The organism is Streptococcus sp. 2018037 (assembly GCF_019754195.1).
Classification (GTDB): domain Bacteria; phylum Bacillota; class Bacilli; order Lactobacillales; family Streptococcaceae; genus Streptococcus; species Streptococcus hashimotonensis.
The window spans coordinates 1-47,871 of the sequence record NZ_JAIJZQ010000018.1 but is presented as its reverse complement, the minus strand read 5'-3'; the positions used below and the strand labels follow the sequence as shown (position 1 = coordinate 47,871).

Here is a 47,871-nt window from a genome sequence, read left to right as displayed (position 1 = left end):
AAAAATAGGGTTAAAAAACCTCCTTTTTGTGCGCCCTAAATACAAAAACTATTCCCGTTTTGTCATGAACTGCTCAGACGGGAATAGTTTCTTTAGCTACTTAAATGCTTAACTTAATGACATTGGGAGAAATCCTGGTCTTTTCTGTTATCGGAAAACAAATACCCCAGACAATTTCGAAACTATCTGGAGTTTATTATTTGATTTTCGCAGAGTATTACTCCACCGTCACCATGGCTTTAATCGTTTTGCGGTTGGCCATGTCTTTGTAGGCTTGGTCGATATTGTCCAGGCTGTAAGTTTGGGTGAAAACTCGACCTGGGTTGATGTCGCCTTTGAGAACGGCATCGAGCAAAATTTCCTTATCATAGGTTGTGACAGAAGCAGAGCCACCACCGATAATGATATTTTGAGCAAAGGTTGAGCCAAGGGCGTGGTTGTTGTAGTGTGGTACACCGACAAAACCGATGCGACCACCATTGTGAAGGACGCCGAGTGCTTGGTCAATGGAGGCTTCTGTACCAACACATTCGAGGGCAGCATCAGCGCCACCGCCAAGAATTTCACGAACTTTGGCGATACCTTCTTCACCACGTTCTGCTACGATGGCAGTAGCCCCTGATTCCAAAGCCATTTGCTGACGATCTGCGTGGCGACTCATCATGATAATCTGAGAAGCTCCGCGCATTTTTGCAGCGATGACGGCACATTGGCCAACCGCTCCGTCACCGATGACGACGACCTTGTCACCTGGTTTGACATCTGCAACACGCGCAGCATGGTAGCCAGTTGGCATAACATCTGCCAGAGTCAAGAGGGATTTTATCATGCCTTCTGAGTAATCACTTGGCTGACCAGGAATTTTGACCAAGGCCCAGTTGCCGTAGTGGAAACGAATGTATTGAGACTGGTAGTTGTTGCCCCAGTTGGTGTAGCCTGGATGGTTGTCACAAGTACCGTCAAAGCCAGCGCGACAGGCATCACAATGTCCGCAACCGTGTGTAAATGGAACAATCACAAAGTCACCAGGAACAAGGGTTGTAATATCCTCGCCTACCTCTTCAACGATACCGATGGCTTCATGACCAGAGTTGGTGTCACCATGGTCATGGTGAATATCTTCTCCGTAGCCCCAAAGGTCTGAGCCACAGACACAGGCCCGCACGACCTTGATAATGACATCATCCTTTGCTTGAAGGCTTGGTTTTTCGATTTCTGTAACGGTCATCTTACCGGCTTTTTCATAAATAGCAGCTTTCATATTCATCACACATTTACTTGTCAGTAAATATCCTTTCTGATTGATATGGAATATTATACACCTTAGAGTTCACTCTAAGTCAAGAAAAAAATGGGTTTGAATTCATATTTCCTTTGTGATAGACTAAGTGTATTGGAAAGAAAAGGAGAGATAATGACGGTTTTAGTTCCTTATAAACGCATGCCCATTTGGAATCAGGATACGGTTCCTCAGCATTTTTTGACCAAGCACAATACCAAGGTGGGTACTTGGGCAAAAATCAAGGTCTTGAGGGGTCAACTCAAATTTGAGCCGATCTCAGATCATAATGAAATTTTAGGAGAATATGTCTATGGTCCGACAGACGATATTCCTTTTGTGGAGCCACAGGCTTGGCATCGGGTGACCTTATTGACAGAGGATGCGGAGTTTTTCTTGGAATTTTTCTGTCAGCCAGAGGATTATTTTGCTAAAAAATATGACTACACGCGGACACATTCGGAAGTCTTAGAGGCATTGAAAATCATCAAGCCTTGTAGGGTTTTGGATCTAGGTTGTGGTCATGGTAGGAACAGTCTTTATTTGGCTCAGCAGGGGTTTGAGGTAACTGCTGTAGATAAAGATGTACCAAGTATTCGGACACTCTTGCAGGTCAAGGAAGTAGAAGATTTGGACTTGCAGGCTGGGACTTACGATATTAACTCAGCTAGTCTGGAGCAGGATTACGACTGGATTATCTCAACCGTTGTCTTTATGTTCTTGGAGCGGGAGCGGGTGCCAGCTATTATCCGCAATATGCAGGAGCAGACACGGCCTAGTGGCTATAACTTGATCGTGGCGGCCATGGATACGGAGGATGCACCCTGTCCGATGAATTTCTCCTTTACCTTTGGAGCAGGTGAGTTGAAGGAATACTACCGTGACTGGGAATTGGTCAAGTACAATGAGGATTTTGGTCAGCTCCATAAGCGTGACGAACATGGTAATTTCCTCAAGATGCGGTTTGCGACCATATTGGCTAGGAAAAAAGGATAAATATTTTTTTGAAAGCACTTGCAAGGGAGGTGCTTTTGCGTTACAATGTAGGTGCAAATGGGTAAATCATATTATACTCCACGAAAATCACCTTCTGGTTGGATAAGAGCCTTGTGTAAAATAGTCTCTGAGTTTGTATCTCTGGAGGGCGCCTACTTCTGATTTTCACAGAGTATCAGGAAAGGAGAAGTCTATGAAAAAGACTTTTGTTCGTATAGCCACATTTCTAATGTTGGTTTGCCTATTCCCTGTTCAACTTGTTCAAGCCTGTTCAGGCTTTATCATTGGGAAAGGGTTGACAACGGATGGTTCTATCCTTTATGGTAGAACGGAAGATTATCCATATCCACCAAATAATGGAGCGCACAATAAAAATTATATTGTGGTTCCAGCAGCAACCTATGCCAAGGGGGATATGTTGGTGGATGAATCATTCGGTTTCACAGCACCACACTTGGCAAATGAGTTCAAGTACACCTCTACGCCTGATGCGGCACGTGGGGATGGGTCAAACGGTAATTTTGGTGCGCATGGATTTAATGAAAAAGGTGTGTCCATGACTGCCACTGTTACAGCTATTCCAAATAAAAAAGTTTTAGCTGTTGACCCATTGGTAACTGCGGGGGGACTAGGTGAGGCCATTTTGATTGACTATGTTCTTCCTAGAGTCACCAGTGCGCGTGAAGGTATCAAATTAATTGCGAAGACAATTGATGAAAAAGGTTCAGCAGAAGGGAATATCATTGTTATTGCTGATAAGAATGAAGTTTGGTACATGGAAATTTTGTCAGGTCACCAATACGTAGCCATCAAATTCCCTGAAGACAAGTATGCAATTTTTGCAAATACTTACTATCTAGGTCATGTTGATTTTACCGATACAGAAAATGTGATTGCTTCTGCAAAGGTTGAAGAAGTAGCCAAACAGGCTGAAAATTATATGATGGTTGATGGGAAGTTCCATATTGCCAAATCATATGGACCTGAGAATTATGCTGATGGTGATCGTTCTCGGACATACGCTGGTATAAAATTGTTAGATCCAGCATCGTCTGTAACCTATGAAGATGGTGTGTATGATTTACTGCGTCAGCCAACAGACCCAAGTCGTCGCTTTAGTTTACAAGATACCTTTGCCTTACAACGTAACCGTTTTGAACATCTTCCAGAATTTCGTCCAGACGATGAAGCAGGTAAGGTAAAACAAGGGGATAACGGTGCGAATGATCAAGCGGCAGATGCGACTTATAAATACGCTCTTGGTAATGAAAACGTCATCGATGCCCATGTTTATCAGATTAATAGTAGCTTACCATCAGCCTTCGGTGGCACAGTATGGTTGGGCTTAGCTCAGACAAGGAATACACCGTATGTTCCATTTTATGGTATTGTGACTGATACTTATGAAGCCTTTAAAAATCGCTCAGCTTCTTATGATACCAATTCATGGTACTGGACGGTGCAAAATATTGATAAGATGGCCATCTCACACCCAGAGTTATTTGGTACATCAATTCAAGAAAAATGGATTGCACTTGAAAAAGAATGGATTGCTGCACAAGCAGCTCTTGATGCTCAATATGCTGGACTTTCAGAAGATGCAGCCGTAGCTCTGGCTCCAACTGTAACAGAGGCAAGCTTGGCTCGTTCAGCAGAAATTTTTGCGCAATTAAAAGCTGTTGAAGCTGAAATGATGGCAAAAATTGAAGCGGCAACAAGTCCGTCATCCAGCAGCACCGACTCATCAAGTAGTACTGAACCATCCACTAGTACCGAACCATCATCAAGTAGTACTGAACCATCGACCAGCATTGAGCCATCATCAAGTGGTACCGAAACTTCAACCACTTCAAGCAGTACAAGTCAGTCTACAAGTGCTTCTGACACAGGAGGAGCTACGGATACTTCCTCATCAAGCGGAACAGTAGTATCTTCTGATAAGAAAGTAACACCTACCAATAAAAAAGGTAAATCAAGTCTTCCTAGTACAGGTGAGCAAGTCAGCCTCTTGTTGGTGGCGCTAGGTGTTGCAGGAATTTTAACAGCAATTTTTCTTCATCGGAAAAAATCCAGTAAAGAATAAATGAATATGTAAAAGTAGGTTGGATTGATTTCAATCTACTTTTTTGAAACAATTTTGTTTACAAATGTAGTCGTTTTATGTATAATGTGATTACAAACGTAGTCAAAGGAGAAGGATATGAAACAAGCAAGCTATCCCATTCAAGGCATGACCTGTGCCTCTTGTGCTATGACAGTTGAAAAGGCTGTTGGTAAATTAGCAGGAGTAGAAGAGGCCAGTGTCAATCTAGCGACTGAAAAATTAAGTGTTAGCTATGATGAAAAGCTTTTGGGACTAGAGGATATTCGTCAGGCAGTTGAAAAGGCAGGTTATCAGCTAGTCGATAACTTGATGACTGAGTCTTATGACATTTCAGGCATGACCTGTGCTTCCTGTGCTATGACGGTTGAAAAAGCTCTTGGCAAACTAGAAGGTGTAGAAGAAGTCAGTGTCAATTTGGCAACAGAAAAGGCAACCATCCGTTATAGCCGTGATAGGCAAAATCCAGCTAGTCTTGAAAGAGCAGTAGAGCAGGCAGGTTATCAGTTGATCAGACCAGAAGAAGTGGAAGAGACGGTGGATAAGGGACCAAGCAAGGAAGACAGTCTTTGGCAACGATTTGTCTGGTCAGCAGCATTTACTCTTCCACTGCTCTATATTGCTATGGGGCCTATGTTGCCCTGGGGTGGGTTCCCATTACCAGCCTTGCTCCATCAACCGCTAGTCTATGCGGTCAGTCAAGTCCTCCTGCTCATCCCTGTCCTTTATATGGGACGCAGTTTTTTCCAAAAAGGCTTTAAAACTCTCTTGCAAGGCCATCCCAATATGGATTCCTTGATTGCCGTTGGGACTGGAGCAGCCTTGGTTCAAGGTCTTTTGATGATTGCTTTTCTTCTGATGGGGAAAGAAGTAGCCATGCACGGTCACCATCCAGAACTGTATTTTGAATCAGCTGCCGTTATCTTGACCTTGATTACCCTTGGAAAGTATTTTGAAGCTAGGTCCAAAGGTCAAACTTCTGAGGCCATTAAGAAGTTGATGAATCTGGCTCCCAAGACAGCCCAGGTCCTACGAAATGGGCAGGAAATACAAGTACCGATTGAAGATGTGGTAGTAGGTGACCAGGTCATTGTTCGCCCAGGTCAGCAGATTCCTGTTGACGGTCAAGTTCTAGAAGGCCAGACACGTGTGGATGAGTCTATGCTGACGGGTGAGAGCCTGCCAGTGAAGAAAGCTCTCGGCGATACTGTTTTTGGCGGTACCCTTAACCAGCAAGGCGCAATTACCATGCAGGCTACCAAGGTTGGTCGTGATACGACTCTGGCTCAGATCATTCGCTTGGTAGAAGAGGCTCAAGGGTCTAAGGCACCCATCGCCAAAATGGCTGACCAAGTATCTGCCGTCTTTGTGCCAGTTGTCATGGGCTTGGCTTTCTTGTCTGGTCTGGCCTGGTATTTCTTGGGGCAAGAATCATGGATTTTTTCACTTAGTATTATCATCGCCGTCTTGGTCATCGCCTGCCCTTGTGCTCTGGGTCTAGCAACTCCGACGGCTATCATGGTTGGGACTGGAAAAGGGGCAGAAAACGGTCTTCTGTTCAAGTCTGGTCAAGCTATTGAAACCCTACAAGGTGTGAATACCATTGTCTTCGACAAGACAGGGACTATTACAGAGGGCAAACCCCAGGTGACAGACATTCATCTCTTGTCTACTAAAAATCGTGAGCAGGTCCTCCAGCTGGCAGCAAGTAGTGAGCAATTTTCCGAGCATCCTCTGGCTCAGGCTCTCCTGCAAGCTGCACAGACAGAAAAGATTGATCTCTTGCCTGCCACTGATTTTCAGGCTCTTTCTGGCCGTGGTCTTTCGGTGACAATAGCAGAGCAGACCATCTATCTGGGAAATGAACGGTTGATGCGGGAACAGGGAATTGATGTTTCCCAAGGACCTGCAGTTGCGGAGGCATTTGCCCATCAAGCCAAGACGCCTGTTTTCCTAGCCAGCCAGCAAGAATTACTAGCAGTCATTGCCGTTGCCGATAAAGTAAAAGAGACCAGCCGTCAGGCTGTCCAGGCTCTGCAAGCCATGGGCTTAGAAGTGGTCATGCTGACAGGGGACAATGAAAAAACTGCCAAAGCCATTGCCAAGGAAGTCGGCATTGAGCAGGTGGTCAGTCAGGTCCTACCAGATGACAAGGCCAACCAAGTCAAGCTCTTACAAGAACAGGGCAAAACAGTCGCTATGGTGGGGGATGGTATCAACGATGCCCCAGCACTAGCTCAAGCCCATGTGGGTCTGGCCATTGGTTCTGGGACTGATATTGCCATTGAGTCTGCCGACATTGTTCTCATGCATAGTGACATTTTGGATGTGGTCAAGGCTGTTAAACTCAGCCAGGCAACCATGCGGACCATCAAACAAAATCTCTTCTGGGCCTTTGCTTATAATGTGATTGGCATTCCAATTGCCATGGGGCTGTTACATGTATTTGGTGGACCTCTGCTCAATCCTATGTTTGCAGGTGCAGCCATGGCTCTCAGTTCAGTATCAGTCGTCTTGAACGCTCTGCGATTGAAAACCTACAAACTATAGCAAAAATACCAGTCAAAAAACTGGTATTTTTGCTTATAAACGCTTACAATAAATATATTCTACTCTTCGAAAATCAAAATTATTCGTTGTCAACTCGCCTTGATGAACTCCAGTTCTATCTTCGGCTTCGTTTCCTAGACTACTTTTGATTTTCATTGAGTAATAAATGCAAGGGAGATGTCTATGACAACCTTTATTGGAAAACCGGTGACCTTGGTAGGTCCACGATTGCAAGTGGGAGATACCGCCCCTGATTTTGTCCTCATGGCCAATGACTTGAGCCTGAAAAGTCTGAAAGACTTTGGCAAGCAGACCAAGGTCATCAGTGTGGTGCCTTCTATTGATACAGGGATTTGTGATACCCAGACTCGTCGATTCAATCAGGAACTGGTTGATCGTGATAATACGGTTGTTATTACAGTTTCAGCAGATCTGCCTTTTGCCCAAAAACGCTGGTGCGGGGCTGCAGGTTTGGAAGATGCCATCACCCTGTCTGATTACTATGACCATGCCTTTGGTAAATCCTACGGTGTGCTCATGCGAGAGTGGAATTTGCTGGCGCGTGCAGTCTTTGTCCTTAATGCCGACAATGAAATCACCTATGTGGAATACCTGGACAATGTCAACGAACATCCAGATTATGAAGCGGCTCTGGAGGCTGTTAAATAATAATATAACGGTGCCTGAAAGGGCATCGTTTTTTGATGGAATATTTTTGTCTAATTTGATATACTAAATTCAATAATTCAAAGGAGGGTCTTTTATGGAAAAGACACAGATTATTCAAGACGTTTTGGCCCTCATTCAAGACTTGAATCAGGCCTTTCAAGCAGACAAAGTAGGAACAGCTGATGAGCAACGGTTCCAGCATAATTTGACAGAGACGACACGCATATTGTCGGAGGCCAAGTCGGTCACCAATACAGAACTGATTGCGATTGAGAAATTCTACCGTTCGACCAGTTTTTTGGTTGGACTGGGTGATCTGCGATTGAGTGAGAAAAGCAGGCAGGCTTGGAAGGCTTTTGATCGCTACTACTACCAGATCATCAGAGAAGAATTGAAACTCTATGGTGGCTCTGCTATTGCCCAAGTATAATAGATGATCAGAGAGGGTGAGAATCCCTCTTTTGTGCTATAATAAGTAGTAAGAATACAGTTGTTAGGAAGAGAAGAAGCGAGGTGTGCCATGTCCTACATCCAAGTAAAGAATTCGTCAAAATACTACCAAATGGGGGATGCGACCATTGTGGCAAATGACGGTGTGTCCTTTGAGATTGAAAAGGGGGAGCTGGTCATCATTCTTGGCTCATCGGGTGCGGGCAAATCCACTCTGCTCAATATTTTAGGTGGCATGGATAGCAATGACGAGGGGGAGGTTTGGATTGACGGTGTGGATATTGCCAAGCTTTCAAGTCATGAACTGACCAATTATCGTAGAGATGATGTAGGTTTTGTCTTTCAATTTTATAACTTGGTTGCCAATCTGACCGCCAAGGAAAATGTGGAACTGGCAGCAGAAATCGTCAAGGATGCCTTGGATGCCGAGGAGGTCTTGGAACAGGTCGGACTCGGTCACCGTATCAATAATTTCCCTGCTCAGCTTTCAGGCGGCGAACAACAACGTGTGGCCATTGCCCGTGCCGTTGCAAAAAAGCCTAAAATTCTCCTCTGTGATGAACCGACAGGGGCTTTGGACTACCAAACTGGTAAGCAGGTCTTGCAAATCCTACAAGATATGTCCCGCAAGCAGGGGGCGACGGTGATTATCGTTACCCACAATAGTTCCCTAGCCCCTATTGCAGACAGAGTGATTCGAATGCGGGATGCCCGTGTACACTCCGTTGAGTTACACGCAGAACCCCAGGATATTGCAAGCCTAGAATATTAGTGGGTGAAACTATGAAAAAGAAAATCTACTGGAAGGATATGAGACAATCTCTCCTTTCTTCCAAGGGGCGTTTTTTGTCCATATTTAGCCTGATGATGCTAGGAGCTCTAGCTTTGACAGGTCTGAAAGTAACAGCTCCCAATATGGAAAAGACGGCCCAAGCCTATATAGCCAGTCATCGAACGATGGATTTGGCAGTAATTTCAGGTCTGGGACTTAGTCAAGCTGACCTTGACGAATTAGAAACGATAGAAGGTGCTACTCTTGAAGCGGGCTACTTTAAAGATGTGGTTGCTAATGAAGGCCAGACTGCAATTCGGCTGTTTTCAGCTCCCAAGACCCTATCGACCTATAAGCTAGTAGAAGGGGAAATGCCCAGTCAAAAGGGGCAAATAGCCCTATCAGCTTCTTTAAAAAATCGTTACAAATTGGACGATACTGTTCAAGTGACGGAGTCTGATAAGGATGGAAAAATCTTGACACAGACAAGTTTTACTCTTGTGGGCTTTGTCGCATCAGCAGAAATTTGGGACAATGAAACCATGGGCATGGCTGCAAGTGGTGATGGGCAGTTAGGTGGCTATGGCCTTGTTAGTCAGGATACCTTCAAATCAGAAGTTTACACTATTGCCCGTATTCGCTATGATGATTTGGTTGATTTACCATATTACAGTCAGGCCTATCAAGACAGGTTGGACCAGCACCAAGAAGACTTAGAAAAGTTATTGGCTAACAATGATGAACAACGATTGGCAGCTATTCAGTCAGATGGACAGACAGATATTTCAAAAGGGGAAGAGGAAATTGCTCAGGCTCAATCCCAGCTTGAACAGGCCGAGTCAGAACTGGAAACAGGGGAGGAGCAATTAGCGACAGGTCGTAGAGAGTTTGCGCGTGGTAGGGCTAAGGTTGTCCAAACGGAAGCTGAATTACGAGCCGCCCAAGCCCAACTATTAAAAAATAAGTTTGAATTGGAAGAAAGTAAAAAGGAATTGGATGGGCGTAAGGCTCAATTAGAACAGACTGCTTCGTTTCTAGACGGCTATCAGATGGAATTAGAAACGTCAGCCCAGCAGTTAGAAAAGGCCAAGCAAGAATTGGATTCCCAAAATGCCCAACTGAGTCAGACCGCATCTCAGATTTCCACAGGGCGAGCTAATTGGTTTCAAGCTCAGCAAGAGTTAGACCTTGAAATTGCCAATCACTTGCAAGAAGGCCAAACCCTCTCAGACTATCCTGACTTGTTAGCTAGACAGGCAGGTTTGGATGTTGAGAAAAGCCGATTAGACCAAATGGAATCTGTACATGAGCAGGCCAACCAAGCCTATTTACAAGGTTATGATTACTATCAAACCAAACAAAATGAATACAATAGCAATCTAGCCCAGTACCAAACTTGGAATCAAGAATATCAGGCAGGTTTGGCCCGTTATCAAGCAGGTTTGAGTCAGTATGAACAAGGCATTGCAGCCTACAATAAAGGAGTAGAAGACTATGAATGGGGACTGAGTCAGTTAGAGTCTTCAAATCAACTGCTCCGTCAGGAAGAACTCCGTTTGGAGGAGGCTGATAAAGAGTTAAGTCAAGCTCAATCCCAATTTTCTGAAAAGAAAGCTTCGGCCAATCAAGAAATTAGCCAAGCTCAAACCGAGATTGCTCAGGCCAAATCCGACTTAAGTAAGCTGGAAAAAGCGCCTTATCAGGTCTATACTCGAACAAGCCTACCAGGTGGGGATGGCTATACTACCTATAGCAATGCGACTAGGTCTATTGCAGCAGTGGGCAATGTCTTCCCAGTTGTTCTCTACCTTGTCGCAGCTCTAGTGACCTTTACTACCATGGCCCGTTTTGTCGACGAAGAGAGAACCCAGTCAGGTCTCTTCAAGGCCCTTGGCTATACGAATAGACAGATTATGGCTAAGTTCATTCTCTATGGTTTGGCGGCAGGTCTGGCAGGAACAATAGTCGGCATAATAGCAGGTAATCTCCTCTTGTCTCCACTTATTTCCAACATTATTACGCAGACAACCGTGATTGGACCAGCTAAACTTCATTTTTATCCCCTTTGGACAGGTTTAGCCTTGCTCCTGTCTCTGGCTTCCTCGGTCCTGCCAGCTTACTTGGTGGCTCGTCGGGAACTGACAGAAAAACCTGCTCAGCTACTTTTACCTAAGCCACCGGTTACAGGCTCCAGCATTTGGATCGAAAAATGGCCGGCTATCTGGTCTCGTCTAAGCTTTACCCATAAGGTGACAGCCCGCAATATCTTCCGCTACAAGCTTCGTATGCTTATGACCATCTTTGGAGTAGCAGGGACCGTCGCCCTTCTTTTTGGAGGACTGGGTATCCGTTCCTCTATTTCAGGAGTTGTCCAACGACAGTTTGGGGAGCTGATCCATTATGATATGTTGGTGGTGGAAAATAGCAGAGCTACTGAGGAAGAGTTGGATAAGTTAACACATTTTCTTCAGTCAAATCAGGTTCGCCAATCCTTGCCAGTGGCTTTTGAACAGCTCAATCAAACGGTGGAAGAAAACAGTCAGAGAAAGAATCTATCGATTAGTCTCTACATTTCAGACCGTCGGGATTTTGGAAATCAAGTCAGTCTGGAAAGTTCGACAGGTCAGCCTATTAAACTGAGTGATAGGGGGATTGTTCTAACAGAAAAATTGGCGCAAATCTACGGAGTTTCAGTTGGTGATAAATTATCACTGACCTTGGAAGATAAGGAAGTTTCAGTCAGGGTAGAGGCTGTGGCTGATATGTACGCAGGGCATTTTATCTATATGACAGATAGCTACTACGAACAAGTGACTGGCAAGCAGAAGACTGCCAATGCCTATCTGGTTCAGTTGAAAGACAGTCAGTTGGGGCATATTCAGACTCTTGCAAGTCAACTCCTAGCGATGCCAGCAGTCAGAAGTTTGGTTCAAAATACTTCTCTTATAGACATGCTTACCACGATTGCAGGCTCGCTTCAGACCATCATGACCATTCTAGTCATTCTATCCATCTTGCTTGGCTTGGTCATTCTTTACAACCTTACAATTATCAATATGTCTGAACGGATTCGTGAATTATCCACCATCAAGGTACTGGGCTTCCACAATAAAGAGGTGACCATGTACATCTATCGTGAAACCATTGCCCTTTCGCTGATTGGTATGTTGGTTGGACTGGTTGGCGGTATTTATCTCCACAAGCTCCTTCTTGCCATGATTGGTTCGGACAGTATCCGATTCAATCCATCTGTCGGACTAGAAGTCTATCTCATTCCTATCTTAGCCATTAGTGGAATTTTGGTTGCTCTTGGTTGGCACATCAATCATCATCTGAGAAAGGTGGATATGTTAGAAGCACTAAAATCTGTTGAGTAATGTTTATCACACGGAAAATCCTAGTCACTGACTGGGATTTTCTATTATTCCAGCCCTCCCTAGTCCACTAAAACATACGTTTCATGCTATAATAGAGACATGAAAAAAAATAAATTATTATTAATCGATGGCTCTTCGGTAGCCTTCCGTGCTTTCTTTGCACTTTATAATCAAATTGATCGTTTTAAGAGTCCGACAGGCCTTCACACCAATGCTATCTACGGCTTCAATCTCATGCTGGACCACATGATGAAGCGGATTGAGCCGACCCACATTCTTGTGGCTTTTGATGCTGGAAAGACCACTTTCCGTACGGAGATGTATGCAGACTATAAGGCAGGTCGTGCCAAGACTCCAGACGAATTCCGTGAGCAGTTTCCTTTTATCCGTCAGATGTTGGATGCCATGGGAGTCAAGCATTACGAACTGGATCAGTATGAGGCAGATGACATTATCGGTACCTTGGACAAAATGGCAGAGCGGACAGACATTCCTTTCGATGTGGCCATTGTTAGCGGTGATAAGGATTTGATCCAGCTGACTGATGAGAACACCGTAGTCGAAATTTCCAAGAAAGGCGTTGCCGAATTCGAAGAATTTACCCCAGCCTACCTCATGGAAAAAATGGGGATTACCCCTACTCAGTTTATTGACCTCAAGGCTCTAATGGGAGATAAGTCCGATAACATCCCTGGGGTGACCAAAATCGGTGAAAAAACAGGTCTAAAACTCCTGACAGAATTTGGTTCTTTGGATGGTATCTACGAAAACATTGACAGCATGAAGGCTTCTAAGATGAAGGAAAACCTGATTGCTGATAAGGAGAAGGCCTTCCTATCTCGTACACTTGCTACCATTGATACTCAGGCACCAATCGAAATTGGTCTGGATGACATTGTTTATCAAGGTCCTAAGGTGGATGAACTGGGACAATTTTATGATGACATGGGCTTCAAGCAATTAAGGGCTCAGTTAGGTACGACCAGCTCGCAAGAGGAAGCAGTACTCGATTTCCAAATCGTAACGGAAATCAGCCCCGCTATGCTCAAACAAGACCAGTTTTTCTATTTTGAAATCTTGGGTGAAAATTATCACCGAGAGGATTTGGTTGGTTTAGCTTGGGGGGATAAGGAGAAAATCTATGTCGGAGGGCCTGAGCTACTTGATAGTCCAGTCTTGCGTGACTTTTTAGAAAACCAAACCATAAAAACCTATGACTTTAAGCGTGGAAAAGTTCTTCTTGACCGAAAAGAGATTACGCTACTCCCAGCTACTTTCGATAGCCGTCTAGCCAAATACTTGCTTTCCACCGTTGAGGACAACTCCCTAACAACCATTGCCAACCTCTATGGTCAGACCAGTCTTGTTCCAGATGAGGCAATTTATGGTAAGGGTGCTAAGTTAGACTTGCCTGAACGCGAGGTCTTTTTCCCACACTTGGTACGTAAGGTTCAGGTTTTGATTGAGACAGAAGAGCCGATGTTGACCAAATTAGAAGAAAATCAGCAATTAGATCTTTTGTTTGACATGGAGTTGCCACTGGCAAATGTTTTAGCTAAGATGGAGATTGCTGGTATTAAGGTGGAAGCTGAGACTCTCAAAGCTATGCAATCTGAAAACGAAGTTTTGATTGACCAGTTGACCAAGGAAATCTATGAACTAGCTGGTCAGGAATTTAATATCAATTCGCCTAAGCAGCTTGGGACCATTCTCTTTGAAGATATGGGCCTACCGTTGGAATATACCAAGAAGACCAAGACAGGCTATTCAACAGCAGTGGATGTCTTAGAACGCTTGGCGCCAATTGCACCAGTTGTTTCAAAAATCTTGGAATACCGTCAGATTACCAAGCTTCAATCAACTTATGTAGTCGGCTTGCAGGATGCCATTTTAGAAGATGGTAAGATTCATACCCGCTATGTACAGGATTTGACACAAACAGGTCGCCTATCTTCGACGGACCCTAACTTGCAAAATATTCCTGTTCGTCTAGAACAAGGGCGCTTGATTCGTAAGGCATTTGTGCCATCTCTTGAAAATAGTGTCCTTTTGGCATCGGACTATTCACAGATTGAATTGCGCGTCTTGGCTCATATTTCTCAGGACCAGCATTTGATTGAGGCCTTCCAGCAAGGTGCAGATATTCACACTTCGACAGCTATGCGGGTCTTCGGTATCGAAAAAGCTGAGGATGTGACACCAAATGACCGTCGGAATGCCAAGGCTGTAAACTTCGGTGTCGTCTATGGTATTTCAGATTTCGGTCTATCCAATAACTTGGGGATTACACGTAAGGAAGCTAAAGCCTATATCGATACCTATTTTGAACGCTTCCCAGGAATTAAGAATTACATGGAAACCATTGTTCGTGAGGCACGTGATAAGGGTTATGTAGAGACGATTTACAAACGCCGTCGTGAATTACCAGATATAAACTCTCGCAATTTCAATGTCCGTAATTTTGCGGAACGTACAGCCATCAACTCACCGATTCAGGGTTCGGCTGCAGATATTCTCAAAGTAGCCATGATTAATCTTGACAAAGCTTTGACTGAAGCAGGTCTTGCGACACGTATGTTATTGCAAGTACACGATGAGATTGTTTTGGAAGTCCCAGTGGCAGAGCTAGAAACGGTAAAAGCCATGGTAAAAGAAACCATGGAATCGGCAATTAGCCTGTCTGTGCCATTGATTGCGGATGAAAATGAAGGTTCAACATGGTATGAAGCAAAGTAAGAAAGGAAAAAGTATGAAAAAATTAATTCTTTGTATTGGTCTATGTAGTCTTCTGCTCGCAGGTTGCGGAAAAGCATCGCAGAAGACTGAGAAAACACCAGCTTCTTCAGGTGAAGAGTTTTCAACCACCTTACCGATTTTGCAAGAAAAGCAAGATACTACGAATGAACAGTTCAATGTTTTAGCAAATGCAGAGCTTGTAGCTGTTAATAGTACACCACCTGCCGACGAAACACAAAAAGGCCACAAGATTTATGCGGCCAATAATGGTGTTGCTGAAAAAGATGAAAATGGGAACATCAAGGAATTTTTCCGTTATTATGATGTGCCATCTACTTGGACAATTAATGCAGAAAATACTAAGGATGAGACAGTCGCTGCAGTCTATGATGTTAAAGAAGGTTCCAGCAATTACATGGTCCAACTCTATAATATCAATGCTTTTAATCAGTCTCCATTGGAAGAAGGTCGCAATATGACGCCGGAGGAATTAGAAGCACGGATGGTTGAAACAAATCATTCTTTCAATGAAAAGACGGTTGTCACAATCAATGGTCAGGAATGGCAGGTTGGGCGACAGTTATTAACAGATCAAAAATTAGCTCGTCTGACTATTTATCGGATGGAATCGACAGCTGCTTATGACGACTCCGTGGTTGTTGGTTCAATCTATTATTCCTTAGATCCAGGAGATGATAAAAAGCGTACCAATCTTAAAAAGGTTATCGGCCAAGTTAAGGATGTTGTGTACCAAATTGCTAAAAAATAATCAGGATAAACAAGCTAAGTTAGTATAGTCTTTTAGTTTACTTTTAGTACTAGGCAACGAGCCGCAGGCATAACTGGAGTTAGGCAAGGCGAGTTAACGAAGTAATAAAAGAAATACTAAATGACGATAACTAGTTAGATTATTCTAGATGAACTGACAAGATTGTGTTATAGTGTTCTCTATTCATTAAGCTTTTATTGATTCTAACATTTAATATACATTAAAGGAGGTATCTATGTCTTATTCCTTCCAAAATCCTAGTCAGGACATTATCTTTGACTATTTGAAAAATGCTAAGACTATTGCGGTGGTCGGTTTGTCTAGTCGAGAAGAGACAGCAGCCTACCGCGTTTCCAAGCTCATGCAGGAAGCGGGCTATAAAATTATTCCAGTTAATCCCAAGGCTGCTGGTGGGACTATTTTAGGCGAGTTGGTCTATAGTAGTCTAGCAGAGATTGACCAACCTATTGATATTGTAGATGTTTTCCGCAGAAGTGAATTTTTACCAGAGGTAGCACAGGAATTTATCCAGTCGAATGCCAAAGTTTTCTGGGCTCAACTTGGATTAGAAAGTCAAGAAGCAGAAAAACTGTTGCGTCAGGCAGGTTGTAACGATATTGTCATGAATAAATGTATCAAGATTGAATATCTTGAAATGAAATAACAATACTAGTAAGTCGGGTTATATTTTTTTCACCGAAAAAGCAGCTCAATGAACCATTGAACTGCTGGATGACTCTAAGTGAGGAGCGCTTAGAATTGGAACAAATTACTACACATGGCGTAAAAATAGAAAGGAAGAAATCTGCTCCAATACCAAGCAGGCTAAATAGTCCTTTGTCGCTCCTCAGTCATAGTATAACACAATCCAACTGTTTGCACCAATTATTGATATATTTTTTTCTTAAATATCGACACAAAAACTTATATAAAAATAAGAGCAAATATCGCTCTTATTTTTATACGTAACTCATTTTCTTAGCCTGATCATCTAAAATTTCTTCATGGAAGTGCATTTGTGTAGCATAGTGATACGGCCATACATATAAACCTGCCAATCCAAATGTAATAATGACAAGAAGGAACCAACCAATGAAAGATAAATCAAGTGTAAAGCGTTTGAATTTGTAACCTTTCATCAACTTTCGGCTAGACCGAATGATTGAAAAGGCGCCTGTATATTCTTCGCGTTCCAATTGTTCAAACAAGATATATTCTACCTGTGAGTAAGCATAGATTTGTGGAATATAAAGAGCCAACCCTAAAAGGATAAGTAGGATACCTCCCATAGCCATTAGCCCCAGTATGGCAAGGATTTCCATAGGAAGCGCATTAGGATCCAAGGTTTGACTGGATGCAGCTATAATCGTAATCATCGTTCCAGCACCGATAAGTAGACCGATACCAAGGTAAAACAGGAGTCCCCAAAGGAAGAGCAAGAAACTTTTTAAAATGTAGGTTCGAAAGATTTTCCAGAAATCTTTATGATTGAAAATGCTCAAGGAATCTTTGAATGATGTGGTAGTTTTGCCCCCTTTGATGATATTGAAGATAGTCCATATGACTGATAATGACAACATTCCTAGTAGCAATCCGTAAAATATTGGAAACAAGGAGGTAGAAATAAAGTAGCTAGGACTAGCAAGTTCCTCAGCTGATACTCCAGCAAGGCTATTGCGAGAGAAAGAAATTAACTGAACGATAACAGAAATGGTGACGGGGATGACGGCCACTTGATAGATACCAGGTGTCTCGTTTAGCGTTTGGCGAGCCCGCTCACGTATATTAAAAATTGTAAACATCTACATAACCTCCTTATCTTAACATTGTAACATAATTCTAGATGACAAGCTAGGCTTTTTTTGATAGACTGGAAGGTGCTGTGGTATAGTCGTTTAGTTTGCTTTTATGAAGTACGGCAGAGCGAGTTCAAATACTCTAGTGGAGTGTTTGAAGTTGGAAATAGGGAGTGGGAAAGAACTAGACTGGTCAAAAAAAGTTCGTCAACAAGTCCTAGTTTTAAGTTGTTGAGCTGAAACAGTCTAACCCCAGATTGTTTCAGCCAATCAATCACTGCGCTGAGATGTTGACACGACCCCTGAGAAGCGAGGTTGGTCTTGAGCCCAACCTTTCGCTCGTCGAAGTAATCAAAGATAAACTAAATGACTATAATTTGTCAGTTTGTTGTGATGCGCCTATCTATTTACTGTTAAATAAGTAGAACACAAGGTAAATATCGCTGAAATAAGCGAGAACATTTAAGACACTCTGATGGATTAGACCATGCAAGATTAAATTCCTAGGACTGTTTTTCCTAGCGGGAGGTAAATAAAAGATGACAGATGTTCCAATCAAGTATCGCTTGATTAAGAAAGAAAAGCACACAGGTGCACGTTTGGGTGAAATTATTACCCCACACGGGACCTTTCCGACCCCCATGTTTATGCCAGTTGGGACTCAGGCAACGGTAAAGACCATGTCGCCTGAAGAATTGAAAGAGATGGGATCGGGAATTATCCTATCCAATACCTATCATTTGTGGCTTCGTCCAGGTGATGAATTGGTGGCGCGTGCAGGTGGTTTGCACAAGTTTATGAATTGGGATCAACCGATTCTGACTGACTCTGGTGGTTTCCAGGTTTATTCTTTGGCGGATAGTCGCAATATCTCAGAAGAAGGTGTGACCTTCAAAAACCATCTCAATGGTAGTAAGATGTTCCTATCACCTGAAAAAGCTATCTCTATTCAGAACAATCTTGGCTCTGACATTATGATGAGCTTTGATGAGTGTCCGCAGTTCTACCAGCCTTATGACTATGTCAAAAAATCCATCGAAAGAACAAGTCGTTGGGCAGAACGTGGTCTCAAGGCTCATCGCCGTCCGCATGACCAAGGCTTATTTGGTATTGTACAAGGTGCTGGTTTTGAAGATCTTCGTCGCCAATCAGCTCATGATTTGGTTAGCATGGATTTTCCAGGTTACTCTATTGGAGGATTGGCTGTTGGTGAAACACACGCTGAAATGAATGCTGTCCTGGACTTCACGACCCCTCTTTTACCAGAGAATAAACCACGCTACCTCATGGGGGTTGGAGCACCAGATAGCTTGATTGATGGCGTAATTCGTGGGGTTGATATGTTTGACTGTGTATTACCAACACGTATTGCGCGTAATGGAACCTGTATGACCAGTCGTGGACGTCTTGTAGTGAAAAATGCTCAGTTCGCTGAGGACTTTACACCGTTAGATCCAGAGTGCGATTGCTACACATGTAAAAACTATACACGTGCGTATCTCCGCCATTTACTTAAGGCCGACGAGACATTTGGTATCCGTTTGACAAGTTATCATAACCTCTACTTCTTGATTAATTTGATGAAGAATGTCCGTCAAGCAATCATGGATGACAACCTTTTGGAATTCCGTCAAGACTTTATGGAAAAATACGGTTACGGTAAAAACGGACGTAATTTTTAGATAAAACAGCCTTCTTTGTGGACTTAGCCTTGTTCTCATACTCAATGAAAATCAAAATCAGACTAGCTCCAAAGGTTTGGGGAACCTTTGGAGGTTGGAGATAGAGCGAACGTAGTTCGTTTCTACTTACGCAGATAGAACCCTGTTACTATTTTGTTTCAAGGTAACAGGCTGAAAGGCTCCACTGGAGCCTTTCACTCATCAAATCAAGTCAACAACGTCTGATTTTGATTTTCGAAGAGTATCAGTTACAGTTTCTCAAGATTTGGTTAGATACAAATAAATAAAGCATACGATTATGAAACTCCTCGGTAACATGATCGTATGCTTTTATTTTAATACTTGGCTTCACAGCACTTCTATTTAATGTTCTTTGAAGATCAAAATGAACAGTTGTCAACGAGCTTTGATGAGTGAAAAAACGATTGGTCCCCATTACCCTTCAAAATACAAAAGTTCTTTTGGTGTTTTTGTAAAGACTTCAAAGCCATTTTTGGTAACGTAACCACAATCCTCGATACGAACACCAACTTTTCCAGGGATGTAAATACCAGGCTCGACAGAGAAACACATACCTTCTTCGATGACCAAATCATTGCCTTCCATAATTGATGGGAATTCATGGACATTCATTCCCAAACCGTGACCGAGTCGGTGGTTGAAGTACTCGCCATAACCTGCTTTTTCAATCACAGAGCGAGCGGCATAGTCAATTTCACTAGCGGTCACACCAGGCTTAATCATATTAACTGCAGCCATATGAGCCTCTAAAGTTAAGTTGTAAATATCCTGTTTAAACTGGTCTGGCTTACCGACAGCGACTGTGCGCGTCATATCAGAGGTATAGCCCAAAGTTTCTACACCTAGGTCAAACAATAGCAGAGCGTCATTTTCGATTTTGTTTGTTGAGGGAATACCGTGTGGATTTGCGGCATTGTTGCCGGTTAAGACCATGGTCTCAAAGCTCATTTTTGAGATGCCTTGTTTCTTCATTTCAAATTCAATCTGAGCAATGATATCAGTTTCTGTTACGTTGAGTGAGATATTGTTAAACCCAACCTGCATAGCCTTATCCGCAAACTCTCCAGCAACCAGCATTTTTTCAATTTCATCACGAGACTTGATCAATTTCATAGCATTAATCAGAGGTGTAATGTCTGAAAATGGTTGGCTAAAGATAGACTGAAGACCATGGTAGCGGGTTAAATTCAAATTATCAAATTCTGCACCGATTGCTGAGAAAGATTTCTGTGGCAATTTGCTCTTGATAATCTGCCATGGATTTTCTGAGTCCATATAGCCGGCTACAGGAAAGTCAACAGTCGCAACCGCACGCTCTACATCCAAGGCAGGGAGAAAGAGTAGTGAGTCGTGGTCAGGCATAACAAAGAGCATCATGTGGCGCTCATGAGGATCGCTATGATAGCCAGTCAGATAATAGATGCTAACTGGATCAGAGAAGATGGCCAAGTCCATTTTGTTGGCTTCTAAGTAGGATTTAACATGATGTAATTTTGACATAGTGGAGACCTTTCTAGCATGTAGTGGTAAAAAAAGTGAAAGTTTCGTTTATTATATAGACTATTGTTCCAAAAAATGAAAAAAATTGCAAGTATTATCAAAAAAATGACGTTTTTCTCTTGAAAGTGGTTTCAAAAAGTGATACACTATACTTGAGTGAAAGCGTAATTTTCATAGAACTAGAACTATTGAAAGGGAGTACATAACGTATGTTAAACACTGACGATACGGTAACGATTTATGACGTTGCCCGCGAAGCAGGTGTATCCATGGCGACAGTATCGCGCGTGGTAAATGGGAATAAAAACGTAAAGGAAAATACTCGTAAAAAAGTATTAGAAGTCATCGACCGTTTGGATTATCGTCCGAATGCTGTTGCACGTGGCTTGGCCAGCAAGAAGACTACCACTGTGGGGGTTGTGATTCCAAATATTGCTAATGCTTATTTTGCAACCTTGGCCAAAGGTATCGATGATATTGCCGATATGTACAAATACAATATCGTCCTAGCAAACAGTGATGAAAATGATGAGAAAGAAATTAATGTGGTAAATACCCTGTTCTCAAAACAGGTGGACGGAATCATTTTCATGGGCTATCATTTGACAGACAAGATTCGTGCAGAGTTTTCACGCTCACGTACACCGATTGTTTTAGCTGGTACCGTGGATTTGGAGCACCAATTACCTAGTGTCAATATTGATTATGCTGCCGCTAGTGTTGATGCAGTTAATCTGTTAGCTAAGAACAACAAGAAAATTGCCTTTGTATCAGGGCCGCTTGTAGATGACATCAATGGTAAAGTTCGTTTTGCAGGCTACAAACAAGGCTTGAAGGACAACGGAATCGAGTTTAACGAAGGATTGGTTTTTGAATCCAAGTATAAATACGAGGAAGGCTACGCTCTAGCAGAACGTATTTTGAATGCCGGAGCAACTGCAGCTTATGTTGCAGAAGATGAGATTGCTGCCGGTCTATTGAATGGTGTCAGTGATATGGGCATTAAGGTTCCAGAAGACTTTGAAATCATTACAAGTGATGATTCCCTAGTGACCAAGTTTACTCGTCCAAACCTGACCTCTATCAATCAGCCACTTTACGATATTGGTGCAATTGCTATGCGCATGCTTACCAAAATCATGCACAAGGAAGAGTTGGAAAACCGTGAGGTAGTTCTTAACCACGGAATCAAAGTACGGAAATCAACTAAGTGATAAATATGGGAGTAGCCGGATAAGATATCTTATTACTCCGCACCCTCACTCTATCAAACATTATAATCATTTAGTTTATCTTTTATTACTTCGACGAGCGAGGAAACATTTCCAACCTAGAACAGCCTTTGGGCTGTTCTAGCAACCTGTAGCTATTGAGGCAAACTTGCTTCGACTTATCTCCAGCCTTCAAAGGTTCCCCGAACCTTTGAAGCGAGTACTAAAAGCAAACGAAATGGCTATACTAACCGAAAACTAAAAGATTATAAAAAATAAATATAAAGCCCTCGCTAGATGTATAAGCTTAGCGAGGGCTTTGTGGTTGATTTTAAGTCTGTCACACTCTGTAAGTTGTGCGAGATGTTGATGCGAATCTAGAGAAGCAGTACTGGGCTTGTTCTCATCCTTTAGAACTGTATCAGTTAGGTGATTATTATAATTTACGTTTACGTGTAAACAACGCAATTGCAAGCCCGATAATACCACTTGTCAATAACCATAAACTTCCTTTCTCACCAGTTACTGGTAAGATTTGCTTAGCAGTTTCGGTTTTAAATGTTGAAGTCTCCTGCTTATCTGTTTTTTCAGTTGTTGGTTTAGTGTTTGAATTTTCTTCGACTGTACCATTTTGGTTGTTCACATTATCAGATATCTGTTTTTTAGAGGTTTCGATATTTTCCTTATCTTTATTAGCTATTTGCCTTTCAGGTGTTACGGCATTGTCCTTCTCATTAACAGGCATCTGTTTTTCAGAGGTTACAACCTTATCGTTCACAACACTCGGCATTTGTTTTTCAGAGGTTTCGATATTTTCCTTCTCTTTATTAGCTATTTGCTTTTCAGGTGTTACGGCATTTTCATTCTCAACAGTCGGCATCTGTTTTTCAGAGCTTACAACCTTATCGTTCTCTTTATTAGTCATTTGCTTTTCAGGTGTTACGGCATTTTCGTTCACAATGCTTGGCATCTGTTTTTCAGAGCTTACAACTTCATTGTTCTCTTTATTATCTGTTTGCTTTTCAGGTGTTACGGCATTTTCGTTCACAACACTCGGTATTTGTTTTTCGGAGATTACAATATTATCGTTCTCTTTATTAGTCATTTGCTTTTCAGGTGTTACGGCATTTTCGTTCACAATGCTTGGCATCTGTTTTTCAGAGCTTACAACCTTATCCTTCTCTTTATTAGCCATTTGTTCTTGAGGTGTTATGGCGTTTTCGTTCATAACACTCGGCATTTGTTTTTCAGAGGTTTCAATATTATCGTTCTCTTTATTAGTCATTTGCTTTTCAGGTGTTACGGCATTGTTGTTCTCAACAGTCGGCATCTGTTTTTCAGAAGCTTCAATATTATCGTTCTCTTTATTAGCCATTTGTTCTTGAGGTGTTACGACCATGTCGTTCACAATGCTTGGCATCTGTTTTTCAGAAGCTTCAATATTATCCTTCTCTTTATTAGCCATTTGCTCTTCAGAGGCTTCAATATCAGTAATAATGCTATCCGTGGTTGGCGCTATTAACTTCCCAGGATTCAAAATATTCTCAAAGATTTGATCGCTATTTTCATAAGTCACTGTTGAGACTAGTTGTCCGTGATTGTTATCTTTCACAGTGATAGTGGCCTTAATATCTGATTTGTCATAGATAATATCGCCAAGTCCGCCATCAACTTCTGAAACAGTGTAGGTATAGGTTCCCTCTTTTGTAAATGTTAGGGCACTAAAGTTTACAGAACCATCTGCTTGATTACTTACCTTTTCGATTTCATCGCCTTTTTCATTTTTTAAAACAAATTCGAATTCACCGGTGTTTAAGGTACGTCCCTCGAGGACTTTTTTAATCGAAAGACTAGCAGCAGCTGGAGCAGGTGTATAGAAATTGTTAAAGACATTGTCATCAGCAATAAATTCAATCATTGCCTGTAATTGTCCGTTGTTTCGATCTTCTACAGTTATTTTTGCTACAATATATTTCGAATCATACTCAACACCACTAAGCTCATTTTTTACTTCTGAAATTGTATACCAATATTCGCCGGGCTTATCGAATGATAGATTTTTAAATCTAACTTGGCCCTCTTTTGTATTTTGAGTTGTATCAATAAGTTTCTCACTATCCACTTCTCTAAGCTCAAATTTAAATTCATTTTCTAGAAGTTCACGACCAAATAGTCGTACTACTGCTGGTATTTTGACATTAACCGCCTTTGAAGTAGCCTGTCCCCCATCAGGTTGTTTTGCGCTGATGATGGTATTTTTTACTTCTTGTGCCGATACATTATTCACTAGAGCAACAGTCCCAAATAATACTATTCCTGGTATTAGGAGCGATGTTCTCCATTTCTTAGTATTCATTATCCTTTTTTCCTTTCTCAAAGCATGATTTATGTAGCTAATTTGTGTCGTTATAACATGCAAATTTTACATCTAAAGTCCTCAATAAATTTTGAACGCTTAGTGCCAGAATGTGCACCATTCGTAAATTATAACATCTTCTAAAAAACATTCAAGCTGTCCTTCTGCTTTTAAAATCTGTTTTATATGTTTTTTATGTAATCATATATTTAGGATTATCTTCTTTAGTATTGGCTTTAATTGATACAAAATTCGTGTAGAATACAGTTTAAAATATGAAAAAATGTAAAAAAGGGCTATAATGGTATTATGAAAGTACTATTGTATTTAGAAGGTAAAACTGTTTTAGAGAAATCAGGAATTGGTCGGGCGCTTCAACACCAGATGGAAGCGCTAGATATGGCAGGTATTCCTTATACAACAGACCTGCTGGGAGATTATGATGTCATTCATATCAATACCTATGGTCCACGCTCCTGGTTATTGCTACATGCAGCCAAACGAAGTGGAAAAAAGGTAATCATGCATGGACATTCCACGAAGGAAGATTTTCAAAATTCCTTTATCGGTTCGAATACCCTAGCTCCTTTTGTGGGGAAATATCTAGCAAGCATGTACCAAAAGGCAGACTTTGTCATCACTCCTTCAGAGTATTCAAAAAAACTCATCCAGTCTTACGGTGTGACAACGCCAATTATAGCCGTTTCGAATGGTATTGATTTAGATAAATATAAGAAGGATGAACGTAAGGAAGCAATCTTTCGAGAGCATTTTAAAATTGAAGAAGGTCAGCCAGTTGTTGTCTGTGCAGGGCTCTACTTCCGACGTAAAGGAATTGAAGACTTTGTCAAGGTAGCCGAAAAGATGCCGCATGTCCGCTTCATTTGGCTCGGTTCAATCAATAAGTGGCTGATTCCGTCATATATTAGAAAAATTGTTGAGGGAGATCATCCAGCGAATGTCGAGTTTCCAGGTTATTTTAAAGGTGCTGTTTTTCAGGGTGCAATGAGCGGAGCGGATGCCTTTTTCTTCCCATCGTATGAGGAAACAGAAGGGATTGTTGTTCTGGAAGCTCTTGCTAGTCATCAGCATGTTGTTCTAAGAGATATTCCAGTTTACAATGGTTGGATTGACGAAAACGTTGCCGAATTGGGACATACAGTGGATGATTTTGTCGATTCTATTCAGAAAATCTTAGACAAGCAGGTTGATAAACGTGAGGCGGGCTACCAGGTTGCGGTTAGTCGCTCGATTGACAATGTTTCCCACCAATTGGTGGATGCCTATCGACAAGTATTGGAGATGTAAATGCGGATTGGATTGTTTACGGATACCTATTTTCCACAGGTTTCAGGAGTCGCGACTTCGATTCGGACTCTTAAGACAGAGTTGGAGAAATTGGGACATACGGTATTTATTTTTACGACGACAGATGAGGATGTGAATCGCTACGAAGATTGGGACATTATCCGAATTCCTAGCGTACCTTTTTTTGCCTTTAAAGATCGTCGAGTGGCCTACGCGGGTTTTACAGATGCCTTAAAAATTGCAAGTCGCTATAAACTAGATATTATTCATACTCATACAGAATTTTCTTTGGGGATTTTGGGGAAAATGATTGCCAAGGAACTAGATATTCCAGTGGTACATACTTATCATACCCAGTATGAAGACTACGTACACTATATTGCCAAGGGGAGGATTATTCGTCCCGGGATGGTTAAATATTTAGTACGGGCATTTTTAAAAGATCTGGATGGGGTAATTTGCCCCAGTGAGATTGTTGAAGATCTTTTAATGAGTTACAACGTTCCGATTTCTAAACGAGTCATTCCGACAGGAATTGACCTGGCAAAGTTTGATAGACCAGAAATTGGCAAGGATGAAACAGATGAGTTGCGGGAACAACTAGGAATTGCTAGTGATGAAACGATGTTGTTAAGTCTGTCTAGGATTTCTCACGAGAAGAATATCCAAGCAATCGTTCAGGCAATGCCAAAAATTTTGCTGGAAAATCCCAAGGTGAAGTTGGTCATTGTCGGAGGTGGACCTTATACAGATGATCTTCAGGAAATGATAGCGGAGCTTAATCTAGATGAACACGTCCAGTTGACGGGAATGATTGCTCCAAGTGATACAGCGCTTTATTATAAAGCTGCGGATTTCTTTATTTCTGCTTCGACCAGTGAAACACAGGGACTAACTTTCTTAGAAAGCTTAGCTTCTGGAACTCCTATTTTGGCACATAGCAATCCCTACTTAAAAAACGTTATAACAGATAAGATGTTTGGGACACTCTTCATTCGAGAACAGGAGTTGGCAGATGCCGTCGTTGAGGCAATTATTGCTACACCACCAATGAATCCATATGTACTTGATAAGAAGCTCTATGAGATTTCTTCTACGAATTTTGGGCGCAAGGTTTTTGAATATTATCTAGATTTGAAGATTTCGTATGATTTTAGAAAAGAACATACTAATCAAGATAGCGTAGCAGAAGCTTTGATCAAAGAGGCTATTTACCTACCGCAAAAAGTAGTAGTTAAATCAACAGACACAACAGCAAAAATATTGAAAAAATCAGTCGAACAAGTAAAATCAATCCGGAATTTCTTTGAATAATTTGGAGGTTTCAAATGGAAAAGCTTCGGAAAGAGAGTTGGAAGAATCTGGTTTTGGTAACTCTCATTGTTCTATCCATGTATGCAGGTATTTATCTGATTGCCTTTCATCTGATTAGTGACACCATGCTTTCTAAGGAGCTGGTGGTTGGGAATATATTGCTCTATACTCCCATTGTGTTATTCCTAACGGGTCTTCTTTATGGATTTTTTTATGGCTTTTCTCCTAGCCTTCTTGCCTTGGTTTTACTGCTTTATCCTGTAACCATCTTTTTCTTTAAGGAATGGATTATTCTCTATCAGATTGTCTACACCTTATGTGCTCTGATTGGAAATGGGATAGGAGCTCTGCTATTTTCTCTAAGAAAGAAAATGAGGAAAAATCCTTGAAAAATCAGGAAATCCTGTTATAATAGCTTTTAGAGACTTATCAATTCTAGGAAATCTTTGAGAGAGTGTGCGGTGGGTGCAAGCACATAGAGGATAGGATTGACACTACTCGGTATGATTTTATGCAAACATAAAAGGGTGGTTCCCTTATCGCCAATCTGAGGTAGCCAGGCTTTTTAGCGTGACTGCGAATGAAGGTGGAACCACGTTACGACGTCCTTTTGCGAGGGCGTCGTATTTTCTTTTTTAACAAAACAAGGAGATGAAGTTGACCAGCATTCCACAAGAAACGATTGACCGTTGCCTAGCCGTTCGCAAGGCTTACAGAGAGTTGGAGGTCAAGCACCACGACAAAGAGTGGTCCATTGAAGAAGACCTCTTGGCTTTGACCAATGATATTGGCAATATGAACCGCCTGATTATGACCAAGCAGGGTCGTTACTATGATGAAACGCCCTATACCTTGGAGCATAAAATGGCTGAAAATATCTGGTGGTTGATTGAATTAGCCGACCGACTGGATATTGATATTCAAAAAGAAATGGAAACCTTTTTAACTCAGAAAGAAGAGTTATTGGGGATTAAAAAATAAAAAAAGGAGATAAATATGATTCGTATTACTTTCCCAGATGGTGCTGTTCGTGAGTACCAAGCTGGTGTGACTACTTTTAAAATTGCAGAGAGCATCAGCAAGTCTTTGGCGAAAAAGGCTCTTGCTGGTAAGTTCAATGGTAAATTGATTGACACCACTCGTGCCATCGAAGAGGATGGTACGCTTGAAATCGTAACGCCTGACCATGAGGATGCCTTGGACATCTTGCGTCACTCAGCTGCCCACTTGTTTGCCCAAGCGGCTCGTCGTCTTTTCCCAGACATCAAGTTGGGGGTTGGTCCAGCTATTCAGGACGGTTTCTACTATGACACGGACAATGCGGCTGGCCAGATTTCAAATGAAGACCTGCCACGCATTCAGGAAGAAATGATGAAGATTGTCAAGGAAAACTTCCCTTCAGAACGCCGTGAGGTGACCAAGGAAGAAGCTCTTGAGATTTTCAAAAATGATCCATACAAGTTGGAATTGATTCACGAGCACTCTGATGACGAGGGTGGTTTGACCATTTATACCCAGGGAGAATACGTTGACCTCTGCCGTGGCCCACACGTTCCGTCAACAGGTCGTATCCAAATTTTTGAATTGCTCAATGTGGCTGGTGCATACTGGCGTGGTAAGAGTGAAAATCCGATGATGCAACGTGTTTATGGTACAGCTTGGTTTGACAAGAAAGACCTCAAGGCTTACCTGCAAATGCGTGAGGAAGCCAAAGAACGTGACCACCGTAAACTTGGTAAGGAATTGGATCTCTTCATGATCAGCCAAGAAGTTGGTCAAGGCTTGCCATTCTGGTTGCCAAACGGTGCAACTATCCGTCGTACCTTGGAGCGTTACATCACAGACAAGGAATTGGCTTCAGGCTACCAGCACGTATATACGCCACCATTGGCTTCTGTTGAACTCTATAAGACTTCGGGTCACTGGGAGCATTACTCCGAAGATATGTTTCCAACTATGGACATGGGCGACGGTGAGGAGTTTGTTCTTCGTCCGATGAACTGTCCGCACCACATTCAAGTTTATAAAAACCATGTGCGTTCTTACCGTGAATTGCCAGTACGTATCGCTGAGCTTGGTATGATGCACCGCTATGAGAAATCAGGTGCATTGACTGGTTTGCAGCGTGTACGTGAGATGACTCTCAACGACGGTCATATTTTCGTGACCCCTGAGCAAATCCAAGAAGAGTTCAAAAAAGCTCTCCAGTTGATTATCGATGTGTACGCAGATTTCAACCTAAACGACTACCGTTTCCGCCTGTCTTATCGCGACCCAGAGGACAAAGAGAAGTACTATGACAACGATGAGATGTGGGAAAATGCCCAGCGTATGCTGAAGGGTGCCATGGATGAAATGGGCGTGGACTACTTTGAAGCAGAGGGTGAAGCAGCCTTCTACGGTCCGAAGTTGGATATTCAGGTGAAGACTGCCCTTGGTAACGAGGAAACTCTGTCAACCATTCAGTTGGACTTCCTCTTGCCAGAACGCTTTGGCTTGACCTACATTGGTGCTGACGGTGAGGAGCACCGCCCAGTTATGATTCACCGTGGTGTTATCTCAACTATGGAACGCTTCACTGCCATCTTGATTGAAACCTACAAGGGTGCCTTCCCAACTTGGTTGGCTCCAACCCAAGTGACCATGATTCCAATTTCTGTGGAGGCTCATTTGGATTACGCTTGGAAGGTTGCCAAAGAATTGCAAGACCGTGGCGTTCGTGTACACGTGGATGAGCGGAACGAGAAGATGCAGTATAAGATTCGTCAGAGCCAGACCAGCAAGATTCCATACCAACTCATCGTCGGTGACAAGGAAATGGAAGACAATGCTGTCAACGTTCGTCGCTACGGAAGTAAAGCAACGCAAACTCAGTCTGTATCAGAATTTGTGGACCATATCTTAGCAGATATTGCTCGCAAGTCACGTCCAGCTGAAGCTGAATAAATAGAGCAAGAAGTCCGAAAGGGCTTCTTTTTTGGTATAATAGTCAAGGAAAGTGGTGGTAATAATGAAAAGAGTAATAAAAGTTATTGTAGGTCTGATGTTAGGAATTGTTGGTTTCTTTATTGTCATGATAGTTGGTTTGTATCTCTTATTTAGTCCCAGGGTGGCTAGTCGAGAGGAATTGATATCGTATCAGATGATGCTTGAACAGGGTATGGAGTCATATGGTTTCACTGGTAAGGTGGAGTTGACAAAATTTCGTCCTATAGCCATTGGTAACCCATGGGATGTTTTAGAGTATGATTATACTGAGGTTATAGACGGTCAGTCAATTACACTTCAATCCTCTGATACTTTGGTCAATAACCGAATTGAAGGACAGGAGGCATTAAACGGACTACTAAATATGACGGTCTATTTTGATGATAGTCCAAGCGGAATGTTGTATCAATTTGATGGTATCGTTGACCAAGCTATGTGGCATCAGCCGAGAGGTAAATATTTACTGAATCAGGCACAGCAGATATTTAAACTGATGGAAGAAAAAGATTTCACTTTGTTTGAAGTGGATGGTAGGCTTGAAACTCAGGATGAAAAACTGATAAAGTTTTATGAAAAGGTAGAGGAAAATCGCTATAATGGTCAGGCTTTTGCAGGTTTTTATGATATTAATTTAGACTGGCTCATGGAGGAAGAAATGGCGGTAATTGAAGTTGAATTTTTTAATAAGAAGGACCTTGGTTTAGAAAACGACTTAGTAGAGGAAGATAAATTACTAGCTGATTTAAAACAGAAAGTCGAAACATTTGACTATTCTAATGTGGAAGACGGAACCTATAGAATTGGTTTTCGTAGACCTGGAGTGCAGTCGACAAGTTTTTTCGTAACAATCAAGGTAAAAGATCATCATTATTTATTCTTAAAATAGTTGTTACAAACACAAAAACTCCCAACCAATTGGCTGGGAGGAATGTTTATTCAATACTGCTCGCCCAAGACTTGGCCACATAACGTGACAGACTTGAAATGGCAAAGTTGATAATGAAATAGATGAGAGCAATCATGAGGTAAAGGGCAAAAACTTGCTCTGCCTCAAAGTAGCGTCCCATGAGGATTTGACTAGAACCAAAGAGTTCTTGCAAGGCGATAACGGAGTAGAGGAAACTAGTGTCCTTGATGACCGTTACAATCTGCGAGATGATGGCAGGCAGCATCTTGCGAATGGCCTGTGGCATGATGATATAGACCATGATTTGCACTGGGGTAAAACCCTGTGATAAACCAGCTTCGGTCTGGCCCGGTCCGATGGCGTTGAGACCACCACGGATAATCTCGGCCATGGCTGCCGTGGTAAAAATAGTAAAAGCAGTAATACCAGCAGGTGTTGACTTCATTTGGAAGACCAAGAAGACAGTGAAAATCCAAAGCAAGTTTGGTACATTACGCACAAATTCGATATAGATGGTTGCAATCCACTTGAAGAGTGGATTTTTTCCGTTGCGCATGATAGCGAGAATCATTCCGAAAAGAATGGACAGGATTACCGAAATGCTTGAAATATAGAGGGTTAACTTCAAACCACTCCACAAGAGTTGGAAGGTTGAAGGTTTGAGTAATTCTAAAACATAATTCATCGTTCAACCTCCTATTAGTGTGAAAAGGCTGACTTATTCTTTTCTTCAATGCGTCGGCCCCAGCTTGCAACAGGGAAGCACATGATGAAGTAAAGGAAAGCAGCACCAGCAAAGGCTGGGATGTAGTTGGCATTCATGGCAGACCAAGATTTTGTCATAAACATAATATCAGCTCCAGAAATGATGGCAACAGTAGCCGTATTCTTAATCAGGTTTACTACTTGGTTGGTCAAAGGTGGAAGAATGGTCGGAATGGCCTGTGGCAAAATGATAATCCGCATGGTTTCAGCTTGAGTAAATCCTTGTGAAAGTGCAGCTTCAGTCTGCCCAGTCGGCACCGCCTCAATCCCTGCACGAATGACCTCTGCGATATAGGCACCGTGATAGAGTCCGACGCAGATAACAGCTGTCCAGTAGATGGACGGCATGAGAACATAATTTGAAATCAGTGGAAGTCCATAATAAACAATCATGAACTGAACCAAAAGCGGTGTATTTTGATAGTATTCAACATAGACACGTGCGATGATTTTTAAAACTTTATTTTTACTTGAAGAGAGACTACCAAAGACAATTCCTAAAAACATGGCCATGATAAAGGCCCCGACAGAAATGGCTAAGGTAAAGAGAAAACCTTGGAAAAAGGTTGGAAAATCCTTGAAATAACTGACCCAATTCTCCCAAGCGTAAGGACTAGTTGTTAAAACTGTCATATTGTTTCACCTTTCTATTCGTCAGTTTCTGTGACTGGTTTGAGGTCATTGGCATCATAGATGCTTTGTAGGCTACCATCGGCAGTCCATTTTTCTACGAGACTATTTAAGTAGTCGTTAAGGTCTTTGTTAGATAATTTAGTAACAATCCCATAGTCAGAAGCTGAGAAGCTAAAGTCCATGAGTTCAGATTTTGAGCTGATATACCCAGAAAGGATAGATTGGTCTACAGAAAATGCGTCTGTACGGTGAGCACGTAGCGAGACAGAGAGTTCTGGATAAGAACCAAGTTCAGCAAAGTTTACTGAAATGCCATACTTATCTGCTAGTTCAGAGATGAGGGTACGTGTAATGGAACCCTGAGCTACACCGATTGTCTTTCCATCCAGGTCGGTAAATGTCTTGACTCCACTATCCTTATTGACCAAGAAGCCAACGGCATCTGTGTAGTAAGGAGTTGTGAAATTGTAGAGTAACTTGCGCTCCTCGGTGATGGTAAAGGTTGCGATGACCATATCTACTTGACCGTTATCAAGAAGCGGTCCACGAGTTTGGGCAGTGACCGGAGTAAATTCAATATCTACACCTAATTCATCAGCAATTTTGCGAGCGATGTCAATCTCCATTCCCTCAAATTCACCAGTATCAGGATTTTTGTAGCCAAAGTTAGGGACGTCCTGTTTCACTCCGACACGGAGCACGCCCCTATCAATGATAGCTTGAACCTGATCACTATTAGTGATGGTTGCGGGTGTTTCAGTTTGAGCTACTGGTTGTTTTGCAAAAACGAGAAGAATAAGTCCGAAGACTAATAATCTAATTGCAAAGAAAATATTGATTTTTTTCTTGTCCATAGACTACCTCCTAGAGTTTTACCTTATCAGATTCATGGTTGATAATCTTACTGAGGAATTGTTTAGCGCGTGGTTCGGTTGGATTGTCAAAGAATCCATTGACATCTGTCGTGTCTACTAGAACTTGGCCTTCAGCCATAAAGATGATACGATCAGCTACTTCACGTGCAAAGCCCATTTCGTGTGTTACGACAATCATGTTCATCCCGTCACGTGCCAATTTTTGCATAACTGCAAGTACATCGCCGATAGTTTCTGGGTCCAAGGCAGATGTTGGTTCATCGAAGAGTAGAAGCTCAGGTTTCATAGCTAAGCCGCGAGCGATGGCGACACGTTGTTTTTGGCCTCCGGATAGCATAGCAGGGTAGGAATCCTTCCGATCCCAGAGGTTAACAAACTCAAGATACTTTTGAGCGTTTTTTTCAGCCGTAGCTTTATCGATTCCCAAAACCTTAATAGGTGCCAAAGTAACATTTTCTAACACGGTTTTGTGTGGGTAAAGGTTAAAATGCTGGAAAACCATGCCAACTTCTTTGCGAAGTGATACGAGCTCTTTGATAGAAGTAGAGGAAATATCATGTCCGTTGACAATGAGCGTTCCTTCATCAATTGCCTCTAAACCGTTAATCGTGCGAATGAGAGTAGATTTTCCGGATCCGGAAGGTCCAAGGAGAACGACAACCTGTCCAGGTTCGAATTCCAAGTTGATATTGCGTAGGGCGTGGTAGTCGCCATAGTATTTGTTGACATCTTTAAATTCTACTAAAGCCATAAAATTCTCCTTGCATAGTGTTTTTTAGGTATTCCCATCTTAGCATTGCCTATATACAATGTCAAGTAAATTCTGACAATTTAATGTATTGTATGTTACAAAATATGACATATCTGTGTCAGGTGGTTTTGAAATATGAATTTTTTAGGTAAGTTTGATATAATAGAAGAAATAAAGCAAAGGTAAGATACTAATGAAAAAAATATTAATTGTAGATGATGAAAAACCAATCTCAGATATTATTAAGTTTAATATGACGCGTGAGGGATATGAAGTTGTGACAGCTTTCGATGGACGTGAAGCCTTGGAAGTATTTGAGGCTGAGTTTCCTGACATTGTCATTTTGGACTTGATGCTGCCAGAATTGGACGGACTAGAGGTGGCTCGAACGATTCGTAAGACCAGCAATGTTCCAATCTTGATGTTATCTGCTAAAGATAGCGAATTTGATAAGGTTATCGGGCTTGAAATCGGGGCGGATGATTATGTGACCAAGCCCTTCTCTAATCGTGAATTGCAGGCGCGTGTTAAGGCTCTTCTTCGTCGTAGTGAATTGGCAGAAACGCAGACAAATATTGAGTCAACAGGAACTCCAGAGTTGGTGATTGGCGATTTGGTCATTCTGCCTGATGCGTTTGTCGCTAAGAAGCATGGTAAAGAGCTGGAGCTGACCCATCGTGAGTTTGAATTGCTCCACCATTTGGCCAAACACTTAGGTCAGGTTATGACTCGAGAACATCTATTGGAAACAGTATGGGGTTATGATTACTTTGGTGATGTCCGCACGGTGGATGTAACGATTCGTCGTCTGCGTGAGAAAATTGAAGATACACCAAGCAGACCAGAATACATTCTTACTCGTCGCGGAGTAGGATATTTTATAAAAGGAAATGATTAATCAATTACGTTATTTAATGACCACGGCAGAATTTTGGTTTGTTGTCATTTTGATTGGCTTTCTAATTGCTCTGACGGTCCTTTTGATTGAAAACTATCGGGATAATAAGCAAATTAAACAACTCAATCAAAAAGTCAATGCCTTAATTGAGGGGAATTATGCAGATGTGTTAGACATGAGGGGAAGTCCTGAAATCACAGACATGGCGAATTCTCTTAATGATCTGTCGGAGGTCATCCGCTTAACTCATGATAATTTAGAACAAGAAAAGACACGTCTGACTTCCATCCTGTCCTATATGAGTGACGGTGTTATTGCTACAGACCGTATCGGACGGATTATCATGATTAACGATATGGCCCAGAAACAGTTGGGGCTTTCTAGCCAAAAGCAGGAGCAGTATCACCTGCTAGAGGTTTTAGATTTATCAGACCGTTATACATTGAGAGATTTGTTGGCTCAGACACCTGAGATTGTGATTGATCACACCAATGAAAACGAAGAATTTTTGACTTTACGCGCTAATTTTGCAACGATTCGTAGTGAGAGTGGTCTGATTTCTGGCTTGGTTGTCGTCTTGCATGATATGACCGAGCAGGCCAAGGAAGAACGGGAACGTAGGCTCTTTGTGTCAAATGTGAGTCATGAATTGCGTACGCCATTGACTTCCGTCAAATCCTATCTAGAGGCTCTGGATGAGGGAGCGCTGACGGAGTCTGTTGCACCGAGTTTTGTTAAGGTATCCTTAGATGAGACCAACCGCATGATGCGGATGATTACAGATCTCCTAAGTTTATCGCGTATTGATAATCAAGTTGGTCAGATAGATGTCGAACTGATAAACTTTACTGCTTTTGTGACCTTTATTCTTAACCGTTTTGACCAAATGAAAAATGCTGATTCTGATAAGGTCTATACGATTGTTCGTGACTATCAAATCAGTCCTATTTGGGTTGAGATTGATACAGATAAGATGACTCAGGTTTTGGATAATATCTTAAATAATGCCATTAAATATTCGCCAGACGGCGGGACAATTACCTTCAGCATGAAGACCACAGATAGCCAGTTGATTGTGTCCGTCTCAGACGAAGGTCTGGGGATTCCGAAAGCAGATTTACCTAGAATTTTTGACCGATTCTATCGCGTGGACAAGGCACGATCTCGTGCCCAAGGTGGTACAGGTCTTGGTTTAGCTATTGCAAAAGAAATCGTGAAACAACATAAGGGCTTTATCTGGGCTAAAAGCGAATATGGTCATGGCTCAACGTTTACAATTGTCTTGCCGTACAGCAAGGACATCGCACTAGATGAGTGGGATGATTCAGATGAGGAAGAATAGGAGAAGATGATCGGAAAAGGTTTTAATTATAGTATTTTAGCTTCGGGGTCCAGCGGGAATTGTTTTTATCTGGAAACAGATAAAAAGAAAATCTTAGTGGATGCTGGCTTATCAGGGAAAAAGATTACCAGTCTTTTGGCGGAAATTGATCGAAAGCCTGAGGATATTGATGCTATCCTGGTAACGCATGAACATAGCGATCACATCCATGGTATCGGTGTTTTAGCACGTAAGTATGGGATGGACATTTATGCCAATGAATTGACCTGGCAGGCTATGGAGAGCAAATTGGGCAAGATTGATGTGGCTCAAAAACATATCTTCGAATTGGGTGCTATGAAGACTTTTGGCGACCTAGATATTGAGTCCTTTGGAGTTAGCCATGATGCTGCATGTCCGCAATTTTACCGTTTTATGAAGGATGACAAATCCTTTGTTATGTTGACGGATACAGGCTATGTCAGTGACCGCATGGTGGGTATTGTGGAAAATGCCGATGCTTATTTGATTGAATCGAACCATGATATTGAAATTTTGCGCTCGGGTTCTTACTCATGGAATTTGAAGCAACGAATTCTATCCGATAAGGGCCATCTTTGTAACGAAGATGGAGCTGATGCCATGATTCGCTCGCTTGGAAATCGGACCAAAAAGATTTACCTAGGGCATTTGTCAAAGGAAAACAATATCAAGGAATTGGCTCACATGACCATGGTTAATCAGTTGGCGCAGGCTGATTTAGGTGTTGGAGTAGATTTCCAAGTCTATGATACCTCGCCAGATACAGCGACGCCCTTGACCAAGATTTGACAAATTCATTGAACTTGTTTAGAATAAATATATAAAATACGTGAGGTGAAGTTACATGAATAATTAAGCTACTTATTAGTCGTTCTTAAAACTTGTGGTGTGGTTATATTAACCGATAATACAAGAGATAAGACTGCTCATAAGGGCTTACTATTCGTGTGACTTTTCCATAGGAGAGGTCATGTTTTACATGGCTTTTTTCTGTGTTCATTTTGCAGAATAGGGGCTCTTTTTGTGAAGAAAAGAGGTCTATATGGAAGTAATGAAATGTATTCAATTAGAGAAGGAATTTGCGGGACGCAGTTTGTTTACAATCAAGCAGTTGAGCCTTCAAGCTGGTCAAAAGGTTGGTTTGGTTGGAAATAACGGTGTTGGCAAGTCTACTTTTTTGAAAATCTTACTGGGACTGGATAGGGATTTTGCTGGTCAGATTGAGGTAAAAGCAGACTGGGCCTATGTATCCCAGTTACAGGAAAGGAGCTCGCTTTCAGGTGGGGAACAGGTTTGGAAGTCTATTCAAGAGGCTTTTGCCCAAAGACCACAGTTGTTAATCATGGATGAACCAACTGCCAATCTGGATCAAGAACACCAGGAAAAGCTAATCAAACAAATCAAACGCTATCGTGGCAGTCTACTGGTTGTAAGTCATGATCGGCATTTTCTCAATCAAATAGCCAGTCACATTTGGCATTTAGAAGAAGGAAGTATTCAGGTCTATACAGGGAATTACGAGGCGTTTGTAGAAAGTCGCCGGGCTAGGCGAGAAGGACAGCAGGAGGCCTATGAAGCCTATCAGAAAAAAGTCGCTCAACTAAAAAAAGCCCAACAAGAGCGTCAGGTCAAGGCTCAGAAGATGGGGAAGAAAAAGAAAGGTGTTTCATCATCTGAGTGGAAAGTCAGTGCTTTTATGGGATCCTATGACAGTCAAGCCAAGTCTATGGCCAAGGCTGCCAAGCATTTGGAAAAACGGATGGAGCGTCTGGACAAGGTTGAACAACCTAGAAAGGAAACGTGGGTAAAGATGGAAGCGAAAGGTGCCTTGGATACTAGTCTTCACAGTCTCTTTCGCTTACAGGCTGGTCAGCTCTGGATTAGGGAAAAGTATTTATTTGGTTTCCCTCAGATAGGGATGACGTTTGGGGAGAAGTTAGCCTTAGTGGGGGCGAATGGTTCTGGAAAGACTAGTTTTGTCCAAAAAATATTAAGGAAAGAATTAGCAGGCTATTATAACCCTAAGTTAAAAATTGCTTATTTTGCACAGGATTTGATAAACCTTGATGAAGAAAAGACTGCTTTTGAAAATGTTAGTTGTACCTCTCTTCAAGATAGGATGACGATTCTCAATTTATTAGGTATGTTAGGACTTTCTTACGATAAGGCTCAGCAGAAGGTAGCAAATCTGTCTGGTGGTGAGCGTGTTCGTCTCTCCTTAGCTAAGGTATTGTTGGCGGATGCAAATCTTTTGATATTAGATGAACCGACAAATTTTCTAGATATGGCAGCTATTGAGGCTTTGGAAACATTCTTGAAAGAATATGAAGGAAGTGTCCTCTTGATTTCCCATGATCAACAGTTTGTGGAAACATCTGTTCACAGTCAATGGGAGATAGTGCAAGCTTGTCTCGTGAAGAAATCATAAGAAAATATTTTCTGAAAAGGAGGCTCTGTCTAAAAAATATTTTTTGCCTGTGGTATAATAAGAAGGATATTTCTAGAATGAGGTCTTTGAAGTGAAAAAAAGAAAGAACAAGCCTTTGGAACACGATGGAAATTTTATTTCCCTTCGTTTAAATATTTTATTTTCTATCGTGATTTTCCTTTTCCTAGTTTTGATATTGCGTCTGGCAGATATGCAGATCATCAATCATGATTTTTATAGTAATAAGCTGTCTACTGCCAGTCAGAAAATCATCAGCAATGGCTCTATCCGTGGGCAGATTTACGATGCGCAGGGAAAACCTTTGGTTGAAAACGAGATTCAGCAGGTCGTCTCCTTCACACGTCCCAACAAGATGTCTGCTCAGGAAATGAAAGAAGTAGCTAATAAACTCTTGCAGTGGGTCAATGTTTCAGGCGTAACAATTACTCAACGTGATAAGGCTGATTATTATTTGGCAGATGAAGAGGTTTATCGTCAGGTAGTCGAGGCCTTGCCAAAAGATAAAAAATACGATTCCGATGGTAACTACTTGAGCGAATCAACAATTTATTCGAATGCAGTTGATAGTATCCCTGCCGAAGCATTACAATATTCTGAGAAAGACAATAAAGCGATTGAACTGTTCAAGCAGATGAATAGCGCTACTTACTTCTCTACTGTTAATTTGGTAACGGATACTCTGACTTCTGAACAGGTTGCTCATATCGTAGCCAATGAAAGTCAACTTCCAGGTATTTCAACGACCAATAACTGGCAACGGACGATTTTACCAACTTCCCTCAGCTCCATTATCGGTACAGTAACGAGTGAACAGGCTGGTTTGCCTGCAGAAGATGCAGAATACTATCTATCCAAGGGCTACTCTTCAAATGACCGTGTGGGAACTGCCTACCTCGAGAAACAATATGAAGAAGTCTTGCAAGGTCAACGTGAGAAAAAACAAATAAACCTGGATAGAAATGGAAATATCGAAAGTATTGAGACAATCCAAGAAGGGCAGCAGGGAAATAATATTAAACTGACTATTGATTTAGCCTTTCAAGATGGGGTCAATGCTATTTTGAAAAAATACTTTGAAAGTGAGCTAGCTACTGGTAGTGCGCTTTACTCGGAAGGTGTTTATGCAGTTGCATTAAATCCTTCTACAGGTGCAGTGCTTGCTATGTCAGGATATAGTCACGAAAAAGGCTCAAGTACTATTACGGAAGATGCTCTTGGTACGATTACAAGTGTCTTTACACCAGGTTCCATCGTCAAAGGAGCGACAATTAGCTCTGGTTGGGAAAATGGAGTTATCAGTGGTAATCAGGTTCAATTAGATGAACCAATCTATTTTGCTGGTTCAGCTCCAATTACCTCTTGGTATGGGGCCTATGGTAGTTTTAATATTGATGCGACAGAGGCTCTAGAATATTCTTCTAACGTCTACATGGTTAAAATTGCCTTGGGGCTACTTGGTCAAACCTACTCAGCTAACATGTATTTGAATGATGGTGATACATTGAAAAATGCCATGACTAAGCTTCGTTCGACTTTTGCAGAATATGGTCTTGGTGCTTCTACAGGTATTGACCTTCCACTCGAATCTACAGGATTTTTACCAGATAAGTATACGACAGCCAACTTTATTACCAACGCTTTTGGACAGTTTGATAACTATACACCGATGCAGATGGCACAGTATGCAGCGACCATTGCGAATAATGGGACACGGATTTCTCCTCACCTCGTTGAGGGGATTTATGGGAATAATGCCCAAGGTGGTTTGGGAGAATTAATTGAGACCGTATCTGGTAAGGAGATGAATCAGGTTAATATCTCCGCTGAGGATATGTCTCTTCTTCGTCAAGGTTTCTACCAAGTTGTCAATGGCGGTGGGCGCTTTAATACAGGTAGTGCTATCGGTCGTGGTGCGGCCGTGACCATCAGTGCCAAGACTGGTACAGCCGAAACCTATACAACAACAGCTTCAGGAGATGTGGTTACTGCGATCAACACCAACGTTGTTGCCTACGCGCCTAGTGATAATCCTCAAATTGCGGTAGCAGTTGTCCTACCAAATTTGACCAATCAAAGTTCAACAACTACTAAAACAATTACTCAAGAAATTATCAATTTATATCACTCACTTCACCCAATGAACTAAGGAGGCTTATGCTTTACCCTACACCTATTGCTAAGTTAATTGATAGTTATTCTAAATTGCCAGGTATCGGTATAAAAACGGCTACCCGTTTAGCTTTTTACACTATTGGCATGGAGGATGATGTCGTTAATGAATTTGCTAAAAATTTATTGGCAGCTAAGCGAGACCTATCTTATTGCTCCGTTTGTGGTAATCTGACAGATCAGGACCCCTGTGCCATTTGCCAGGACTCAACGCGAGACCAATCTACTATTTTGATTGTAGAGGATAGTCGAGATGTTACGGCTTTGGAAAATATTCAAGAATACCACGGTCTTTATCATGTCTTGCATGGCTTGATTTCTCCCATGAATGGTATCGGACCAGATGATATTAATTTGAAAACCCTCCTCACTCGCCTGATGGACAATGAGGTTACAGAAGTTATTGTGGCGACCAATGCAACAGCAGATGGAGAGGCTACATCTATGTATATCTCACGTGTCCTCAAACCTGCGGGAATCAAAGTAACCCGACTAGCTCGTGGCTTAGCGGTAGGCAGTGATATTGAATATGCAGATGAAGTGACCCTGTTGAGGGCTATTGAAAACCGCACAGAGCTATAGCTGCTCTGTAGTTAGATACGTTCCTAATTTTAAGATAGGATAGATATGATTTGTTAAATTATGCTATACTAAGAGTAGTAGCGTTGATACAGGAAGGAAAATATATGTCAAAAGAAACCTTGATTTTACTATATGGTGGGCGTTCTGCAGAGCGTGAGGTATCCGTTCTGTCTGCCGAAAGCGTCATGCGTGCCATCAATTATGATAAATTTTTTGTCAAAACCTATTTCATCACACAAACTGGGGACTTTATAAAGACGCAAGAGTTTTCTCAAACACCGTCTGCCGATGAAAAACTCATGACAAACGCGACAATTGTTGAAGAGCAAAAAATCCGTCCGAGCGATATTTATGAAGAAAAGGCAGTCGTTTTCCCTGTTCTTCATGGACCAATGGGAGAAGACGGGTCAATTCAAGGTTTCTTGGAAGTGCTTCGTATGCCGTATGTTGGTACTAATATATTGTCTTCCAGCGTTGCTATGGACAAAATCACTACCAAGCGTGTTCTTGAATCAGCAGGAATCTCCCAAGTACCTTATGTGGCAGTTATCGAGGGTGAAAATATCGATGAAAAGATTGCAGAGATTGAAGGAAAATTGACTTATCCGGTCTTTGTAAAACCAGCTAATATGGGGTCAAGTGTCGGTATCTCAAAAGCTGAGGATTTAGCTGGCTTGCGTAAGGCACTTGATCTGGCCTTCAAGTATGACAGCCGTGTCCTCGTTGAGCAGGGTGTTAATGCGCGTGAGATTGAGGTTGGTCTTTTGGGAAATGCTGACGTGAAAACGACACTTCCTGGCGAAGTAGTCAAAGACGTTGCTTTTTATGACTACGATGCCAAATACATCGACAACAAAATCACAATGGAAATCCCAGCTAAGATTGATGAGTCTATCATGGATACCATGCGGGACAATGCTGCCAAGGCCTTCCGTGCTATCGGTGGTTGTGGCCTTTCTCGCTGTGATTTCTTCCTGACTGAAGACGGAGACATCTTCCTGAATGAGCTCAACACCATGCCAGGCTTTACTCAGTGGTCTATGTATCCACTCCTTTGGGATAATATGGGACTTGTTTACCCAGACTTGATTGAAGAGCTTGTTCGTTTGGCCAAGGAAATGTTTGAAAAACGTGAAAGTCATTTGATTTAATGAGAATGAAAAGGATTGGAAAATTTCCAATCTTTTTCTAGTTCACATTCTTGCAAAGGTTTGCAAAAAGGAATAAAATGGAACATGTTCTGGAGGTGTTTATGTATCAAACGACAGTAAGAGGGGAAGGTCTGTTTCAGGCAGTTTCTCAAGGTTATGGCGAATCGGTTCGTACCTTTGGGGTGACGGAGAAGGGGGAGACTCCAGTTAGTCTAGTTAATATTGGCTTAGCTGCCTGTATCACCATGTGTGTGCAGGGCTATTATGCCAGTCAAGAAGGCAACAAAACCATGCCTGTTCAGGTGGAGAGTCGCTTGGACAATCAGCGTTTTGAAGTGTTGATTGGAATTGGAGAGTCGGTTTCAGCGCAAAAGCAGAAAGAGATTCTTGCCTATGTGGAAAAGAAATGTAAAGTCAAAGCTCTTTTGAGGGAAGACTTGAAGTTTGAGACAAGTTTTTATGTCTTAGAAAGTGTGGAGTAGATGTTTTTAGCAATTGAAGAAATGCGACAAGGTTTATGAGATGAAAGATGGTGTCCTCACTCAAGTTCGATAAAAAGTGGTATAATAGAAAGATACTGGGTAAATAAATCAGTCCACTTTTCAAAGTTTGAGTCAACATCTCAGCGCAGTGGTTGATTGGCAGATTTGTTCGTGTATCACACTCTAAATCTGACCTAACTACTGATGCGAACTGTGTTCGCTTTATTTCCAACCTCAAACTGTCTCCCAGACAGTTTGAGCTGTGCGGGGGCGTGAAGACGAACTCTTCTTTGAATGTTTGAGTTCTTTCCCGCTCCCTTTTTAGTTTATTGGAGAAAACAATGAAATTAACCCTACACGAAGTCGCTCAGGTCTTGGGCGCAAAAAATGATATTAGTCTTTATACCGATACTGCGCTCAACAAGGTTGAGTTCGATAGTCGACTCGTCACAACTGGCGACCTCTTTGTTCCCCTCAAGGGGGCGCGTGACGGTCATGACTTTATTCCAGTGGCCTTTGAAAATGGCTGCGCAGTAACCCTTTCGGAAGTCAGCCTTGATGTTCCCCACATTCTAGTAGATGACTGCTTGGCTGCGCTTCAACAATTAGCGGCCTACTACCTAGAGAAAACAGGGGTAGAAGTCATTGCCGTGACAGGATCAAACGGTAAAACGACCACCAAGGACATGATTCACGATGTTCTAGCGTCAACTTACAAGACTTACAAGACACAAGGCAACTACAACAACGAAATTGGTCTGCCTTACACCGTCCTCCATATGCCTGACGATACAGAAAAACTGGTCTTGGAAATGGGCCAAGACCACTTGGGGGACATCCATCTCCTATCTGAAATTGCCAAACCAAGTCTATCAGTTATTACCCTTTTTGGTGAAGCCCATCTGGAATTTTTCGGCTCACGCGAAGAGATCGCCAAAGGAAAATTACAGATTGCGGACGGAATGATAGCTGGTAGTAAGCTTCTGATCCCAGCTGATCCGATTGCGGACAAGCTCTTGCCAAGCCATGTAGAACTCATTCGCTTCAGTGAGCAGGCTGATTTGCAGGTGACCAGTCTGGTCGAGTCAAAAGATAGCCTGACCTTCACCGTCAACTTTATGGACGGCGACATTTTCCTCCCAGTAACAGGCAAGTACAATGCCACCAATGCCATGGTAGCAAGCTATGTGGGCAAGACCTTGGGTGTGCCTGATGAGGCAATCAAGTCAGCCCTAGCCAGTCTTAACTTGACCCGCAACCGCACCGAGTGGAAGAAGGCGGCAAATGGAGCAGATATTCTCAGCGATGTCTACAACGCCAACCCAACGGCCATGCGCTTGATTTTGGAAACCTTTTCTAGCATTCCAGCCAATGAAGGCGGCAAGAAAATCGCGGTTTTAGCAGACATGAAAGAACTGGGTAGCCAGTCCGTCAATCTCCACAATCAAATGATTCTGAGCCTGTCGCCTGATGTGCTAGACACCGTTATTTTCTACGGTCAGGATATTGAAGGTCTGGCTCAGTTGGCTAGTCAGATGTTCCCAATTGGAAAAGTCTATTTCTTTAGGAAAAATGCAGAGCAGGACCAATTTGAAGACCTGGTGAAGCAAGTCAAGGAAGTCCTTGGTGGGAAAGACCAAATCCTCTTCAAAGGCTCTAATTCTATGAAACTTGGAAAAGTGGTGGAAGAATTAGCAGAATAGGAGAAATAGAATTGTCAATCCTAGATGAATTGTTTCAACATGAAGATATTCAGCCACATTTAATATATAAAGAAATAAAGGCAAAAGATTATCTTTTAGATGAGGGTCAAGTCTCGCATATGATTTATCTTGTAAAGTCCGGTGCGTTGAGACTGTGGCATAACCATGACGGAAAAGACATCACTATTCAGTTTTTCTTTGAGGGTGATTCGGTTTCGTCTCTTGAAAGTTTTTTAACGAAGACAGAAAGTATTTATAGTCTTCAAGCTATTGAAGATACTGTGGTTTATTGCCTAAATCGGCAGCTATTTGAAACATTTTTACTAGAACACCCAGAGTATTATCACTCTTTGACAATACTTTTAAGTCAGAAAATGATTAAATACAACCATCTTTTTCTGTCACGAATAAAAAACTCACCTGAGCAACGATTTTTAGAATTGGTTCAAGAAAAATCTGACCTGTTATGGAGAGTTCCAGATATTTATTTATCTTCTTACCTAGGAATAACTCCTGTATCACTTTCTAGAATAAAAAAACGACTGACTTAACATTTGTTAATGTCGGTCTTTTTAGATTGTAATATACTGGTTGTACCTTGAATGATAAACAAGGAACAATAAAAAAACAGAGGAGAAATTTCAATGAAAACAACAATTGTCTATAACCATCCCTATGAAAAATCATATAATCACGCTATTTTAGAAGCCAGTATAGCTGGTGCTCAAAAGGCGGGTAGTCAAGTGCAGGTTATTGATTTAGATGCAGAAAAGTTTAATCCTGTGATGACTAGTGAAGATTTGCTCGGATTTGTGAAACATCAGCAGGTGGACCCACAAGCCCAAGCCTATTCAAAGCATATCGGAGAATCAGGCCATCTCATCTTGATTTTTCCAATCTGGTGGGAGTTGATGCCAGCGATGATGAAAGGCTTCATTGACAAAGTTATTTTTCCAGGAGCATTTTACGACTACAAAGCAAATGGCTATAGTATGCAGGCACGTCACGAGAAGCTAAAAACTATCACCATAATCACAACTATGAATACCCCTAAATTTTTGTATCAACTAATTTATGGGAATGCCATCAAAAATGCGTTAATCAAGGGAACATTTCAGAAGACAGGTTACAAAGATGTGAAATGGATGAGTTATAACATGGTAAAAATGGTTGATGATAGAAAGAGAAAATCTTGGCTAGAGCAGATTGAAAAACGGATTTATCAACGTATTCAACAGTGATAAGTCAATCCTCTTCAAAGGCTCCAACTCCATGACTCTTGGAAAAGTGGTGGAAGCAATAGAAAAGTAGAGAGGTGAGACCTCTCTTTTTTAGCAAGTCTTGTCAAAATACCGAAAAGTTGATATACTGATTCCTGGGGAAAGAAAGGAATTTAATAAGATGAGTGATTTTTTTAGTAATCAGATTTCTGAAGCACCGAACTTGGACGTATTGGAACATCTGTTTCTCATGATTATTTGGTTTTTCATGCTCTATCTTTGTTTTCGTTGTTACCAAAAGAGATGGTTTCATACTGTTTTTTGGTGGCTTCAATTTATACAGATTGTCTCCCTCTATACTTGGTATATTATGGCTGATTTTTCTATTTCTGAGAGTCTTCCTTTTTATCATTGTCGCTTGGCTATGCTCTTTATTCTTTGGGCTAAGCCCGGACCTCTGAAACGTTATTTTGCTTATCTCGGTCTTTTCGGATCGCTTTCGGCCTTTATTCATCCGGTATTTGATCCATTTGCTTTCCCGCATCTAACCTTCTTTACTTTTGTTATTGGCCACTACGCCTTGACTGTTAATTGTATGTTGTACCTGTTATCTGATTTAGAAGGGGAGATGTTGAAAGGAAAAGAGGTGGCGAAATATACGCTTATTATGAATATGCTGATTCTAGGAGTAGCTCTTTTAACTGGCGGAAATTATGGATTTTTGAGACAGGCACCTTTAGTGAATACTAATAATCTTCCTTTGAATTTCTTCTTGGTAACCTGTCTGCTCTGTTTCTCTATTTTGAGTATACAAGCTATGGTGATTACTTATTTGAAAAAAGAAAGCAGACAAATGGATTCGCAGATACTGAAAAAATAAGACGGGGCAAAAAGTCCAATGTCATTAAGTTAAGCATTTAAGTAGCTAAAGAAACTATTCCCGTCTGAGCAGTTCATGACAAAACGGGAATAGTTTTTGTATTTAGGGCGCACAAAAAGGAAGGTTTTTAACCCAATTTTTTAACTATTATGATATTCTATAAGTGAAGCTTACGGGAGCCTGGCTTTTTATCTTTCTTTGGAAGGTTCGATTAGGTTGGACGATGGATAAATGTTTGGCAATGTAGGTTTCCAATTGGAAGGAAGTGAGTTCAGTTCTAAGAAATTTTCGACAGGCATAAACAGCGTCTGAAAAACAAATTTTATAAGTCTGTTTTAACTTTGATGTTTTAATGGTAACGTGTGAGGTTAGCCATTTACAAACATTAAAGTTGATAAAGCGAGCGTAGATTTCTTGGAGAATCCCTTCCTTCTTTTTCGCGTGAAAATGAGTCAGACCGATACTATATTTTAGGTCACGAAAACTGGTCTCTATGCCCCATCTGTAGGCATAGAGATCTTTTAATTTTTCTGGAGAATAATCGGTGTTTGTCACCAAAGTTTCAAAGAAACCCAGCTTGATTTCGAGACGCACCATTCGAAAATGAAGTTCGTAAAACTGGAGTGGATCATTTTTTCGGCTAGAGCTTGGTAGAAAGTCAAAGGGTGAGTGATTAGGTAAACAGCGATAGTGATTAGGTAAATTTTGATACTGTTGTTTCATCTCATTGGTCTGTTTCCGGCAGATGTTTAGGTCAAATTTTTCATCAAAACAAGAGGTGTCAGGGAGGTTAAATCCTGACTTCATAGAATGATTCCCGTCACGAATACGGATAATATAGGACCAATTTCTTTCTTGACAGTGTGCCATGACATTGTAGGATTCATACCCTCTGTCCATAATAACTAGAGCTTGCTCGAAAGGGACAGCTCTCCATCATATCAATAAAAGCCGCACGCTCATCAAACTCCCGATTATCCTGAATCCGTAAATCGTGATAAATCTCTTGTTCAAGATTGTAGAGAGCATTGATATGAATGAGATTATAGGGAATGTGATGTGGTCCAGTTTGAAAAGAGGTCGTTTTATCAGAACGATTTCTTGGTAGAATCACATCACTACCATCAACAGCTAGGATAGGAAGGTTGTGAGAGATTGGAATTTTAGA

Annotated in this window: 38 protein-coding genes and 1 pseudogene; 30 read left to right on the top strand and 9 right to left on the bottom strand. The window is 41.7% G+C overall.

All coding sequences use genetic code 11. The annotated features are described in order from the left end of the window. Positions 1–217: 217 nt before the first annotated feature. Complete coding sequence (locus K5Q29_RS07490; protein WP_105139749.1) at positions 218–1,261, bottom strand: zinc-binding dehydrogenase; 1,044 nt, start codon at positions 1,259–1,261, stop codon at positions 218–220. 153 nt (positions 1,262–1,414) lie between these two features. Here K5Q29_RS07490 and tehB point away from each other — a divergent pair, with 153 nt between their 5' ends. From tehB to K5Q29_RS07440, 10 genes are all read left to right on the top strand, one after another. Beyond that, positions 1,415–2,275, top strand: coding sequence for an SAM-dependent methyltransferase TehB (tehB, locus tag K5Q29_RS07485; RefSeq protein ID WP_105139746.1), 861 nt, complete (start codon positions 1,415–1,417; stop codon positions 2,273–2,275). A gap of 193 nt (positions 2,276–2,468) precedes the next feature. Beyond that, positions 2,469–4,358: a C69 family dipeptidase gene (locus tag K5Q29_RS07480; RefSeq protein ID WP_105139745.1), complete on the top strand. Its 1,890-nt coding sequence runs from the start codon at positions 2,469–2,471 to the stop codon at positions 4,356–4,358. A 117-nt stretch (positions 4,359–4,475) separates the two neighbouring features. Then, on the top strand, positions 4,476–6,926 hold the full coding sequence (locus tag K5Q29_RS07475) for a heavy metal translocating P-type ATPase (protein WP_105139744.1): 2,451 nt from the start codon (positions 4,476–4,478) through the stop codon (positions 6,924–6,926). A 183-nt stretch (positions 6,927–7,109) separates the two neighbouring features. Beyond that, positions 7,110–7,595, top strand: coding sequence for a thiol peroxidase (tpx, locus tag K5Q29_RS07470; protein ID WP_105139743.1), 486 nt, complete (start codon positions 7,110–7,112; stop codon positions 7,593–7,595). Positions 7,596–7,689: 94 nt separating this feature from the next. Further along, positions 7,690–8,025 (top strand): hypothetical protein, encoded by a 336-nt coding sequence (locus tag K5Q29_RS07465; RefSeq protein ID WP_024419461.1) that lies wholly within the window; start codon positions 7,690–7,692, stop codon positions 8,023–8,025. A 90-nt stretch (positions 8,026–8,115) separates the two neighbouring features. Beyond that, the gene (locus tag K5Q29_RS07460) at positions 8,116–8,817 is read left to right on the top strand and encodes an ABC transporter ATP-binding protein (RefSeq protein ID WP_024406738.1); all 702 of its coding nucleotides are present in this window, start codon (positions 8,116–8,118) and stop codon (positions 8,815–8,817) included. 11 nt (positions 8,818–8,828) lie between these two features. Next, positions 8,829–12,194: an FtsX-like permease family protein gene (locus tag K5Q29_RS07455; protein WP_105139748.1), complete on the top strand. Its 3,366-nt coding sequence runs from the start codon at positions 8,829–8,831 to the stop codon at positions 12,192–12,194. A gap of 99 nt (positions 12,195–12,293) precedes the next feature. Further along, positions 12,294–14,930, top strand: coding sequence for a DNA polymerase I (gene polA, locus K5Q29_RS07450; RefSeq protein ID WP_105139742.1), 2,637 nt, complete (start codon positions 12,294–12,296; stop codon positions 14,928–14,930). Beyond that, positions 14,917–15,699 (top strand): glucose-6-phosphate isomerase, encoded by a 783-nt coding sequence (locus K5Q29_RS07445; RefSeq protein WP_105139747.1) that lies wholly within the window; start codon positions 14,917–14,919, stop codon positions 15,697–15,699. The genes polA and K5Q29_RS07445 overlap by 14 nt, the downstream gene beginning before the upstream one ends. Before the next feature lie 235 nt (positions 15,700–15,934). Then, positions 15,935–16,363 (top strand): CoA-binding protein, encoded by a 429-nt coding sequence (locus K5Q29_RS07440; protein WP_105139741.1) that lies wholly within the window; start codon positions 15,935–15,937, stop codon positions 16,361–16,363. A gap of 295 nt (positions 16,364–16,658) precedes the next feature. Here the strand turns inward: K5Q29_RS07440 and K5Q29_RS07435 are convergent, their stop codons facing one another. Next, on the bottom strand, positions 16,659–17,501 hold the full coding sequence (locus tag K5Q29_RS07435) for a DUF975 family protein (protein ID WP_105139740.1): 843 nt from the start codon (positions 17,499–17,501) through the stop codon (positions 16,659–16,661). A gap of 533 nt (positions 17,502–18,034) precedes the next feature. Here K5Q29_RS07435 and tgt point away from each other — a divergent pair. Then, a complete protein-coding gene (gene tgt / locus K5Q29_RS07430; protein ID WP_044763490.1) occupies positions 18,035–19,177 on the top strand; it encodes a tRNA guanosine(34) transglycosylase Tgt in 1,143 nt (380 codons plus the stop codon). Between the two features lie 435 nt (positions 19,178–19,612). Here tgt and K5Q29_RS07425 read toward each other — a convergent pair whose 3' ends face one another. Then, positions 19,613–20,698 carry a Xaa-Pro peptidase family protein gene (locus K5Q29_RS07425; RefSeq protein ID WP_105139738.1) on the bottom strand — a complete coding sequence of 362 codons (1,086 nt, stop codon included), beginning with the start codon at positions 20,696–20,698 and terminating at the stop codon, positions 19,613–19,615. Positions 20,699–20,907: 209 nt separating this feature from the next. Here K5Q29_RS07425 and ccpA point away from each other — a divergent pair, with 209 nt between their 5' ends. Then, positions 20,908–21,912, top strand: coding sequence for a catabolite control protein A (gene ccpA / locus K5Q29_RS07420; RefSeq protein ID WP_004298830.1), 1,005 nt, complete (start codon positions 20,908–20,910; stop codon positions 21,910–21,912). A gap of 433 nt (positions 21,913–22,345) precedes the next feature. Here ccpA and K5Q29_RS07415 read toward each other — a convergent pair whose 3' ends face one another. Then, positions 22,346–24,265 carry a Spy0128 family protein gene (locus K5Q29_RS07415; RefSeq protein ID WP_105139737.1) on the bottom strand — a complete coding sequence of 640 codons (1,920 nt, stop codon included), beginning with the start codon at positions 24,263–24,265 and terminating at the stop codon, positions 22,346–22,348. A gap of 309 nt (positions 24,266–24,574) precedes the next feature. Between K5Q29_RS07415 and K5Q29_RS07410 the strand changes: the two genes are divergently transcribed. From K5Q29_RS07410 to K5Q29_RS07385, 6 genes are all read left to right on the top strand, one after another. Further along, positions 24,575–25,573, top strand: a complete 999-nt coding sequence (locus K5Q29_RS07410; protein ID WP_105139736.1) for a glycosyltransferase family 4 protein — start codon at positions 24,575–24,577, stop codon at positions 25,571–25,573. Then, complete coding sequence (locus K5Q29_RS07405) at positions 25,574–26,887, top strand: glycosyltransferase family 4 protein (RefSeq protein ID WP_024407007.1); 1,314 nt, start codon at positions 25,574–25,576, stop codon at positions 26,885–26,887. A 14-nt stretch (positions 26,888–26,901) separates the two neighbouring features. Continuing rightward, positions 26,902–27,276 carry a hypothetical protein gene (locus tag K5Q29_RS07400; RefSeq protein ID WP_105105297.1) on the top strand — a complete coding sequence of 125 codons (375 nt, stop codon included), beginning with the start codon at positions 26,902–26,904 and terminating at the stop codon, positions 27,274–27,276. 268 nt (positions 27,277–27,544) lie between these two features. Further along, complete coding sequence (locus K5Q29_RS07395; protein ID WP_398578112.1) at positions 27,545–27,868, top strand: MazG-like protein; 324 nt, start codon at positions 27,545–27,547, stop codon at positions 27,866–27,868. A gap of 15 nt (positions 27,869–27,883) precedes the next feature. Next, the gene (gene thrS / locus K5Q29_RS07390) at positions 27,884–29,833 is read left to right on the top strand and encodes a threonine--tRNA ligase (RefSeq protein WP_105139734.1); all 1,950 of its coding nucleotides are present in this window, start codon (positions 27,884–27,886) and stop codon (positions 29,831–29,833) included. 64 nt (positions 29,834–29,897) lie between these two features. Further along, a complete protein-coding gene (locus tag K5Q29_RS07385; RefSeq protein ID WP_105139733.1) occupies positions 29,898–30,761 on the top strand; it encodes a hypothetical protein in 864 nt (287 codons plus the stop codon). Positions 30,762–30,807: 46 nt separating this feature from the next. Here K5Q29_RS07385 and K5Q29_RS07380 read toward each other — a convergent pair whose 3' ends face one another. Genes K5Q29_RS07380 through K5Q29_RS07365 form a run of 4 tightly spaced genes read right to left on the bottom strand, consistent with a single transcriptional unit; the run spans position 30,808 to position 33,806 of the window. Beyond that, on the bottom strand, positions 30,808–31,467 hold the full coding sequence (locus K5Q29_RS07380; RefSeq protein ID WP_105139732.1) for an amino acid ABC transporter permease: 660 nt from the start codon (positions 31,465–31,467) through the stop codon (positions 30,808–30,810). A 14-nt stretch (positions 31,468–31,481) separates the two neighbouring features. After that, the gene (locus tag K5Q29_RS07375; protein ID WP_004298848.1) at positions 31,482–32,180 is read right to left on the bottom strand and encodes an amino acid ABC transporter permease; all 699 of its coding nucleotides are present in this window, start codon (positions 32,178–32,180) and stop codon (positions 31,482–31,484) included. A gap of 14 nt (positions 32,181–32,194) precedes the next feature. Continuing rightward, entirely contained in the window at positions 32,195–33,034 is an 840-nt protein-coding gene (locus K5Q29_RS07370) for a transporter substrate-binding domain-containing protein (RefSeq protein WP_105139731.1), read from the bottom strand. Between the two features lie 10 nt (positions 33,035–33,044). Next, complete coding sequence (locus tag K5Q29_RS07365; protein ID WP_105139730.1) at positions 33,045–33,806, bottom strand: amino acid ABC transporter ATP-binding protein; 762 nt, start codon at positions 33,804–33,806, stop codon at positions 33,045–33,047. 193 nt (positions 33,807–33,999) lie between these two features. Between K5Q29_RS07365 and yycF the strand changes: the two genes are divergently transcribed. The 12 genes from yycF to K5Q29_RS07305 all read left to right on the top strand — a co-directional run bounded on the left by yycF (position 34,000) and on the right by K5Q29_RS07305 (position 46,703). Further along, on the top strand, positions 34,000–34,704 hold the full coding sequence (yycF, locus tag K5Q29_RS07360; RefSeq protein ID WP_004298854.1) for a response regulator YycF: 705 nt from the start codon (positions 34,000–34,002) through the stop codon (positions 34,702–34,704). Then, positions 34,697–36,046, top strand: a complete 1,350-nt coding sequence (gene vicK / locus K5Q29_RS07355) for a cell wall metabolism sensor histidine kinase VicK (protein ID WP_002935841.1) — start codon at positions 34,697–34,699, stop codon at positions 36,044–36,046. The genes yycF and vicK overlap by 8 nt, the downstream gene beginning before the upstream one ends. Before the next feature lie 6 nt (positions 36,047–36,052). Next, the gene (locus tag K5Q29_RS07350) at positions 36,053–36,856 is read left to right on the top strand and encodes an MBL fold metallo-hydrolase (protein WP_002935843.1); all 804 of its coding nucleotides are present in this window, start codon (positions 36,053–36,055) and stop codon (positions 36,854–36,856) included. A gap of 253 nt (positions 36,857–37,109) precedes the next feature. Then, positions 37,110–38,495, top strand: coding sequence for an ABC-F type ribosomal protection protein Vga(F) (gene vga(F), locus K5Q29_RS07345; protein WP_044758258.1), 1,386 nt, complete (start codon positions 37,110–37,112; stop codon positions 38,493–38,495). Positions 38,496–38,586: 91 nt separating this feature from the next. Next, on the top strand, positions 38,587–40,662 hold the full coding sequence (pbp2b, locus tag K5Q29_RS07340) for a penicillin-binding protein PBP2B (RefSeq protein WP_205032641.1): 2,076 nt from the start codon (positions 38,587–38,589) through the stop codon (positions 40,660–40,662). Positions 40,663–40,670: 8 nt separating this feature from the next. Next, positions 40,671–41,267: a recombination mediator RecR gene (recR, locus tag K5Q29_RS07335; RefSeq protein ID WP_024386938.1), complete on the top strand. Its 597-nt coding sequence runs from the start codon at positions 40,671–40,673 to the stop codon at positions 41,265–41,267. A 104-nt stretch (positions 41,268–41,371) separates the two neighbouring features. Then, a complete protein-coding gene (locus K5Q29_RS07330) occupies positions 41,372–42,418 on the top strand; it encodes a D-alanine--D-alanine ligase (protein WP_136646831.1) in 1,047 nt (348 codons plus the stop codon). A gap of 101 nt (positions 42,419–42,519) precedes the next feature. Further along, the gene (locus K5Q29_RS07325) at positions 42,520–42,900 is read left to right on the top strand and encodes an OsmC family protein (RefSeq protein WP_105179036.1); all 381 of its coding nucleotides are present in this window, start codon (positions 42,520–42,522) and stop codon (positions 42,898–42,900) included. Between the two features lie 341 nt (positions 42,901–43,241). Beyond that, positions 43,242–44,603, top strand: a complete 1,362-nt coding sequence (gene murF, locus K5Q29_RS07320) for a UDP-N-acetylmuramoyl-tripeptide--D-alanyl-D-alanine ligase (protein ID WP_205032642.1) — start codon at positions 43,242–43,244, stop codon at positions 44,601–44,603. Positions 44,604–44,614: 11 nt separating this feature from the next. Next, positions 44,615–45,154 carry a Crp/Fnr family transcriptional regulator gene (locus K5Q29_RS07315; RefSeq protein WP_205032643.1) on the top strand — a complete coding sequence of 180 codons (540 nt, stop codon included), beginning with the start codon at positions 44,615–44,617 and terminating at the stop codon, positions 45,152–45,154. A gap of 93 nt (positions 45,155–45,247) precedes the next feature. Beyond that, positions 45,248–45,844, top strand: coding sequence for an NAD(P)H-dependent oxidoreductase (locus tag K5Q29_RS07310; protein WP_205032644.1), 597 nt, complete (start codon positions 45,248–45,250; stop codon positions 45,842–45,844). A gap of 160 nt (positions 45,845–46,004) precedes the next feature. Continuing rightward, entirely contained in the window at positions 46,005–46,703 is a 699-nt protein-coding gene (locus tag K5Q29_RS07305; RefSeq protein WP_105179016.1) for a TIGR02206 family membrane protein, read from the top strand. Positions 46,704–46,850: 147 nt separating this feature from the next. Here the strand turns inward: K5Q29_RS07305 and K5Q29_RS07300 are convergent. Continuing rightward, positions 46,851–47,871 (bottom strand): annotated as a pseudogene (locus tag K5Q29_RS07300) (IS4 family transposase); the annotation flags it as partial.

Bases quoted from the DNA above. Each gene is read 5' to 3' on its own strand.
- recR (WP_024386938.1), top strand. From the start codon at position 40,671: ATGCTTTACCCTACACCTATTGCTAAGTTAATTGATAGTTATTCTAAA.
- K5Q29_RS07405 (WP_024407007.1), top strand. From the start codon at position 25,574: ATGCGGATTGGATTGTTTACGGATACCTATTTTCCACAGGTTTCAGGA.
- K5Q29_RS07380 (WP_105139732.1), bottom strand. From the start codon at position 31,467: ATGAATTATGTTTTAGAATTACTCAAACCTTCAACCTTCCAACTCTTG.
- K5Q29_RS07475 (WP_105139744.1), top strand. From the start codon at position 4,476: ATGAAACAAGCAAGCTATCCCATTCAAGGCATGACCTGTGCCTCTTGT.
- tgt (WP_044763490.1), top strand. From the start codon at position 18,035: ATGACAGATGTTCCAATCAAGTATCGCTTGATTAAGAAAGAAAAGCAC.
- K5Q29_RS07445 (WP_105139747.1), top strand. From the start codon at position 14,917: ATGAAGCAAAGTAAGAAAGGAAAAAGTATGAAAAAATTAATTCTTTGT.
- K5Q29_RS07305 (WP_105179016.1), top strand. From the start codon at position 46,005: ATGAGTGATTTTTTTAGTAATCAGATTTCTGAAGCACCGAACTTGGAC.
- thrS (WP_105139734.1), top strand. From the start codon at position 27,884: ATGATTCGTATTACTTTCCCAGATGGTGCTGTTCGTGAGTACCAAGCT.
- K5Q29_RS07455 (WP_105139748.1), top strand. From the start codon at position 8,829: ATGAAAAAGAAAATCTACTGGAAGGATATGAGACAATCTCTCCTTTCT.
- K5Q29_RS07435 (WP_105139740.1), bottom strand. From the start codon at position 17,501: ATGTTTACAATTTTTAATATACGTGAGCGGGCTCGCCAAACGCTAAAC.
- polA (WP_105139742.1), top strand. From the start codon at position 12,294: ATGAAAAAAAATAAATTATTATTAATCGATGGCTCTTCGGTAGCCTTC.
- K5Q29_RS07385 (WP_105139733.1), top strand. From the start codon at position 29,898: ATGAAAAGAGTAATAAAAGTTATTGTAGGTCTGATGTTAGGAATTGTT.
- K5Q29_RS07310 (WP_205032644.1), top strand. From the start codon at position 45,248: ATGAAAACAACAATTGTCTATAACCATCCCTATGAAAAATCATATAAT.
- ccpA (WP_004298830.1), top strand. From the start codon at position 20,908: ATGTTAAACACTGACGATACGGTAACGATTTATGACGTTGCCCGCGAA.
- K5Q29_RS07365 (WP_105139730.1), bottom strand. From the start codon at position 33,806: ATGGCTTTAGTAGAATTTAAAGATGTCAACAAATACTATGGCGACTAC.
- K5Q29_RS07350 (WP_002935843.1), top strand. From the start codon at position 36,053: ATGATCGGAAAAGGTTTTAATTATAGTATTTTAGCTTCGGGGTCCAGC.
- K5Q29_RS07425 (WP_105139738.1), bottom strand. From the start codon at position 20,698: ATGTCAAAATTACATCATGTTAAATCCTACTTAGAAGCCAACAAAATG.
- K5Q29_RS07465 (WP_024419461.1), top strand. From the start codon at position 7,690: ATGGAAAAGACACAGATTATTCAAGACGTTTTGGCCCTCATTCAAGAC.
- murF (WP_205032642.1), top strand. From the start codon at position 43,242: ATGAAATTAACCCTACACGAAGTCGCTCAGGTCTTGGGCGCAAAAAAT.
- vicK (WP_002935841.1), top strand. From the start codon at position 34,697: ATGATTAATCAATTACGTTATTTAATGACCACGGCAGAATTTTGGTTT.
- K5Q29_RS07400 (WP_105105297.1), top strand. From the start codon at position 26,902: ATGGAAAAGCTTCGGAAAGAGAGTTGGAAGAATCTGGTTTTGGTAACT.
- tehB (WP_105139746.1), top strand. From the start codon at position 1,415: ATGACGGTTTTAGTTCCTTATAAACGCATGCCCATTTGGAATCAGGAT.
- yycF (WP_004298854.1), top strand. From the start codon at position 34,000: ATGAAAAAAATATTAATTGTAGATGATGAAAAACCAATCTCAGATATT.
- K5Q29_RS07460 (WP_024406738.1), top strand. From the start codon at position 8,116: ATGTCCTACATCCAAGTAAAGAATTCGTCAAAATACTACCAAATGGGG.
- tpx (WP_105139743.1), top strand. From the start codon at position 7,110: ATGACAACCTTTATTGGAAAACCGGTGACCTTGGTAGGTCCACGATTG.
- K5Q29_RS07375 (WP_004298848.1), bottom strand. From the start codon at position 32,180: ATGACAGTTTTAACAACTAGTCCTTACGCTTGGGAGAATTGGGTCAGT.
- K5Q29_RS07480 (WP_105139745.1), top strand. From the start codon at position 2,469: ATGAAAAAGACTTTTGTTCGTATAGCCACATTTCTAATGTTGGTTTGC.
- K5Q29_RS07410 (WP_105139736.1), top strand. From the start codon at position 24,575: ATGAAAGTACTATTGTATTTAGAAGGTAAAACTGTTTTAGAGAAATCA.
- K5Q29_RS07330 (WP_136646831.1), top strand. From the start codon at position 41,372: ATGTCAAAAGAAACCTTGATTTTACTATATGGTGGGCGTTCTGCAGAG.
- K5Q29_RS07440 (WP_105139741.1), top strand. From the start codon at position 15,935: ATGTCTTATTCCTTCCAAAATCCTAGTCAGGACATTATCTTTGACTAT.
- K5Q29_RS07490 (WP_105139749.1), bottom strand. From the start codon at position 1,261: ATGAAAGCTGCTATTTATGAAAAAGCCGGTAAGATGACCGTTACAGAA.
- K5Q29_RS07370 (WP_105139731.1), bottom strand. From the start codon at position 33,034: ATGGACAAGAAAAAAATCAATATTTTCTTTGCAATTAGATTATTAGTC.
- K5Q29_RS07325 (WP_105179036.1), top strand. From the start codon at position 42,520: ATGTATCAAACGACAGTAAGAGGGGAAGGTCTGTTTCAGGCAGTTTCT.
- K5Q29_RS07415 (WP_105139737.1), bottom strand. From the start codon at position 24,265: ATGAATACTAAGAAATGGAGAACATCGCTCCTAATACCAGGAATAGTA.